At 34.0% G+C, this 57,671-nt stretch carries 53 protein-coding genes (1 of these 53 only partly in view); 13 read left to right on the top strand and 40 right to left on the bottom strand.

From position 1 onward, the window contains the following. Positions 1-480, top strand: partial view of a type 1 glutamine amidotransferase domain-containing protein gene (locus BUC31_RS11605; protein WP_073244362.1) — the 3' portion only. The gene continues 198 nt to the left of window position 1, outside the view; only the last 480 of its 678 coding nucleotides appear in the window; its start codon lies off the left edge, out of view; its stop codon occupies positions 478-480. 79 nt (positions 481-559) lie between these two features. Here the strand turns inward: BUC31_RS11605 and BUC31_RS11600 are convergent, their stop codons facing one another. From BUC31_RS11600 to BUC31_RS11565, 8 genes are all read right to left on the bottom strand, one after another. Then, positions 560-1,234 (bottom strand): SCO family protein, encoded by a 675-nt coding sequence (locus BUC31_RS11600; RefSeq protein WP_073244360.1) that lies wholly within the window; start codon positions 1,232-1,234, stop codon positions 560-562. Further along, positions 1,231-1,851 (bottom strand): toxin-antitoxin system YwqK family antitoxin, encoded by a 621-nt coding sequence (locus BUC31_RS11595; protein WP_073244358.1) that lies wholly within the window; start codon positions 1,849-1,851, stop codon positions 1,231-1,233. The genes BUC31_RS11600 and BUC31_RS11595 overlap by 4 nt, the downstream gene beginning before the upstream one ends. A 2-nt stretch (positions 1,852-1,853) precedes the next feature. Beyond that, entirely contained in the window at positions 1,854-2,648 is a 795-nt protein-coding gene (locus BUC31_RS11590; protein ID WP_073244357.1) for a YHYH protein, read from the bottom strand. A gap of 123 nt (positions 2,649-2,771) precedes the next feature. Continuing rightward, a complete protein-coding gene (locus BUC31_RS11585) occupies positions 2,772-3,404 on the bottom strand; it encodes a hypothetical protein (protein WP_073244356.1) in 633 nt (210 codons plus the stop codon). 6 nt (positions 3,405-3,410) lie between these two features. Next, complete coding sequence (locus BUC31_RS11580; protein WP_084135019.1) at positions 3,411-4,460, bottom strand: YHYH protein; 1,050 nt, start codon at positions 4,458-4,460, stop codon at positions 3,411-3,413. Positions 4,461-4,492: 32 nt separating this feature from the next. Then, complete coding sequence (locus BUC31_RS11575) at positions 4,493-5,245, bottom strand: hypothetical protein (protein ID WP_073244355.1); 753 nt, start codon at positions 5,243-5,245, stop codon at positions 4,493-4,495. 95 nt (positions 5,246-5,340) lie between these two features. Next, positions 5,341-6,804 (bottom strand): CotH kinase family protein, encoded by a 1,464-nt coding sequence (locus BUC31_RS11570; protein ID WP_073244354.1) that lies wholly within the window; start codon positions 6,802-6,804, stop codon positions 5,341-5,343. A 27-nt stretch (positions 6,805-6,831) separates the two neighbouring features. Continuing rightward, positions 6,832-7,113: a CREC-EF hand family protein gene (locus BUC31_RS11565; protein WP_073244352.1), complete on the bottom strand. Its 282-nt coding sequence runs from the start codon at positions 7,111-7,113 to the stop codon at positions 6,832-6,834. Positions 7,114-7,303: 190 nt separating this feature from the next. Here BUC31_RS11565 and BUC31_RS11560 point away from each other — a divergent pair, with 190 nt between their 5' ends. The 3 genes from BUC31_RS11560 (at position 7,304) to BUC31_RS11550 (ending at position 9,811) form a co-directional block, all read left to right on the top strand. Then, on the top strand, positions 7,304-8,398 hold the full coding sequence (locus BUC31_RS11560) for a sensor histidine kinase (RefSeq protein ID WP_073244350.1): 1,095 nt from the start codon (positions 7,304-7,306) through the stop codon (positions 8,396-8,398). Beyond that, positions 8,391-9,065: a LytR/AlgR family response regulator transcription factor gene (locus BUC31_RS11555; RefSeq protein WP_073244348.1), complete on the top strand. Its 675-nt coding sequence runs from the start codon at positions 8,391-8,393 to the stop codon at positions 9,063-9,065. The genes BUC31_RS11560 and BUC31_RS11555 overlap by 8 nt, the downstream gene beginning before the upstream one ends. A gap of 188 nt (positions 9,066-9,253) precedes the next feature. Next, positions 9,254-9,811 carry a DUF4494 domain-containing protein gene (locus tag BUC31_RS11550; protein WP_073244346.1) on the top strand — a complete coding sequence of 186 codons (558 nt, stop codon included), beginning with the start codon at positions 9,254-9,256 and terminating at the stop codon, positions 9,809-9,811. A 99-nt stretch (positions 9,812-9,910) separates the two neighbouring features. Here the strand turns inward: BUC31_RS11550 and BUC31_RS11545 are convergent, their stop codons facing one another. The 22 genes from BUC31_RS11545 to BUC31_RS11440 form a co-directional block, all read right to left on the bottom strand. Next, positions 9,911-10,414 carry a GreA/GreB family elongation factor gene (locus BUC31_RS11545; protein WP_073244344.1) on the bottom strand — a complete coding sequence of 168 codons (504 nt, stop codon included), beginning with the start codon at positions 10,412-10,414 and terminating at the stop codon, positions 9,911-9,913. A gap of 181 nt (positions 10,415-10,595) precedes the next feature. Beyond that, complete coding sequence (locus BUC31_RS11540) at positions 10,596-11,333, bottom strand: LytR/AlgR family response regulator transcription factor (protein WP_211573865.1); 738 nt, start codon at positions 11,331-11,333, stop codon at positions 10,596-10,598. A gap of 43 nt (positions 11,334-11,376) precedes the next feature. Next, entirely contained in the window at positions 11,377-12,393 is a 1,017-nt protein-coding gene (locus tag BUC31_RS11535) for a hypothetical protein (protein WP_073244342.1), read from the bottom strand. A gap of 13 nt (positions 12,394-12,406) precedes the next feature. Next, positions 12,407-13,006, bottom strand: coding sequence for a YbhB/YbcL family Raf kinase inhibitor-like protein (locus tag BUC31_RS11530; protein WP_073244340.1), 600 nt, complete (start codon positions 13,004-13,006; stop codon positions 12,407-12,409). After that, on the bottom strand, positions 13,003-14,334 hold the full coding sequence (locus BUC31_RS11525; RefSeq protein WP_073245907.1) for a YHYH protein: 1,332 nt from the start codon (positions 14,332-14,334) through the stop codon (positions 13,003-13,005). The genes BUC31_RS11530 and BUC31_RS11525 overlap by 4 nt, the downstream gene beginning before the upstream one ends. 31 nt (positions 14,335-14,365) lie before the next feature. Continuing rightward, on the bottom strand, positions 14,366-15,400 hold the full coding sequence (locus BUC31_RS11520; protein WP_073244338.1) for a sensor histidine kinase: 1,035 nt from the start codon (positions 15,398-15,400) through the stop codon (positions 14,366-14,368). 6 nt (positions 15,401-15,406) lie between these two features. Next, positions 15,407-16,627: an ABC transporter permease gene (locus tag BUC31_RS11515; RefSeq protein ID WP_073244336.1), complete on the bottom strand. Its 1,221-nt coding sequence runs from the start codon at positions 16,625-16,627 to the stop codon at positions 15,407-15,409. A gap of 2 nt (positions 16,628-16,629) precedes the next feature. Then, the gene (locus BUC31_RS11510; RefSeq protein ID WP_073244333.1) at positions 16,630-17,373 is read right to left on the bottom strand and encodes an ABC transporter ATP-binding protein; all 744 of its coding nucleotides are present in this window, start codon (positions 17,371-17,373) and stop codon (positions 16,630-16,632) included. Between the two features lie 2 nt (positions 17,374-17,375). Beyond that, on the bottom strand, positions 17,376-18,599 hold the full coding sequence (locus BUC31_RS11505) for an efflux RND transporter periplasmic adaptor subunit (RefSeq protein WP_073244330.1): 1,224 nt from the start codon (positions 18,597-18,599) through the stop codon (positions 17,376-17,378). A 5-nt stretch (positions 18,600-18,604) separates the two neighbouring features. Next, a complete protein-coding gene (locus tag BUC31_RS11500; protein ID WP_084135018.1) occupies positions 18,605-19,936 on the bottom strand; it encodes a TolC family protein in 1,332 nt (443 codons plus the stop codon). 159 nt (positions 19,937-20,095) lie between these two features. Then, positions 20,096-23,098: a WD40/YVTN/BNR-like repeat-containing protein gene (locus BUC31_RS11495; RefSeq protein ID WP_073244328.1), complete on the bottom strand. Its 3,003-nt coding sequence runs from the start codon at positions 23,096-23,098 to the stop codon at positions 20,096-20,098. A gap of 167 nt (positions 23,099-23,265) precedes the next feature. Continuing rightward, positions 23,266-24,102, bottom strand: a complete 837-nt coding sequence (locus BUC31_RS11490; RefSeq protein WP_073244326.1) for an MORN repeat-containing protein — start codon at positions 24,100-24,102, stop codon at positions 23,266-23,268. Between the two features lie 22 nt (positions 24,103-24,124). Beyond that, complete coding sequence (locus BUC31_RS11485; RefSeq protein WP_027067048.1) at positions 24,125-24,958, bottom strand: DUF2490 domain-containing protein; 834 nt, start codon at positions 24,956-24,958, stop codon at positions 24,125-24,127. A 3-nt stretch (positions 24,959-24,961) separates the two neighbouring features. After that, the gene (locus BUC31_RS11480) at positions 24,962-26,851 is read right to left on the bottom strand and encodes a hypothetical protein (RefSeq protein WP_073244324.1); all 1,890 of its coding nucleotides are present in this window, start codon (positions 26,849-26,851) and stop codon (positions 24,962-24,964) included. Positions 26,852-27,047: 196 nt separating this feature from the next. Next, entirely contained in the window at positions 27,048-28,598 is a 1,551-nt protein-coding gene (locus BUC31_RS11475) for an SDR family NAD(P)-dependent oxidoreductase (RefSeq protein WP_073244321.1), read from the bottom strand. A 36-nt stretch (positions 28,599-28,634) separates the two neighbouring features. Beyond that, a complete protein-coding gene (locus tag BUC31_RS11470; protein ID WP_073244319.1) occupies positions 28,635-29,936 on the bottom strand; it encodes a DEAD/DEAH box helicase in 1,302 nt (433 codons plus the stop codon). A 31-nt stretch (positions 29,937-29,967) separates the two neighbouring features. After that, a complete protein-coding gene (locus BUC31_RS11465; protein ID WP_073244317.1) occupies positions 29,968-30,414 on the bottom strand; it encodes a KTSC domain-containing protein in 447 nt (148 codons plus the stop codon). A 96-nt stretch (positions 30,415-30,510) separates the two neighbouring features. Continuing rightward, positions 30,511-35,400 (bottom strand): DNA repair ATPase, encoded by a 4,890-nt coding sequence (locus BUC31_RS11460; RefSeq protein WP_073244315.1) that lies wholly within the window; start codon positions 35,398-35,400, stop codon positions 30,511-30,513. 61 nt (positions 35,401-35,461) lie between these two features. Continuing rightward, positions 35,462-37,528, bottom strand: coding sequence for an SPFH domain-containing protein (locus tag BUC31_RS11455; protein ID WP_073244313.1), 2,067 nt, complete (start codon positions 37,526-37,528; stop codon positions 35,462-35,464). Positions 37,529-37,542: 14 nt separating this feature from the next. Then, positions 37,543-38,247 carry an OB-fold-containig protein gene (locus BUC31_RS11450; RefSeq protein ID WP_073244311.1) on the bottom strand — a complete coding sequence of 235 codons (705 nt, stop codon included), beginning with the start codon at positions 38,245-38,247 and terminating at the stop codon, positions 37,543-37,545. 4 nt (positions 38,248-38,251) lie between these two features. Beyond that, positions 38,252-38,965: a PspA/IM30 family protein gene (locus BUC31_RS11445; protein ID WP_073244309.1), complete on the bottom strand. Its 714-nt coding sequence runs from the start codon at positions 38,963-38,965 to the stop codon at positions 38,252-38,254. Positions 38,966-38,977: 12 nt separating this feature from the next. Next, the gene (locus BUC31_RS11440; protein WP_073244307.1) at positions 38,978-39,373 is read right to left on the bottom strand and encodes a type III secretion system chaperone family protein; all 396 of its coding nucleotides are present in this window, start codon (positions 39,371-39,373) and stop codon (positions 38,978-38,980) included. A 241-nt stretch (positions 39,374-39,614) separates the two neighbouring features. Between BUC31_RS11440 and BUC31_RS11435 the strand changes: the two genes are divergently transcribed. After that, the gene (locus tag BUC31_RS11435) at positions 39,615-40,370 is read left to right on the top strand and encodes a helix-turn-helix domain-containing protein (RefSeq protein ID WP_073244305.1); all 756 of its coding nucleotides are present in this window, start codon (positions 39,615-39,617) and stop codon (positions 40,368-40,370) included. A 57-nt stretch (positions 40,371-40,427) separates the two neighbouring features. Here the strand turns inward: BUC31_RS11435 and BUC31_RS11430 are convergent, their stop codons facing one another. Both BUC31_RS11430 and BUC31_RS11425 read right to left on the bottom strand, forming a co-directional pair. Beyond that, positions 40,428-40,619, bottom strand: a complete 192-nt coding sequence (locus BUC31_RS11430) for a cold-shock protein (protein ID WP_027067037.1) — start codon at positions 40,617-40,619, stop codon at positions 40,428-40,430. 144 nt (positions 40,620-40,763) lie between these two features. After that, entirely contained in the window at positions 40,764-42,074 is a 1,311-nt protein-coding gene (locus tag BUC31_RS11425) for a prolyl oligopeptidase family serine peptidase (RefSeq protein WP_073244303.1), read from the bottom strand. A gap of 180 nt (positions 42,075-42,254) precedes the next feature. Between BUC31_RS11425 and BUC31_RS11420 the strand changes: the two genes are divergently transcribed. Then, entirely contained in the window at positions 42,255-43,097 is an 843-nt protein-coding gene (locus tag BUC31_RS11420) for a hypothetical protein (RefSeq protein ID WP_073244301.1), read from the top strand. Between the two features lie 4 nt (positions 43,098-43,101). On the opposite strand, the gene BUC31_RS11415 is transcribed toward BUC31_RS11420, so the two are convergent. The 4 genes from BUC31_RS11415 to BUC31_RS11400 form a co-directional block, all read right to left on the bottom strand. Further along, complete coding sequence (locus BUC31_RS11415; RefSeq protein ID WP_073244299.1) at positions 43,102-43,941, bottom strand: aminotransferase class IV; 840 nt, start codon at positions 43,939-43,941, stop codon at positions 43,102-43,104. Positions 43,942-43,946: 5 nt separating this feature from the next. Continuing rightward, the gene (locus BUC31_RS11410; RefSeq protein WP_211573864.1) at positions 43,947-44,846 is read right to left on the bottom strand and encodes a sugar phosphate isomerase/epimerase family protein; all 900 of its coding nucleotides are present in this window, start codon (positions 44,844-44,846) and stop codon (positions 43,947-43,949) included. Positions 44,847-44,973: 127 nt separating this feature from the next. Next, complete coding sequence (locus BUC31_RS11405) at positions 44,974-46,161, bottom strand: PQQ-dependent sugar dehydrogenase (RefSeq protein ID WP_073244295.1); 1,188 nt, start codon at positions 46,159-46,161, stop codon at positions 44,974-44,976. A gap of 153 nt (positions 46,162-46,314) precedes the next feature. Then, entirely contained in the window at positions 46,315-46,938 is a 624-nt protein-coding gene (locus BUC31_RS11400; RefSeq protein ID WP_073244293.1) for an SDR family oxidoreductase, read from the bottom strand. 205 nt (positions 46,939-47,143) lie between these two features. Between BUC31_RS11400 and BUC31_RS11395 the strand changes: the two genes are divergently transcribed. Further along, positions 47,144-47,425 (top strand): hypothetical protein, encoded by a 282-nt coding sequence (locus BUC31_RS11395; RefSeq protein ID WP_073244291.1) that lies wholly within the window; start codon positions 47,144-47,146, stop codon positions 47,423-47,425. 62 nt (positions 47,426-47,487) lie between these two features. Here the strand turns inward: BUC31_RS11395 and BUC31_RS11390 are convergent, their stop codons facing one another. Continuing rightward, complete coding sequence (locus BUC31_RS11390) at positions 47,488-48,588, bottom strand: alkene reductase (protein WP_073244289.1); 1,101 nt, start codon at positions 48,586-48,588, stop codon at positions 47,488-47,490. Between the two features lie 213 nt (positions 48,589-48,801). Between BUC31_RS11390 and BUC31_RS11385 the strand changes: the two genes are divergently transcribed. From BUC31_RS11385 to BUC31_RS11370, 5 genes are all read left to right on the top strand, one after another. Then, a complete protein-coding gene (locus BUC31_RS11385; RefSeq protein WP_073244287.1) occupies positions 48,802-51,054 on the top strand; it encodes a TonB-dependent receptor in 2,253 nt (750 codons plus the stop codon). Positions 51,055-51,133: 79 nt separating this feature from the next. Beyond that, entirely contained in the window at positions 51,134-51,973 is an 840-nt protein-coding gene (locus BUC31_RS11380; protein WP_073244285.1) for a helix-turn-helix domain-containing protein, read from the top strand. Positions 51,974-52,063: 90 nt separating this feature from the next. Continuing rightward, entirely contained in the window at positions 52,064-52,240 is a 177-nt protein-coding gene (locus tag BUC31_RS20320) for a hypothetical protein (protein ID WP_170861955.1), read from the top strand. A gap of 121 nt (positions 52,241-52,361) precedes the next feature. Beyond that, positions 52,362-52,895 (top strand): carboxymuconolactone decarboxylase family protein, encoded by a 534-nt coding sequence (locus tag BUC31_RS11375; RefSeq protein ID WP_073244284.1) that lies wholly within the window; start codon positions 52,362-52,364, stop codon positions 52,893-52,895. A 65-nt stretch (positions 52,896-52,960) separates the two neighbouring features. Then, positions 52,961-53,347 carry a hypothetical protein gene (locus BUC31_RS11370; protein ID WP_073244282.1) on the top strand — a complete coding sequence of 129 codons (387 nt, stop codon included), beginning with the start codon at positions 52,961-52,963 and terminating at the stop codon, positions 53,345-53,347. 96 nt (positions 53,348-53,443) lie between these two features. Here the strand turns inward: BUC31_RS11370 and BUC31_RS11365 are convergent, their stop codons facing one another. Continuing rightward, positions 53,444-54,997, bottom strand: a complete 1,554-nt coding sequence (locus tag BUC31_RS11365; protein WP_073244280.1) for a DEAD/DEAH box helicase — start codon at positions 54,995-54,997, stop codon at positions 53,444-53,446. 120 nt (positions 54,998-55,117) lie between these two features. Here BUC31_RS11365 and BUC31_RS11360 point away from each other — a divergent pair, with 120 nt between their 5' ends. Then, complete coding sequence (locus BUC31_RS11360; protein ID WP_073244278.1) at positions 55,118-55,702, top strand: pseudouridine synthase; 585 nt, start codon at positions 55,118-55,120, stop codon at positions 55,700-55,702. Here the strand turns inward: BUC31_RS11360 and BUC31_RS11355 are convergent. Together BUC31_RS11355 and BUC31_RS11350 are read right to left on the bottom strand one after the other, a co-directional pair. Next, positions 55,683-56,630 (bottom strand): EamA family transporter, encoded by a 948-nt coding sequence (locus BUC31_RS11355; protein ID WP_073244276.1) that lies wholly within the window; start codon positions 56,628-56,630, stop codon positions 55,683-55,685. The genes BUC31_RS11360 and BUC31_RS11355 overlap by 20 nt on opposite strands. Before the next feature lie 15 nt (positions 56,631-56,645). Beyond that, positions 56,646-57,104, bottom strand: a complete 459-nt coding sequence (locus BUC31_RS11350) for a cold-shock protein (RefSeq protein ID WP_027067021.1) — start codon at positions 57,102-57,104, stop codon at positions 56,646-56,648. Between the last annotated feature and the right edge of the window lie 567 nt (positions 57,105-57,671).

Below are 57,671 nucleotides of genomic sequence, written 5' to 3'. Positions count from 1 at the left end.
ACAAAGCGTTATAAAGAAGATAAAGATGCTCAGAGTGTTATCAACAACACTAAAAAATTAGCTGATGTAAATGCTTCTGATTTTGATGCAGTTTTCTACCCAGGTGGTCACGGACCGTTATGGGATTTAGCAAACGACGCTACTTCAATCAAATTGATTGAAACATTCAATGAACAAGAAAAACCAATTGCTTTTGTATGTCACGCTCCTGCAGCTTTAAAAGGTGTAAAAGGAAAAGATGGTAAAGCTTTAGTAAATGGTAAAAAGGTTACTGGTTTCGCAAATAGTGAAGAAGCAGCTGTTCAACTAACTGAGGTTGTTCCTTTCTTAGTAGAAGACATGCTACAAGAAAATGGCGGAATCTATTCTAAGAAAGAAGATTGGGCTTCTTACGCTGTACAAGATGGAAATCTTATAACAGGTCAGAACCCTGCTTCATCAGAAGTAGTAGCAGAGAAATTATTAGCAGCTTTAAAGTAATAGCATTTCATGTTAAATTTAAAAAGCCCGTAAACATTAGTTTACGGGCTTTTTTCAATAATTAATCAAACAATTGCAATCAACTTTCTTCTAGCAAGGCATTTACATCAGTAATCAATTGTGCTATTGAAGCCCGATTGAGTCCGTTGTAGATACCACGTATATGCTTGTTTTTATCTATGAGCAAGAAGTTTTCTGTGTGTAAAAAGTCATTGATATCCTTAGGAATACCTAAATCATTTTCTACAAAATATTCGTTTCTACCTAAGTTGTAAATTTCAGTTTTATCACCTGTAACCAAGTGCCATTTAGAATCAATAACTCCGTTCTTTTCAGCATATGTTTTAAGAACAGTAACAGAATCTATCGATGGAGTAACGGAATGTGAAAGAATAGCTACTTCCGGATTATCTAAAAAGGCTTCTTGTACCTTTGTCATATTATTGGTCATCTTCAAGCAAATACCTGGGCAACTCGTAAAAAAGAAGTCCGTAATATAAATTTGATTATCAAATGATTTTTGCGTCAATGTATCTCCTAATTGATCCACCAATTTAAAATCTGGAATTTTATGAAATTGTTTCTCTTCTTCAGTATTTGGAGTTATCCAATGTGGCGTAAATGACTCATCGTTATAAAATGGCAAGTGCTCTACCCTACTGGTTTCAGTTACCTGAATATTTTCTTTTTTTACCGTTTGTTTACAAGCAGCAAAAAGAAGTATAACAACTATAGAAAGTACCGCCTTGTTCATAATAATTCGTTTTCTGATTTAATTACAACTTCATCTTCTAATTGATAACAAGAATTTGCTCTACGTAACCCAAAAATACGTCCGTTTTTAGCTTCATAGTTTACATACAAAGTTCCATTTTGTAACCATGCTTTTTGTAAACCCTCTTCCTTACCATTTAACAATTGTCTTTCTTTTGCCAATTGCCCGTCTGGATACCATTTCTTTTCAACCCCGTTCATATTACCATTAACGTAATTAGCATCTTGCGCCAATTGACCATTTTCCCACCAGCTTTTATAAGAACCTTCTATACGATTATTTTTAAAATGAAATTCAACTCGTAATACACCGGTATCTGACCATCTTTGCACAACGCCTTCTCTTTTACCTTTTATAAAACCCACCTTTTCTGCCAAAGTACCATTTTCATGTAAGGCTATTGAATAACCATCATAAGGTGAGTTTTTATAATACCATGTTCCTTCCAATTGATTTAACTTTAATTCTTCTTTAAATTTAGTTTCTTGCTTAATTTCTATTGTTTTCTCCACCAAAGTTTTGGGCTCTGTTGTATTCTTACAACCAACTTGAAAAATCAGTATAAAACATATGATATGGAAGTGAACTATTCTCATTTTTAATAGCCTTGGTAAGGACCTGCAAATGCTAAGTATGATCCTGTTGTTGAATAAACTTCATTTATAATATGGTAATGATATTCTTCTTCACCATCAGTGTATTGAGTAGTAGTGGTATGTCCGCCAGAAGCATCTAGATCTGAAGGATAATCTCCCGTTGAATTACATTTACGACCATAAAGAAAAACACCGTCTAACAAAACACCTACTAAATTTTCATCATCATCCGAGAACGCTTTTGGTTCTAAATGATAGTGATATACACCAGGACCAATATGAGCCCCTGTCCAATCTAAACTAGCCGCAGCTTGGTCTAAAGCGCCACCACCTTCTTGGTCGTTGAATATAGAAGAACCACTAACAGCAATACCTATTGTATTCAATACTGTTTCAACAGTACTACCGGTTAAATTTGGAGTAGCATCTACACGAATGGTAGTCGCATTATTATTACTAGACATAATGCTAGGTGTCGTAGCGACGTCAGATTCTTCTCTGTATAAGGCGTTACCTTCTCCCCAATAAACGGTTTCATGATTTGGTAAACCTGTTGTTTCAATCACAACTTCTGAACCATCTAAATATACAGTTACCGCATCTGAATTAAAGGCAGCATATGCAGCATGTAATTCTGTTACAACTTCTTCAGATTCATCTTCAGAGTCATCAGTACTTGCAATCTCTTCTGTAATGTCATCATCAATACTATCGCTACTACATGCAATTAATGTGATGAATGATAATGCCAAAACAAATGACACTTGGGGAATTCTTTTTAGACTATTTTTTTTCATAATATTTAATTTGAGCTTGATTTCAGCGATTTAACACTACAATACTAATAACTAAGGACATACCAGATTTCAATAATCAGTGAACTCCGCGTTCTATTAAGCGAATCTGGTTTTAGATTAAGATTAAATATTTTCGCTGACCGATTTTTCTCTCAATAGCAGTATATTTTTAATCAATAGACCTAAACAAATACTTGCTATTAAACCTAAGATGATTAAAGAAGGAGATACGCCTGCATTTTGTTCTGTTTTTTCAATGAACTTATTGTCCTTTACCACCAAAGTAATAGTATGGTCATTGGTTTTATCTAGGGTAAAATGATCTTTAGCAAAGCCTTCTTTAAATATCATTAGGGTACTTTGATTTCTATTGATATCGCTAAATACTTTGTTAGAAACATTTACGGAAGTTATCTCTGTCGGTATATTTAAAACCTCAAAAACAACTTTAGTTTCGTGTCCTAATTTAACCACACCTTTACCTAAAATAATTTGCTCGCCATTATTAAAAGTAAACTGAAGATTATTTTTAATATGTGCGATTACCATTTCTTGAAATTCTTCTGGAGTTTTATAAGGGGTTTCAGCAAAATGAGTTCTAACCTCTTGTTGAAAAGCAGTCAACGATGCGTTGATTTGTAAAACCCATACGTTGTTCTTTTGCTCTGCTAAAACAACGGTTGACGCATCTGGACTATGGGCAAAACTGCCCATAGTTGTCCATAAAAAAACCAATAAAAAAATATACTTTTTCATGTCTATTTAGTTTACGTAAGCACCTTTTAAGCCATCAATAAAGTTGTTATTACCAGCTGCATCTACATGGTAATGGTAACCTCTAGTATCATCAGAATGTCCTCTTAATTCATCTAAGTTTGTAGTCTCTACACCACTACTATCAGCCAATTCATAAATTCCATATCCGTCTAAAGCATAACCAATTAAGGCTGCATGTCCGTCATCTTGTGCTATTTTAGTACTAAATCCTGTTGCTGCGTGGTAATGATACCCTTGGTGAACATTTATATGTCCGCCAGCATCATCAAATGGAGCTAAAGTATAGGCACCCAAAATGTTATCTACGGGAGCAGGCGCAGAAAACTCAATACCGTTTAATGCTACGCCACGTGTTGAAGGAGCTGTTGTTATTCCTGGTCCTCCAGGTCCACCACCTGCGGTAGTAAATAGCACAGGAGAATCTTGAGCAACCGGAGTAATAGGAATTGTCCAAGTTTGTGTTAAATCTGTAATGTAGGAAGGAAGACATTCAACACAGAAATTTTCGTATTCTTCACCAACATCAGGGTTGGCGGCATTTTCACAATCCTCTTGGGTATCGGTAATATAAATATCTCCGTTTGCATCGTACATCATCCAATTTGGATCATTATAGAATGTTGCCATATTTTCAACGAAAGCACCATCTACATCATATACTTCTCCACCTTCAAGCCAAATACCACCTGCTGTAGCATCATCTTCAATATTACCAGGGCACCATGGTCCCATTTCGTGATCTCCAGGTAGACTGGTCGTAACTATCTGATAACAATCTGTAGAGGTGCCATCTGATAAAGTACACGGCACCGTTGTGATAGTAACCGAACCGTCAGTCGTATAAAAATAAGAAGCGTCAACACTTACTGTATTTGTATCTTCATCTGTAGCGTCATTGTCAGTTTCTGTGTCATCCTCTTCAATTACAGCCTCATCTGAAGTTGAAGAATCATCACTACTACAGCTAATAAAACCAATAGCTGTAAAAGCCAATAGGAAGCAGGTTAAAACAAAGTATTTATTTTTTTCTATCATGATATTGAGTTTTAGATTATTATTTAATTTGATTAAGGTCTATGTAATTCTTGATTTAATTTTGTTGCAATAGTCTCAGTTTTGAATCTTAAATTTTTGGCAATCGATAATTGATCTTTGGTTCTTAAAAGTCTATCTATAACACCGTTTTGATATTCTCTACTAACCAATAATTCTGGATAATTAGATTGATTACCATAGTTTTTAACTCGCTTGTAGTTGTAACTATTTTCAGGTAAAATTTCTAATAACGAAATATATTTTTCTATTATCGGTTTCAACCGATTGGTAATAATATTTTCAATTTTAATTTGTTGATTGTTAAAGCTATCTAACTCGTTAGGGTAAGCAGCAATCAAATATTTAAGAGAGTCACTTTCAATAAATTCAAATTTGTTAGTAGCGTTTATTGAATTAATAGCCTCGTTTCTTACAATGGTCTTCTCATAGTTGAGATTAACAATTAACTTTTTGGCGTCTTGCGTTAATTCTTTTGGCTGTACACCTAGATAGTTAATTGTGTTTTGAAGCATTTGTATGCTCTTTGTATAATCTACAATAGCACTATCCAATACAATTAAATTTGTATCCAGCTCTTGACTTAAGCTTTTATAAATTTTCAGTTCTACAACCCTATTTTTTTTAATTTCATTTAAGTTGTTGATTTTCCAGGCAATCAATAGACCTACTACTATTAATGCTATTTCGCCAAGCGCGTAAATAAAGTATGTTTTAAACTTTTCTAGCCGCAATAATTTATTTCTAACCTTTCTGAACAATACCATTGAAAGCTATTTTAGTATCCGATGTAAGACTTTATATGTTTAAATAAAGCTCCATGATTTCTCACGAAGCTTTGAGCTAACATCAACAACAATTATTATCTATTTAGGTAACTATTTACTGCCGCAGTTCTACTTGTGGCATGGGCATTTAGTTCATTCACCGCATTCTGAAAATCTGCACTAGAGTTTAAAAAGGTATACCCTTCAGTTTCAGAAGTTGCATAAGGTTCAATTAACGCAGAATAGCTTGCATATAATGCTTGTACCGTTGCCTCGTTAAAAGGACCTTCAATAACTTCTTGAACGTAGGCATCATACTTAGCTTGGTAAACATCATCAGTATACAAGTATGATATTAATGGCCATTGGGATGCTGTAATATTTGAGAAATCTAACGCTGCAGAGCCTTGTTGTTTACCTGTTTGTAAAGCTTCATTATTATCCCATGGTATCCACGTTAACTTACTGTTATCGGGATTATTATATAGATAGTAGTTGTGAGACATTCTACCATAAGTATCCCAATTTTGAATAATAGTATTGGTAGCTAAGTATTTCAAGAATACATCAGTATCAAGTGTTGCATCTAAATTTGTTCTCCATGCTGCAGCATCTGTTGTTCTTGACGCATCATGTAGAATATTTAAAAGACTTTCTACATCAGAAAAATCGGCATCATCTTCATTTGTTTTTTTAACATATTCATCTTCATCATAAGTACCTGCGGCAAAAGTAGCGGCATCACCATCTGGCTTATACAAATTTCCATCATCGTCAGAAAACTGCTCATCTATTACGGTATCATCAACTTCTTCTACAAGTGTATATAGTCCAAAATAAATAGGACCATCTCCATAATCAACATAAACCGTATAAAATGCGGTGTTTGAAACGGCTAACCCTGCACTGCGGAATACATCTGCAGCTACTTTTTCACGTAGCATTGATTTATCGTCAAAATTGTTTTTAAGGCTTAACTTCTTAAATCCATAAAAACGTTGATTATCAATTTGGGGGTAATCATCTTCAAACTCATCAAAATCTAGTTTAAAGGAAAGTTTTAAGTTTCCTGCTTGCCAAGTAGATTGTAAGCTAGAATTACCTTTAAATCGAACACCAACTTTATACCATTCTGTGCCTTCATAGAATACTTCTGCAGGAACAAATATAGGATCCTCATCAGTTGATGTAGTGCCCACTGGTCCGCCTCCTTGGCTAGATCCGCCAAAGGAACCATAAAGAGATGTCATGTTATCTAACATACTTTCCCAACGATCCTCGGTTATAACGATATCAAGGCGTTTTACCTCATTATCTTCAAATACCTCTTCAAAATCTGGGTCGGCATCTTTACTGTGTGTTGCCGTGGTCCAATCTGTAGCTTCAAAATCGGTATCGTCAACAGTAGTACTAACTTCTTCCTCTTCAATTATTTCTTCATCCTCCTCGTCAGTACTTGTTACTGTGTCATCATCACTACAGGCAATAAAAACAGAAATGAATATGAAAAAAAAGATCTTTTCAATCGGAAAAACAGACTTGATATCTTTATAGCTCATGTGTAAAATTTTAAGGGTTAATTTGAATTAGTTTCTAGGTCTTCCTTTTGGTTTAGGAGCTTTTTCTAATTCTTCTTCAGTAAGAAAACCATCTTCATCAGTATCAATTTTATCGAAATCATCTTTTAAAGGTCCTTTTACCTCGTCTTTAGAAAGTTGACCGTCTTCGTCCTTATCCATTTGCTTTAAAAGCTCAGTAAATGTTGGGGGCTCTTTTTTTTCGCCTTTAGACTGTGCGTTAACTGCTACTGTTCCAAATGCAACTAACATGGCAAATAATAATCCTGTTTTTAATGTAATACGTTTCATATGTTTTAATTTTAATAATTAATATTCGAGAACAAAGATGTGAGAAACTTCAATGTAATATGAGCGCATTAAGTGTTTGCCGTTTACTTTTAAGTGAAAGCCATATTTTAGACAGCGAACACTTTAGTATCACCTGTTTATAGCCTTGTTTACGGGGTTTGTTTGAATTATTATTCCTTTTATTTGCAACATGAACAGACATAAGAATTTTATATTTCACGTAGCGCTATGGTTACTGATTTGGTCAACTGCTTGGATTTTTAGTGGCAGTGATATTCAATTTGCAGTGGAAAACGGAATGGCACTCGTATTTCAGATTTTAGTGATTGCCATATTAATCTACTATACGGTACCTCAATTATTATTAAAGAAAAAGTATATAGCATTTACTATAGTCTCTTTAATCACGGTTTTTGTAGTCACCTTAGTGTTAACCAACGTTTTACCAAACCAAATACTTGGGTTAGAAAACGTAGACCAGGTGCCTGGACCTAGATTTGGACCAGGACCGGGAGCTGGCGGACCAGCGGCCGGACCTAGATTTGAAGACGGACCGCCATTAGATGTTAACCGTAGGCCACCATCACGTTTTTTCATTAATCTGTTATTGATTGCAATTGCTTATGTGATAGCCACTCTTGTTGAAATATTTCTATTTGCTCAACGAAAAGAAGAGGAAATAGTTATCAATAAAAATGAAGCTTTACAAACAGAATTGAAGCTGTTGAAGTCACAGATCAATCCACATTTTTTATTCAATGCCTTAAATAACATATATGCATTGTCTGCAATAGATTCTGGAAGAACACAACAGAGTATTAGTTATTTGTCTGATATGCTTAGGTATGTATTATATGAGTGTGAGCAAGAGATTGTACCGCTTTATAAAGAGATAGACTATATTGAAAATTATATAAAATTATTTTGTCTTAAGAGCAGTAAAACATATCCAATAACTACTTCTTTTACTATCGAAAACCAGAATATTCAAATTGTACCCATGTTATTGATTCCTTTTTTGGAAAATGCCTTAAAGCATAGTAATATTGAAAAAGTGACCGGCACATTTATTAATCTAAAAATTAATGCTACCATAAATAGTATTGATTTTGAACTAGAGAATAGCAAGCCAGAATTTAAGATTGTAAAAGATGATGTTGGTGGTATTGGAATTGAAAATGTAAAGAAACGTTTGGCAATTCTATATCCAGATCGACATGAATTAGTAATAAACGAGACCTCGCAAGCTTTTAAAGTGAATTTAAAACTTCAATTGAATGAATAGAATAAATTGTATAGTCGTAGATGACGAAGAATTGGCACGTGCCCTACTAATAACTTATATAGAAAAGTTAGATTATTTAAATTTGGTAGGCGAGGCTGAGAATCCGTTAGAGGCTTTACAATTAATGAAAGAACATGAGGTAGACGTGTTGTTCTTGGATATACAAATGCCAGAAATAAAAGGAACAGATTTTGCCAAAATGGTTGATTCCAATACTAAGATAATTTTTACCACAGCATACTCACAATACGCCTTAGAAGGTTATGAGTTAAATGCAGTTGATTACCTATTAAAACCAATAACGTTTGAGCGTTTTGTTACTGCCGTAAATAAAGTGAAACCGAGTAAAATTATTGAAAAGAACGATACCATTACTATAAAATCTGGCTATGACCTACATAAAGTAAAATATGAAGATATTCTTTATGTAGTTAGTGATAGCGAGTATGTTACCTTCCATTTAGGTGATAAGAAAATAATTAGCAATCAGCGTTTAAAAGCTTTAGAACAAGAGCTGCCGAGTTCTATGTTCATGAGAGTTCATCGATCTTATATTATTAATAAGAATAACGTTACGGGATTAAAAGGCAGGGATTTACTACTGTCAGATGTTATTATACCTGTAAGCGATTCGTATTATGACCAAGTAAAAGAAGAATTGTTTTAATCTAGATTCCTTTCCATTCTTACACTTTACAATAGTTCAAAATTTATGAATTATTCAACATATCTCTAAGTGTCTAATTTTTAGCGTACTATCATCACGACCGTTAAATTGTGAATATCTATTACATTTTTAGACCTTGCAAACTATGGCTAACGAGTATATTTAGCACCCCAAAAAAAATAGAAAATATGAGCGCAACTTGGTACGAGTGTAAAATAAAATATAGAAAGCTTGATGAAGCTTCAGGTATGTTGAAAGTGAAAACAGAACCTTTTTTGGTTGATGCTATTTCGTATACCGAAGCAGAGAGCAGAATTACAGAAGAAATGTCAGCTTACTTAAGCGATACGGAGGAAATAAAAATTACGAATATAAAGGTTGCTAATTTTGCTGAAATTCATCCGTTCGAGAATTCAGACAGATGGTTTAAATCTAAAGTGTCTTTAATTGCTTTTGATGAAGAAAGTGGCAAAGAACGCAAAACCAATATGTATTTATTGATACAGGCAAACGACGTAAAGGAAGCTTATGATAATACCATAAGTGTTATGAAAGATACAATGGGTGAATACTCTGTACCTTCTATTGCGGAATCTCCAATTATGGATGTTTTTCCTTATTTCTCTGGTGAAGAGGATGATATGGAGCGTGTAGAAAAATTCAATATTATTAAAGATTCTGTTCCGGTTGATAATTCAATGGATGAAGAATTAGAAATGAGTGATGCAATGTCAAGCGAAGAATAAGCGTATTTAGATATATAGTTTATAAGAAACGAGGACCAATTAGGTCCTCGTTTTTATTCATAGCAGATTATAATTTACTTCATTAATGTACTGCGTTTATCACGTGTACGATATCTCCATAATTTCAAACACGCGCTCTACTTTACCTAATTGTAATGTAGCAGTATCACCAATATGTTTAGATATTAATATTCGAGCAATAGGAGATAAAAATGATATTTTACCTTTTGCTATGTTTGCTTCATCAACACCAACTATTTGAAATTGTTGTGGTGTTTCAGCATTATCAATTACTACTTTTACCGTTGCACCAAAACGAACCTCGTTCTTAGGTTGTTCATTTAGACTTACAATTTTTGCGCTAGCAATTCGCTCATTCAGCAATTGTAGTTTAGCATTGATTAAATTACTTGCAATACGTCTTTCTTTCTCATTGTCATGTTGTAAAGATTCTTTTTCAAGCGATAAAGCATTTCTTTCTTCCAATAAATTGTTATACCCTATTTCGGTGACATAATTAACCGCTCCGTTAGGTAAATCTGCCCTTGGCGGCACCATAGGTATTTCTTCTTGATCTTCTTCTTTAACAAACCCTCTACTCATTACATTTTAATTTAAAATAAAGTTAGCTACTGCACATGGGTAGCATTAATGAGATTCAATATTTGATTAACTCAATTAAACAAGTTCTAGAAAAAAATGATGGTGCTTTTCGAAAATAAATCATCTAGAGTAGTTATAGGGGTTGATGGCTATTTTCTAGTAATGATATCAATTTTGAATCTTAATTATTCAATGAATTATCATTTATATATTCTAAAAACCGGGGCTTGTATTGTTCAGAAACGGTGATGCGTTGTTTGTTGATAATGATTTGACTACGCTCAATTACTTCAACATACTTTAGAGATACAATAAAAGAGCGGTGTACACGCATAAAATTAGAGTTGGGTAATTCTTCTTCTAAACTCTTTAAACTCATTAAGGTTAGAATTGGCTTAGGGTTATCTTTTATCCATATTTTTATGTAGTCCTTCAGACCTTCAAAATATTGGACGTCAGCCAATTTAATGCGCAATTGTTTGTATTCTGATTTTACAAAAAGGAATTCCTTTTCATCAGATACTACAGAAGGTTGTGTATTGCCTTTTACCAAAGAGAACCATTCTAAGGCTTTGTTGGCAGCGGTTAAGAACTCGGCATAATCAAACGGTTTTAGCAAATAATCTAAAGCCTCCACTTTAAAACCTTCTAATGCATATTGGTCAAAAGCAGTTGTAAAAATTACTCTAGAATGTTTTGGAAGCATTTTAGAAAATTCTATTCCAGTTAAATCCGGCATTTGAATGTCCAGAAATAATAAGTCTACTTTCTCAGTATTTAAAAACTGCATGGCTTCTATGGCGCTATTGCATTTCTTTTTCAATGTTAAATACGGAGTTTTCTCTACATAACTTTCTACTAGGTTAACAGCCATAGGCTCATCGTCAACAATTATGCAAGTAATTTGTATGCTTTCCATATCAGGTTTCTAATTTTAATAGTCTAAAAGATTTTTTCTGTATTTATTTTACGGTATATCTAACTAATACTTCGTTATCTAAAATTACATTTGTTGACCATATAAATTGAGCATCTTCTTCATTATTATCAAACACATCTATAAAGTTAGTATACGCAGGTTTATTATCCACACCTATGGTATTATTTGAAAACTCGGTTGCATTTGGCCAATCGCTATCATCAAAATCTGCCGATTCCCAATTTGATGGTGTTTTCCAATGCAAAGCATAATAAGAAGTACCATCATTAGAATCTTCAGTACTGCAAGCATCACTTAATCTTAAAGATCCTTCTTCAGAAGCACAAGACAAATCCTTTAAAGGTGCTGTGTAAAATGTTTGGGCTTTCCAGGCAGAGTTTGTAGTAGCAATTATATCATCTTTAGAATTTTTAAAAACAGCGACCATACCACCATCTCCTGGATGAAACGCTTGCCCCCTATTGGCTTCTGATCCCAAACCACTATTTTCTTCCCAGTCTACTAATTTCATGGCTATAGTAAAAGGTGTTTTCACCTTAAAACGAACGATATTAGAATTGAATTGAGTAAAAGGAACATTGTCTTTACCTACTGCAACACCATTAATGTACATTTCAAAATAGTTATCGGCAAATATGTATGCTGTAATTACTTCACCATCAGAATCAACCTCAATAATATCTGTTCCGTCTAAAGCGGCTAATGCTTCATCTGCAGATGTATATTCTACCTTTGTACACGGATTAAATAAATCTGATGCAAAAGGAAAGTTATCATCGGTAAAATTTACTTCTGCGGGAACCGACCATTCACTACCATCTGTTGCTGTAGATATTCCAATTGGTGCTTCTCTACCCCTATCACACTCAAAAATGTTTTCAGTAATAACGGTTGCTGGCCCTTGAGATACAGATGCTGTTCCTGTATAAGTTTTTGAATTATCAGGTGTTGTATTTTTACTGTTTTGACCGTTTTTACAAGCTGTCATCGTTAAAGAAGCGAAAACAAAGAGTAGTAAAGTGTTCTTTAAGTATATCATTTAATTGTTATTTTTAATTTGAGTCTATAAAGGTTAATGTTGTTCTATCAATAATTTTAACCGTAGCCAATGCATTCTTAAATACATTGTAATCTACGTTTAAACTATGTTTTTTTGGTAAACTACTTGGCGTTTCTGAAAGGGCGTAAAGAGCTATAGTATACTCATGCTTGCCTTTTCCACGAGAGCAGGGAGATGTGTAAGATATGGCAGTACCATCTTTATTGACTCCCATAAACCAATTTCCTTTGGAAGCCATTTTATATGGTATTCCTGAGGTTTCTGGATTTATATCCCATAATAGCAGATATGAATTAATCTCTGTTCTATCATTTTTCTTTGGATAATGATACATGACAATTGCTAACGATTTAGTGCCTTCAGGAACATTTTTCCATGAAAGAGGAATGGAATTTTCAACATCATTGACCTTCTCTTCACATTTATAATCATCAAGTAAAACACCATTCTTTATGGCGATACTAGTTAGTTTAAAATCTGAATGTATGGTTTTAAAGTCATCATGATTTACTTCTGTTATTTCTCTGTTACTATTTTTACAAGACAATAAGCAAATAAAAAGAAAGGGAACTATAAACTTTGAATATTTCATTTTTCTCTTGGTTTATAGTTTTCAACAGTTGAAGTACCATCAGGATTTATAAATTGATAGCTATAATTATCTTCGCTATCCCAATTATAATTGATAATATATTCTTTGGAATCTAAACTGTAGGTTAAGGAATATGAGTTTTCTCCTAAGGACTTAAAATCAATAATCTCCGCACCTCGTAACGGTCTTAACGCAGGTCTTAATTCTTGTGTTCTAGGTTGCGGATACACTTGGTTTTCAGGTGCTTTTGTTTTTGGGTCTAATTGTACTTCGCCCCGCATACCTGCAATGAAATAGGGATATTCTTTAATGGTGTGATATTGATACGAACCATCTGAATTTGTTTTTCCTAAATATTCATCTAATGTATCTGTGGTTTCTCCATAAACCGGAAAACCATCTACTGCATAAGCAACTGGGTTCCCCGCACCAACTTGGTCCTGCAAATGTAGAGGTGGTAAATGGTAGTGATAATCATCTGCACGACCACAATGTCCGCCCCAATTATCTAATTCTCCAATAGCGTTGGCATCTTCGCCTCTGTTATTTAAAGGGTTGAAAATGGGTATTCCATTCACCGCAACAGCAATTGCTCCTTTTAACAAATTGGTTTTTGTAGATAACGGGTGTTCAGCCATTTTTGGATGTGTAGGTATTGCCCAACTATTGCCACCGGTATAATTTTGCTTAATAGGCACTTGTTGTTGCCAGTTTGTAATACCAACCATCATATCATGATCTGGTAGCCCATTGGATGAAACATAAAGATAGTTTTCGTCCGAATGTGTACTGACACCTTCAAATCTCTCAAAAAAAGCTCGCATCTCTGCAACGTTGTTTTCTGGTACTTCTAAATTAGTGGTTTTAGTAGAATTCACATTTTTACAGGATACAATCAAAATAACCCCTAAACGAAGTACTCCATGTGTTAGGTACACTACTGTTTTTCGTTTCATCAGCTTAAAAACAGAAAAAGACAAAAGAAGAATACCGAAACCAATAAGCGCCCAATCAAAAATTGATAGCGATTGTGAATCAGGTTGAATAGCTGTTCTACTATTTAATGAATGAATGAACTCATTTTTACTTTTAATATAGTCTTGATCAGCTTCTGCAAAGTCTTTAATTTGAAAAGTTTGAATACTATGGTTGCCGTCCATAAGCCAAACTTCACCATTTTCACATGAAATGAAATCAGCCTTGAATAGTTCATTTGAAGTTAACTCCCATTGTTTGGATGGAATTCCATGTCCGCCTTCATGAGCAATAATAGAATTACTTATTAGAAGAAAAATGCAAATTAGAAATGTATATTTTGTCTGATTCATTGATTGGGGTTCTATATTCTTTTTCAGTATTTTAAATTTCAATTTTTAAATACACAGAATAAATTCCGTTCTTGATTTCTTGCTGAAAAAGATGTTTGCCAGGGTATAATAACTCTAATCTTTTCTTAAGGTTGGGTAGACCAATACCAGAACCACTTTTATCATTTATTTGTTTAGGGAAATTGTAATTCTCAATTTTAAAAATCACTACATTTTCATTAGTAGTCATATCTATTGAAATTACACTCTCTTTACTGGCAGAAACCCCATGTTTAAAAGCATTTTCAATTAGAGAAATGAACAGTAGCGGAGCAATTTTAGTCTGTGGTTCACTAATTGGAAAGCTAGATTCTACAGTTGTTTTATCTGTTAAACGAAGATTCATTAAGTCGATATACTTTCTCATGAATTCAATTTCCTTTGAAAGAGGAACTAATTCAGTACTTGTTTCATATAACAAATAGCGCATTAGCTTGCCTAAACTATGAATAGTAGATTTTGCTTTATCTGGAGATATATCTACGAGCGAATATATATTATTCAAAGAATTAAAAAAGAAATGGGGTTGTAGCTGATATCTAAGATGTTGCAGTTCCGTTTGTAATTTAAAGTTATCCGCTTCCTTTTTCTCTGCTTCAGTTTTAACCCATCTTTTAGTGGTCTTAATGGCTATTGAAAAAAGTAAAGGAGCAGCATAGGATAACATTTGAACATATAAGAACAGTTTAAATGGAGGTCCTTCCCTATTATCCTCTGGCGGACGTTTCTTTATGAGTTCGGCAAAATAATTATCCTCAATAAATTCTTTCATCAAAATAAAAAAACCGATAATCACTAAATTGATAAGAATAAATACTACCGTTTTATTCGAGAAAAGGAATTTGTCAATTAGTATGAAAAAATTCAGATAAAATATAATTGCATAGAACAGCATCGGTATTAAAAAATGGGCAATTAATCTGTTATTGTCCAATTCTTGACCGTATGATAAAACAAAAGGTATGCTGAACAGCACCAGCCATATTAGTAGATGCTGAACTATGATTATTTTTTTATTCTTGTACATAATTATTTATTCATAACGTAATGCTGTGATAGGATCTAGTGACGATGCTTTTCTTGCAGGATACCATCCAAAGAAAATACCTGTTACTGCACAAACGGCAAACGATATTATTATTGAATACAGTGCCACACTTGTAGGCCAATGTAAGAACTTTTCTATAAAAACGGTAGCACCTAAACCTAAGATTACACCAAGTAGTCCACCAGTAATACTTATTAAAATTGCTTCAATAAGAAATTGCATCAAAATATCAGAACCTTTACCGCCAACAGCCATACGAAGTCCTATTTCTTTTGTTCGCTCTTTTACCGATACATACATTATATTCATAATACCTATACCACCAATTAATAATGAAATACTGGCAACTGCAACTAAAAGAATAGTAAGCATTTCACTGGTAGAGCTAAATGTTGAAATTAGCTCCTCCATGGAACGAACCGTAAAATCATCATCTTCGGTATACATTAACTTATGTTCTGCACGTAAAATGTCGGTAACCTCTATTACAGCATCGGGTGCATCATCTTCACTAATGGCAGATGCCATTATCTGATTCAAATAATCAATAGCCAAAATGCGTTTTTGTACCGTGGTGTAAGGCGCGATAACCACATCATCTTGATCCTGCCCAAATGTATTCTCCCCTTTTTCTTCTAATACTCCAATAACTTTAAACGGGATATTATCAAAACGAATCATTTGACCAACAGGGTCTTGACCATCAGGAAATACATTGTCTACAACGGTTTGCCCAAGAACAACAACTTTAGAGGCAGATTTTACTTCGGCATCGGTAAACATGCTACCACTTTGAAGCCCCACAACTTTTATCTCCAAATATTCTGGGTTAACACCATAGATGGTACTTGGCCAGTTATTGGCACCGTTTATTACTTGTCCGCCACCATTAACAATAGGTGTTATATAACTTAGAAGTGTAGATTGATTTTTTATCGTTTCATAATTAGCAAGCGTTAGAGTTTGCACATCACCACCACTACCCCTTGCAGGACCTCTATCATCTGCCCCAGGACGTATAGTAATCATATTAGATCCCATATTTGAAATGGTACTTCTAATACTCTCTTTAGAACCTTCACCAATAGCCAACATAGCAATTACAGAAGCTACGCCAATGATAATGCCTAACATGGTCAACAAAGTTCTTGTTTTGTTAAGAATTATAGCTTTGAAAGCGATTTTGAATAGATTTAATAGTCTCATAATTAATCGTCTTGTTTAGGCAATTTTGCCAATTCTGCTGCTGCGGATTGTATTTTATGATTTTGATAATCTTGCATGATATCCCCATCTTTTAATACAATTGTTCTACTACTAAACGTAGCTATATCTGGCTCGTGAGTAACAAAGGTGATGGTGATGCCTTTCTTGTTCAATTCTTGAAATAAAGACATGATTTCATAAGAAGTACGTGTATCTAAATTACCTGTTGCCTCATCTGCTAAAATCATTACTGGGTTGTTTACTAGTGATCTAGCAATGGCAACACGTTGTTGTTGACCACCAGAAAGTTGAGAAGGTGTATGATGTAATCTATCTCCCAAACCAACCATTTCTAAAGCTTTAATAGCCCGTTCTCTTCGCTCCTCTGTAGATACCTTGCTGTTATATAACAATGGTAACTCTACATTTTCTATTGCGGATGTTCTAGCTAAAAGGTTATAAGATTGAAAAATGAATCCTATTTTCTCATTTCTAATTGTAGCCAGTTCATTTCTACTTAAATCTTTCATACTTACGCCATCGATCTCGTAAGTACCAGATGTGGGTTGATCTAAGCAGCCCAATATGTTAAGCATAGTACTTTTGCCAGAACCACTAGAGCCCATAATAGTTACAAACTCCCCTTCCTTTATAGAGAATGATATTCCACGTAGCGCATGAACAGTTTCTGTGCCCATGACGAACTCACGTTTTAAGTCTTCTATTTTTATGATTTCTTTACTCATGCTTATTTCTTTTTACCTCCTGGGCGTTGTGGCATAAACGGACTCTCTTCTGTACCGCCTGCTGGGGCACCAGATTGAGTAGTTTCAGATTTTAAACTATATACCAATTTGTCACCTTCATTAATACCGCTTAAAATTTGAACTTTTACTCCATCACTCGCACCTAATTTTACTTCTTTCGGAGTTATGGCTCCATTAGATTCTAAAACCCAAACTTTGGTAACATCTTCTTCATCGGTTGTTCTTGGTCCATTATTGGGGCGCTCTACCGTTAACTTCTCCTGCTCGTTGTATGCCATCATTTCTGGTGGTGTAGGCTTAAAATTGATCGCTTTTGCTTCTACCGATAACACATCTTTTAATTCGAGGGTGTAAATAGAAATAGTTGCTGTTAAACCCGGTTTAAGTTTCAAATCAGGATTATCAGCTTTGATAACCACTGTGTAGGTAACTACATTTGAAGTAATGGTTGGATCTAATCTTACCTGCGTTACTTCACCTTCAAACTCTTGATCTTGATAAGCATCAACTGTGAAACTTACTCGTTGTCCTTCTTTTACAACCCCTATATCTGCCTCATCAACATCGGCCTCTACCTGCATTTCCTGTAAATCTTGTGCAATGGTAAAAAGTGTAGGTGTACTGTAGCTTGCGGCTACTGTTTGCCCCTCATCAATATCTCTTGAAAGTACCACACCATCTATAGGAGAATAGATATTTGCATAGCCTAAGTTTGTTTTTGCCTGTTGCAAGTCAGACAAACGTTGTGTAACGGTACCCTTTGCAGTTTCGTAATTGTAAACAGCATCATCAAAATCAGATTTGCTAATTACCTGATTGTCGTATAACGATTTCTGTCTTTCATAAATGGTTTGCAAATAGTTTCTTTGACTAATAGCATTGTCATAAGAAGCTTGTGCTTGTGTAGTGGAAGCTTTAAGATTTGTTTTATCTAATTCCGCAATTAATTGCCCCTCTTTAACCTCACTATTGTAATCAACATATACTTTCTCCACAACTCCTGAGACTTGTGTACCTACATCAACTTGGTTTATAGGCTCAATAGTACCTGTTGCAGTTACCATAGTGGTAACGTCACCTTTTTTAGCGGCTATGGTTTTCGCTTCAATAGCAACACTGTCATCACCTTTTATAAAGCTATATGCTACAAAAGCTAAGACCAACAGCGCTATTCCTCCTATTATGATTTTTGTTTTATTTTTCATTTTGATTAAAGTTTAATATCGTTTCCTTGATAGAATTGTAATAATTGATGGTATAAAATATTTAGGTATTTTGATTGTAAATAGTTCTGTTGCGCATTGGTAAAAGTGTTTTGACTAATTACCAAATCGGTAGTACTTAAGTCGCCCAGCTCATATTTTTTCTGCGCTAGATTATAAGACTGTTCTGCTGCATCTTGAGAGACTTCTGCCGCCACTAATTGTTCCTGTGATGAAAGTGCATTTTGGTAGGCTGTTTCCACCTTTTTAATTACTTCTTTCTCAATAGTTTGTTTCTGAATCTCAGCTTTTTCTATATTAAAAGAAGCGGTCTGAACAGCAGATTTTGTCTGATTTCTATTGAAAATAGGTATGCTTAAACTTAGCCCTAACCTTTGATTGAAATTGACATCTAACTGATCTGTAAAAGTATTGTCACGTATACTGGTGTAACCAGAACCAAGACTTCCTGTTAAAGCAAGAGTTGGTAAATAACCACCTTTAGCTATTTCTAATTCTTTTTCGTTAACTAGAATATTTGTTTTGCTAGCCTCTACCTCAGGTAAATACGCTAAGGCATTGGTGTAAATAGCTTCTTTGTTTAGTTCTAAATTTATTAAGTCTTGATTCTCATCAACCGTTTCAATAGTTAAATCTTCTAAGGGCGATAATTCAAGTAATTGTTTTAGGTTGATGATGTTAAGCTCGTAATCATTTTTTGCAGCAATTACATTGTATTTATTAGTTGCTGCCTGACTTTGAGCTTCGGTATAATCACTTAATGCAATAGTACCGGCATCTAATCTAGATTTTGCTCTTAGCACCTCTTTTTCTGAAGCGCTTAAATTGTTTTCGGCAATGCTAATCCCCTCTTTACTGTATAAGGTTTGTAAATAAGATTCTAGAATGCTGATTACAATATTGTTTTTGGCTTCTTGTGCCAACAAACTATTCTGCTCTACTAATAATTGATTTTGCTTAACCTGATTGTTTAGCTGATTTCCTTGAAAGAGTGTTACGGAACTATTAATACCAAGATTGGTACTATGTATTTGATCAGAAACATAATCGCTCGTAATTGGGTCAATAGATGTACCGCTAGAGAAGTTTTGGGAAGCACTACCAAATAAGTTTGGAAGCTTAGCTGATTTTGCTTTGTTATAATTTACTTCAGAAATACTGGTATTTAAATCAGCATCTTTTATAGTTATGTTATTTTCTATTGCGTAAGAAATACAATCTTCTAAAGACCAAATTTTAGAGGCGGTATTGGTTTCTACATCCTGTGCAAAAGCAAAGTGAGCAAATAAAATGCTTGCTATGATTATATATTGTTTCATTTAAAGCGTGTTTTTAATTAACACTTCAAAAATGAAACTTTAAACTTTTCTGGTAGAATGTAATAGAAGTCTGGCTCTTTTGTTTATACGGAAACCTTTATTCTATCGACGAGATTTTTGGGCAATTGTTGTTATTCGTAACAATTGCCCAGTAAATATTTAGTTAAGTTTTACTTTATTTTTCACAGAATTAAACTGTTGTTGTAACTCTTTAAGACGTTCTACTTCTTCATTGCCGGGCACTTTATCTGCACCACCAACGATATAGGATAAATAGGATATTTGGGCAACCAGCATTTGTTGAGGATATGCACCTTCATCATTTTTTATTTCTTTTAAAACAGTCTCTAAGGAAGCTTTTTCATCTCCTTTAGTTTTCTTGATCTGTGCTTCTAATTCTGACTGAAACTTTCTGGCTTCCGTTAATAAATCAAGCACTTTATTCTCAAAAGCTAAGTGATCAAGAATGATAGTATTATCTATACCTTCTTCTCCTAAACGTGGATCTACCAAAATTTCAAAAGGCTGCTCCAAAATCTTCTCTCCTACTGTTAATTTAGCAATATAGTTACCTGGTGGTACTACAGGTCCATTTTTATACCTTCTAGATTCTTTATCGCTCCATGCACCTTTTTGACGCATATCCCATTGAAATCTATTAATACCTTTTTTGGTTTCAAGCTTTGCATCAAAGTAACTAAAAGTCGTACTAAGCCCCATATTTTCAACTTCTTCCTTGCTAGATTTAATCTTTGTAGAATCACTTAAAATAGAAGCAACTGACTGTTTGTTAGCATTTAAAATTTCTAATTTCACCTCGCTTTTAAGTTCTTTGGGAAGGTAGTAATCAATTAATACTCCGGTTGAAGGATAGTCAGGAAAACCTTTTGCTCTTCTTGGTGTACGATATCTAATCGTGTTATCTGGTTTGAACAAAACAGGGGAATCCGAAAGTGTCGCAATATCTGTATTTCTTAAGGAGGTAATATTATCTAATACCCAGAAACCACGACCCATGGTACTTAAAACCAAATCTCCTCTTTTAATAATGATATCGGTAATAGGTGTAACGGGTAAGTTTTGTTGAAACGACTTCCATAGTTTACCGTCATCCAGAGAAACAAACATTCCGTATTCTGTACCTGCATAAAGAAGTCCAGCAGTTTCTGGGTCTTCACGTAATACTTTAGCGGTATAGTCAGCTGGAATTCCGTTTGTAGTGGTACTTATCAATTCCCAAGTTTTACCATAATCTACTGTTTTATAAAAATACGGAGTAGCATCACCTAACAAATGTCTATCTACCGAAATGTAAGCTTTTGCAGGGTCAAATTGGGAAGGTTCAATTGATTCAACTCTTCCGCCTTTTGGCATTTTCTTAGGTGTAACATTTGACCATGTTTGTCCGCCATCTTGGGTTATTGAAACAACACCGTCATTAGATCCCGTCCAAATAAGGTCTTTCTTTATTTTAGATTCTCTTATCGAATAAATTGTACTGTAATATTCTTCACCGGTAATGTCTCTAGTTATTGGACTTCCTGAAATAACCTGCTTATCTGCTTCAAAGGCAGTTAAATCTGGAGAAATGGTTTCCCAAATAACTCCGTCATTTCTTGTTTTATGCACAAATTGAGAACCCATGTAAACTACATCAGGATCATGTGGAGATACGTGAACAGGAGCTACACGTTGAAACCTGTATTTTAAATCTTTAGGGTTATGTCCGTAAATATTGGAAGCACCTATAGAGTATTCTCTACCTGTACCTGTTATTTTATTATAAACACTAAAGCGTCCTTTACAATTGTTGTAAACAATATTGTGATTGCCAGGTTTTGGAATTGACGGACCTGTTTCACAGCCACCAACTTCAATCATTACCTGTGTACCTTGAACAGAAGTTCCACTTGGAGCCGAACTTGGAATTGCAATGGTAGTATTATCTTGTTGTGCACCATAGATCCAATAAGGATATTGATCATCTACCGCTACCTGATAAATTTCAGCTGTTGGTTGGTTGAATTGTGAGGACCATGTTTTACCTCCGTTATGCGATACATTGGCGCCACCATCATTACACTGAATTAATAAATCAGGATTATTAGGATTTAACCAGATATCATGGTTATCGCCATGTGGTACAGCCATCATTGTCCAGTTCTTACCACCATCCGTAGACTTTAATAATGGATTGGCATTAGAATACACAATATCAGGATTGGTTGGGTCTAGCTCTATATTAATATAATAAAATGGTCTATTAACTAAACCTTTATTACTTGACGTTTGAACAAATGTTTTTCCTTGATCAACAGATTTGTAAACTCCGCCTTCATCGCCTGGAGCTTCTATTACTGCATAAAGTATACTAGAATCTACGACCGATACTGCTAAATCTATTTTACCTATCAATCCTTTTGGCAATCCTGTTTCTAGTTTAATCCAATCTTTACCTCCATTAACTGATTTATAAATACCGCCTTCTTTGTTCTCTCCACCAGATATAATTGTCCAAGGAGTACGTTGTGCTTTCCAAGCAGCTGCATAAACAACATTAGGGTTGCCGGGTAAAAGTTCTAAATCTGCAAATCCGGTTGTATTAGATATGTGCAGCATTTTTTCCCAAGTAGCACCACCATCAATTGTTTTGTAAATGCCTCGCTCTTCATTAGCTTTAAAAGCATCACCAATTGCCGCTACCCAAACGATGTTACTATTGGTAGGGTCAATTTCCACGGCACCAATTTGTCCGGCTTTTGCCAAACCTATATGGTCCCAAGTTTTTCCGGCATCTATAGATTTATAAACTCCTTTTCCGCTGATGATGTTACTACGCAGTCCGTCAGAACCAGTACCTACATAAACAATATTAGGGTCATTAAGAGCAACTTCAATAGCACCAATAGAAGGAGTGTCAAAAAATCCGTCAGAAACATTATTCCAAGATGTGCCATAATCATCTGTTTTCCAAACACCGGCACCAGATGCACCTAGGTAAAAAGTACCTGGTAAAACAGGAGTACCAGTAACCGTAGTAACACGACCACCTCTAGAGGGACCAATAGTACGGTATTCAAATGCGGAAAAATCTTGGGCAAGAACTAAGGTTGTACTTAGTAAAAATGTAGAAATGGAAAGGAAACGAACAAAGGTTTTCATTTAGCTTAAATAATAGGTTGGTTAAAACCTAAAGTTACTTAAACTGATACGTATAACATATATTGAAAATCATTTTTACGATTTTCTTAATTTGACAATTACATACTGAGATTTGACGTAATCTCGTTGCTGAAAATTATATAATATGCTGCTATTATAGCGTATATCTACTTGTCAGTATCTTTAAGCTTGTCATTTTCCCAAATACCACTTATAACAGAGCCTTCTTTCTTATGAAAAATACCTTTTCCATTTCGCTTGTCGTTTTTCCACTGTCCTTTGTATTTTTCACCGTTAGGCCAAAAATAAGTGCCTTCACCATTTCGCATATCATCTTTGTAACTACCAATATAATATTCACCGTCAGACCAGTAAAATGTGCCATTACCTTCGCGTAGATTGTCTTTCCATTCGCCTTCATACCTGCTACCCGTCTCAAGTACGGCAATGCCGATACCATTGGCCTTGTTGTTTTTTACTTGACCAACATAATGCAATCCAGTTCCTTTCTTACTAGTAAAACTAAGGTATTCTCCAAATGATTTATTGTTCAGTTGCTTACGCATATTACTTAGTTGAACGCGAGCTTTTTCTAATGCAAAACTTAAAGAATCTATACTTCTAATTTCACTTTGCGCAACTGGGGCAATAGCAATTGAATCGATGGATGTTTTTTTGGTTTCCTCATCAGAAGCATTTACAATATTGTTTTGCATTAACTTTTTAGCAAGAGCAATACGTAATGGAATAACGCTGTTCAGCTCTTCGTGATTTTGAAGTGTAGTATTATACGATTCAATAGCTTTATTATAATCGCCTTTCATTAAAACAGAATCGATTGCGATTAATTCTTTATTACCAGTTACAAGAACATCTAACTCCTTTTTTGCCTTGCTACTCTCCCCTATTTCATTTTGCAGCGTGCTTGATTTGATGCCAAAATAAATTGCCAATACAGATGTGATGGCTAACAGACCGTACAATGTTACATATCTTTTTTTCATAGTGTTTGTTTGCTCTATGGTATTAATCTGTTAAATGAATTTCTGGAAGCTTGTTTTTAACCTTTCTAAAATCTGGTGAATAGTATACGTGAAAACGCATCGCCCAACTTTGCTTGTAATACCCGCCGTTCTTTAGATCTTGACCCTGAGAATACATGGCTCCTGCCGCAACAGTTAATCTTGGTGTAAGAATATAGCCCAAAGTAGTCGTTAATCGTAAATCTTCCATAGGACTAGCAACAACTGCTTTTCCACTTTGCATGATTAATTCAGCCTCAGGAGCTACATAAAAAGTCTTAGGTTTTAGCTTATGATTGTTCAAAGGGATTTTCATTCTGAACATATACCTCCAACGGTTTCTAAATATGTATTCGCTATTCTCTACAAAACTTTGTGTCCAACGATGTTCAATACGAATACGGTGATAAATCATCATACTTGCCAATGACTGCGCAAATTGATATTGATGCCAAATACGCCACTCAGGTACCAAATTACGATCCGTAGAGGCTTCATCTGTATTGAAGTTTAAACGTAACACTCCGCCTAAACGAACATTGAAATATTTAGAGTGTATATACCCAATAGCGTGTCTATTATAAACCTGAGCTACTTGCCCAAAAAATGGTGTAGCTTCCGTTTCTTCTAATCTTAAATGCGTCTGTGCATCCCAAAATAAGCGTTTGCTAATTCTAATATTCCCATAAGTATTGATCCAGGTTTTGGTACCTAAATCTTTATACTTCGAATATTCTGGCAATTCTACGGCTTCTTTTTCTTGTGCTAATCCTTTAAAAACAAAGGCAAAAAGCATTAAAAAAGAAAGCTTTACGATATGTGTACGAAACGTTTTCATAGGCTATTGCTTTGTAGTGTTTTGTACATTCAACATCTCTAATACAGTAACAGGGTCTTTTTCTTTTTTGAGCTTTCTTTCCAGCTTTTTGGTGTCTTGATCTTTTAGTTCTAGAACCTTTTTGTACGTAGCCGTAATCGTATTGTTTAAATTTTTAATAGTCTCACAAGATATATGCTGTTCTATTTCAGTTAAGAAGTAAGGTTCTAAAATTTTGGAATAAGCTGATGTAATTTTCTTTTTAATATCCTCATCCATCAATGTTGCCATAAACGGATTCCAAATACGATCGGTATAACTTTCTTTAATAGCCGTATGGTATACTGGCATTTGTGAAACAGTTCTTGATAAATCGTTTAAATTGTCAAGACATTCAACCGTATTTCTAGCAGCAGCTAATCTGTTTTGAGCAGATTTTACTTTAGAGTAATCGTTCAACGTAGTACTAGCAAAAGATTTAATTTGATGTAAAGAATTGGCATATTTTAGTGGAATACTATCCTTTATCGCTTCAATAAAAGTTACTAATGAATCGTTCTGTAATATGATTTCCTCTTCTAAACTAGCCAACTCATTTTGTCTTTTTTCTTGCGCTAATGTTTCTTTAACCTCGTTGGCGATAGACAGAATACCGTCATATCCCATTTTAGCAACAGCTTCAATATTCGCTATGCTAGAATTATCGGTATTGGTTACAGCATTTGAAGTAATTGTATACGGCTTAGAAGATTTTACACTATCTATTTGCATCTCAATATCCACTTTAGATTTTGGCATTCCTGCCGGAAATACATGGTTTATTAGCTGTTGGCGGGATGTATATTCCAAAATACCCAAAGAATCATAACTTACAATTTCTTGAATAGGCTTAAGAAACTTTTCTTTTAGGTGAAGTACGGTATTGTACTGATACGCTGTGTTGGTATCAGATAATTTTAGAATATTCAATTGTGAATTGTGCAGTATAGATTCACTTAATTCATTTGCTTTTTTATAATAGGATACTATGCTATCAACTTTAGAGACTTCTAAAGAATCTAACGGATAATAAGGAACCTTAACTTTAAATTCAGGAAGAAATTCTGACTTACCTAATTCAGATAATATATCATCAACTTCTTGGTAACGTGCTGCATTTTGCTTTAAAAGTTCAGGTAAACTATTATGATGTAGAATGTCAACATCTACTTGCGAAAGTTGAATTTCTAAGGCTTTAATATAACCCGCATTTAGATTAATGATTTTAGTTTGCCCGTTATAGCCTTTGTATCCTTTTATAGTTTTATGATCACTTTCGTCATCCACCCTAATCGATTGCAATAAGCCATCTTTAAAATACCAGCTTTCAGATTGGTCCATTCCGTTTGAAGGAAATAAAGACCACTCATCATGGGCCAAACCATCTCGTAGAAATCTACCTACTAATATATAGTTTTCATTATTTATACTAAAATTCTTCTGCGGAACGCCATTTTCAAAAGAAATAACGCTTTTAAATAAGGTATTTGATATTTCAGAATTTTCAATTTGTTCTTCTAAAATGGTCCACTTACCATTGGGTTTACCCATTTGAATTTTTCCACTAGCGGATTTTTGAATTCCATTAACAAGAACACGGTATTGGTAGTCTATAATTTCAGACTGACTCTTGGAGTTAAATTTCCCGAATTGAAACTTCCATGGTCCGTTTGCGGTGCCATCAACGAAAGCTCCCTTAAATTGAAACGAATAATCTTGCTTCTCTAAGAGTTCTTGAAGATTTGAACGTAGTACCGTAAAATCGCCATCGAGAACAGTATCGTTATCAACAAGTTTATAAGAATACGTTGCTTTACCGTTATACTTACCTATTTGTAAAGGTCCGTTATACGTTTGGATTTCTTGACCGTTCATCGGAATGGAAATTCCGACAACTATAAATACAAGAAATTGTAGTAATGGTTTGATAGTTAGCCTAATCATGCCGCAAAAAAACGAAAATAGATTCAGACTAGTAAATTAGAACGGTAAGAGTTTTAACTTTTTATTAAATGTTCCTAAACAATTTAGGATGCGGCAATAAAAACAACATTTTTTAAGAATAATGTAACTACCAATCTATTGGAAAATAGTCTTTTAAGAATTTACCACACCAATGTTTTCCGGTATTAATACCGTCAAATAAAGGATCCATTACACGAGCAGCGCCATCAACGATATCTAGAGGTGGTTGAAAATCGTGTACTTCTTGTTTCATTTTAGCCAATTCAGCAGGGTCTTCATCAGTAACCCAACCTGTATCAACAGCATTCATGAAAATTCCGTCTTTAGCCAATTCACCTGCAGCAGTATGTGTCAACATATTTAAAGCAGCCTTGGCCATATTGGTATGTGGATGACGAGATTCTTTGAAGAAACGGTGGAATTTACCTTCCATCGCCGTTACGTTAATAATATGCTTCTGACCTGTGTTCTCTTTCTTCATCAATTCTGCCAAACGGTTGCATAACACAAATGGTGCTACTGAATTAACGAGCTGAACCTCAATCATTTCGGTGGTTTCAATTTCACCTAGCTTTAACCTCCAGCTATTGGTTTTACGTAAATCTACTTGTTGTAAGTCGGCATCCAATTCTCCCGTTGGGAAAACCTCTTGGGCTACCAACGCATTATCAAAACTATAAGGAATCTGAGACAGCTTTGCAGAAGCTCGTAAACCAATACCAGGTTCTGGTCCGTGCCAAGTAACCGGCATGTTTTGATTAGGAGAAGCTTTAGAACTGAATGATTTTAATTCGTCTAAACAACTTTCATGGTCGCTCAATACCATTTGTGCAAACTTTGGCAATGAAGAAAATTCACGTTCTTCATTTTCCATTAAGTGATGGTAAAATCCTGCTGGTCTACGTACCGTTTGTGCTGCGTTGTTTATTAATATATCAAGCTTGTCATATTGCTGCTCAATAAAATTGCAGAATATCTCAACACTAGGGATGTGGCGTAAATCTAATCCGTGAATTTTTAGTCGATGCCCCCACTCCATAAAATCTTCTTCCTTAGAAAAACGAAGGGCAGAGTCTACAGGGAAACGTGTGGTGGCTATAACGGTAGCTCCGCCACGAAGTAACATTAACGTAATATGATAACCAATTTTTAAGCGAGATCCGGTAATAACCGCAACCTGACCTTTTACATTGGCATTCTGGAATCTTTTCGCATAATTGAAATCACCACAATCTGTACACATGGTGTCATAAAAATGATGCAGCTTAGTAAACTCAGCCTTACATACGTAGCAATTTCGTGGAGTTGTAAGTTCAGGTAAATCTTTACTTGCTAGTTCTGCAGCAGGTAGTAATTTTGGAGCAACAAATACATGAGCTTCACGTGCACTTCTTATACCTGTTTCTTTACGAGCATGCTTATCGCGAACTGCTTGCTTTCTTTTTTCGTTACGTTTGGCATCTTTAACCCGTTTGGCAAACTCTTGCTTATTAGGACGAGATAACTGACCAGCAACTTTAATTAAGGCAATTCTTCTGTCTTCAGGAATTTCAAATATTTGATTGGTATCTGTTACCAAACGATTTAAAATCTCAATACAACTTTCAATCTCGTTTAAATCGATATCAGTTTCGTTCTCGTGCTGTTTATCCTTCATCATACTACCTTAAAAGGGCAAAAATACTAACTATGATTAAAGTACGGTAATACGTACTTTCTTCTTTTTTAATCTAGAATTATTTAACTCGCTTACGAGTTCTTGAGATTTACTTTTCGGTACTGCTACAAAAGCACAATCTTGTTTTAGTTCTATGTCTCCCAATTCATCTCGGTTCAAACCACCTTGTTTAAAGAAAAGTCCCGCAATATCACCTTTAGATATTTTATCTTTTCTGCCACCAGAAATAAATAGCGTTTCCCAAAATGGGTCCCCTAACCTATTGGTTTTACCTATGTTTATTGGTTTTGAATTTGAAGCAAACCCAGGTAATTTTTCTTTATCCCATTTTACAATATATGCGGTACCTGCTTCATTTACACGAGCAGTTCTACCATTACGATGGGTAAATTCTTCAATACGTTGTGGTAATTCGTAATGAATGATAAAATTTAATTCGGGAATATCAATACCTCTACCAGCTAGATCAGTTGCAACTAAAATACGACTGCTACCATTTCTAAATTTAATTAAAGCACGTTCGCGGTCTTTCTGTTCCATACCACCAGAAAAGCATTCATGTAGTATATGTTTCTGACTTAGAAAAGAACTAACAGTATCAATACTATCCTTTAAATTACAAAAGATGATACCTGGTTCTTCTCCAATATATTTTAAAAGTTGAACTAATGTTTTCAACTTATCTTCTTCTTCAGAGATAACTGTACTTATAGTAAGTTTTGATGGTGTATTTTTCTTAAGATAATTGATTCTTCTTGGGTTTTCCATTCCCACAAACTTGGGGATTTTAACAGCTTCCGTTGCAGAAGTAAGAATACGTTTTTTAAGATTTGGTAATTCCGCAAGAATTTCAGTCATTTCCTCTTCAAATCCGACTTCTAAAGACTTATCGAATTCGTCAAGAATTAAAGTTTTAATATGCTCTTTGGTAAAACGATCTGCCATAAAATGGTCAAGAATTCTACCAGGCGTTCCAACTAAAATTGCAGGAGTATGTTTTAGCTCTATCTTATCTTTAGACATAGCTCTACCACCATAAATGGCATTCACTTTAAAACCAGTACCCATATTACGAATAACCTGTTCTATCTGAATAGCCAATTCGCGAGAAGGAACTAAAATCAAAACCTGAACTTCAGGATTGTCATGGTCCATAAAATCTAAAACCGGTAAAAGAAAAGCCAAAGTTTTTCCTGTACCGGTCGGAGAAAGTAAAATGGTATTATTCGATGATGAGATAGCATCTAACGCACTTTCTTGCATCGGATTTAACGCATCAATATTCAATTTTGATAAAATCTCTTGTTGATTTTTCATGCGTTTTTGATAACCATTAATTTATATACGATTATGCCTCTTGAAGGTCACGTTTCGATTTTCTGTACAAATAATTTGGGAAAATTGTTCTTTTCGCAAATCTGTTCAACTTGTTAGAATTGATCATTTTCTGGAAAATAGGCTTCGTTACACCGAAGTACTCATACGTAGCACCATCAACGAAAGTAACTTCTAAAACTAAACCATTGTGCTGAAAATCAGCAACACCAGAGTTTATAGACTCGTTGTATACTTCTTTATTAGCTTCTTTGGTTTCAGGAGCGATACTTACTAAAAAGTGATATCCGTCAATAATACGACGACTTTGAACTTCAGCTTCTTCTCTTTTTTCATCACCTTCTTGAAACTTGTCTGGGTGCCATTCTTTAACTAAACCTCTATACGTGGACTTAAGTGCTTTAAGTTCAATCTCTTTTTCAACCCCGAAGAGTTTCTTGTATTCATTAATGCGCTTCATAATACAGCTTTTTTGCGGGTGCAAAATTACATCTTTATTTTGACGTGAAAGCTTGAAATTCAGTAATAAAAGAAAAAAATAACCTCTGGTTGATAGCTACTCGTTATTCAGACCTTTTTCAAGAACCGATTTTATGCCCGCTAAATTTTCAGAAAATTCCATCATTTGAGAAAGTACTTGTGCCATTTCATTAGCATTACCAAAACCTTTTAGCTTATTATTTTTTACAAATTGTTCCTTAATAGCGCTCCAACGTGTATCTTCTTCTGTTGAAAGATTTCCTATTAACTCATTGTACTTTAGTAAATTAGATTCAGCAGAACCGGTCAAAGTTTGTGCTTCGTTCTCATAATGAGAACGTAACATGGTGTTTAGTTCTTTTTCATTCATGATAGGCACAATCTGAGCCACCAATTTATTCATGTCTCTATAAGAACCTTGAAGTTTAAAAGAAGGCTCTGTACGATACTCGTCTTGCATGGCTGCACTTTTAATATATGTTGCATTTACTTTCAACAATACATCTCGTACCCTTAAAACTTTTTCAAGTACCTTTTTGTATTCTTCAACTTCTTGGCTAGAATGGTTACCAATAAGTTGACCTTCGTCAGACTTAGACTCAATTTGTTCTACCAAGGTATACACATCGTCAAATTCTTTACTCGCCAATTGCTGCAAAATGGGGTTTGCGGTAAGTGAATTTTCAATCAGACTTAATCTAAACAAGTGTTCTGTTTCGCCAATAATATCACCTAGGTTATAAATGTCGGCACGGTTGGCTAACATATCTGGAATCTGAAATTTCTCTCCGCTTTCCGTATATGGATTACCTGCCATAATTACGCAGAATTTTTTACCGCGTAAATCGTATGTTTTGGGCTGACCCTCATAAACACCTTCAATTTTACGAGTACCATCTGATAGTGAAATAAACTTTTGTAAAAATTCTGGATTACAATGCTGAATATCATCAATATATAGCATTACATTGTTTCCCATTTCAAAAGCAAGATTCAACTTTTTAAGTTCTTCTCGGGCGGCACTATTCTTTGCTGAAGCTGGGTCTACATTGGTTACTTCATGACCAATTGCAGGTCCGTTAATCTTAACGAAAATTAAACCTAGGCGGTTGGCAATGTATTCCATCAAAGTAGTTTTACCGTAACCTGGTGGAGATATTAAAAGCAACATACCCATTCTATCGGTACGCTTGTTCGCACCTACAGTACCTAATTGTTTGGCTAAATTATTACCAAAAATGGGAAGGTACACTTCATCAATTAATTTGTTTCGTACGAAAGAGGTAAGCACTCTTGGCTTAAACTCTTCTAACTTTAAATCGGTCTTTAATTTCTCGGTGATTTCAAGCTTAGTCTTTTTAAATTTTAGAAAAGCAGGAACTTCATCTGATAAAAATAAATGTAACCTAGAGATAAAATCGTGGTAATTAAATGAGTAAATTCCTTCAACAATAGTACTGTGTGATCCTCTCAAGTCTTTTAAAACTTCATTAGGTGAAACCGCTTTAATTTTAGAAGCAGATTCGTCTCTAAATAAAATTGCACTAACAATTTCATTTTCATATCTGTTATTATCAATTGCGTTTTTAATATCTTTTTTAGATTTTAAAAATGCACCAACCCATTGTTTTACCAAACGAACTTTAGAAGCAAGTTTAGGAGCGTCTTCAACACTTTTCTTAAACTTTAAATCTGCCTGGTGAGATTTAAGTAATTTTAAAAACTCATCTTTTAATTGAATGGCGAAACCACTATAGACAAATTCAGAATCTGATTTCAACTCTTCAAATAAATACTTAGCTATATCTACGCTTAAAAGCGCATCGAATAACTTTGTTTCTTCGGCAAATACCTCAATTTTATTTTGTAATTCTTCAATAATTGAAGCATACTCTTTAGATTCTGGGAAGTATTGTAAAACCTCGCCAGCTGCTTTTAAACCTTGGTCCAATTCATCTTTAACATCCTTATCTAAATCGTTCCAGAAAAATTGGGCATAACCGCGAATTTCTGGACGGTACGTAAGCAAATCTAATTCATGGTGCTTATGCACTAAAAGCTTCAGTATTCTTGATGCATCTACATCATGAACACCTTTAATATAACCTTCAGAATAATCATTTCTACTTTGTTCTTGAACAACTTTCAAAAGCTCTTCTTCACTTAGCGGAAGCAAATCATCTTCAGTGAAATTTGTAAATATTTTGTATGCTAAATATGCAGCACGATAGATGTCATCGGTTTCCGATACATATTCTTGATCCCACAAATGTCGATTTTTAACGAACGCTTCATTGTTCAGTTCTTTGTAAAAATCGGTACCTGTCAAATGATAGTTAAGCACATTGTTATGGAAAACAATAGTTAAGTCTAACTGTTGCTTATTAACTCCGAATTTATGTTTTCCTAATCGAATTACACTGTCGCCGTCTTCATAAAGGTCAAGCTTATCTTTTAACTTTCTAAGGGCATCTTCCCTTGCGGTCTTTAATTGGGTTTCAATCTCTTCAGCTTTACCACTATCATCGAGCTCTTGTAACTGTGAAATAATATCACGAAGCTTATTGATCATTAAATCGGATGCAAAGTATCCGTTGATTTCCACTGCAGAATTAAAACTCTGTGCCTTTTTCTGAACACCCTTTAATATTCTGGCAGAAGCATTGGCTAAAGCACTAGATTTTTTATTTCGCTTTTCAATTAAAGAGTTCTTTCTAGCATCAAAAGCAGCATATACCTCTTCTCTTTTTTCAATGATTGTTTCAATAAACTCTTCAAAATCGGTGAATTTACCTTCTAGTTCCTCTAATTGAATAGATGTTTTTGTCTGATATTCATCACACTTTTCAGGAGTAGACGCCATATCTAGATAATTGATGATACTTTGATCGATCAATTTCAATTGTGCTGCAAATTCTGCCTTGGCTTCAGATATACCAAGAGAATTTCTCTTGTTTTTTAAAGCAGCTTTAAGTTCGTTTATGGTTGAGAAAATCAATGAAATATCATCGATTATTTTGGTAGAATGCGCAGTGTCTTCAATCTCTAAATTTGAAACAATATCAATCAACATTTCAAGATCGGTACTGATTTCATTAATCTCAGCTTCTTTCTCTTTAGCTTCTATTACTTTTTCAACGGTAGCTATAAACTCCTTTTTATCCTTTAACGCATCATGATACGGTTGCAATGCATTCGGATTCAATAAAAATTGAACACAACGTTCAGATATTTTCTTGGTCTGTTCTGCTATTTGCTCTTCGAGTACTTCTAAATACTCCAAATCAATATATCTCACTTCTTTTAGTGAAATAGCTTCGCCTCTTAAAGATCTTAACCTTGTAAGTAGCGCTACAAACTCATCGATACTTTTAAATGAGGTACTCTTAATTTTATTAAATAACTCCTCAGCGTTTTGACGAATTAATTTAGATTGATTTTGAGCATTCTTTCGAAGTTGAACTACTTTTTCAAACTCATCAATAGCCGCGTTAGATGCCTTGTTGATTTCTTCAATTGGCTCGTTTAATTGATGTGTGTCTGGCTCTTGCAACCAATAATATGCATCTAATATGTCTTTCGAAAATTTTGCAATATCACTATATAGTCCGGCGTAGTTATCGTTTTTATTTAGAAGTGTAATTAAGCCATTGACCTCTGCCATAGCTTTTACAATATCTTTATTGCCAATTTTATACAACAAGGTATCCTCATGCTGAGAAGGCACGTAATCACCTTTTAAATAAGGTGTTTGCCAAATTTGAACAACATGATGTTTGGTTTGCTCTTGCTCTGTTTTAAAGTAACAAAGTTCACCATTTTCTAAAATTGTAAATCCGTTACAAATAATAGGTGTTTTTATAACCTGACTTATGATGTTATAAGACATAAGGTTATATAGCCCTTCTGCAGCAGAATAGAACACATATAAAAAATCTTCTCCGTTGGGAGAAACAATACGTTCTTGAAATTTTACATTGGGAATGGAATTATCAAAAATATGATACTCTCCTGTTTGTAAATAATAACCAGTTGGAAAAATGATTCCCTGGTCATCTGGCAATAAAATACAGGCATTTTTAACCGATTCAATTTTCTGAACCTCTTTCATTTTGTCGTTAAAAACAAAGTATCGAGGAGCTTCTTGAAAGGGTTTTATCTCTAAGATTAAAAGATTGCCCAAATCTCCAAAACGATACTGACCATCGTCAAGAGTTTGGTCTACATATTCTACAGGTTCATCTAAAATACCTTTGCCTTCAGCGGTGTTATCTTCAATTTTTATGGTAAGGTCACCACCAATAGTTTCTACAAACACACGGTCTTTAATAGATACATGAGGGTGCTCACCGTAACGTTGCATATCTCTTGTAGCCTCTTGCCATTTAAATTCTTGCTGAACAGGAAATTTATATTCATGTTCGCTACGGTTATCTATATACTTTAGGGTATTATCAACCAATAGCCATTTAAAAGTTTTAATATCTGTAGAGCTTTCGCTTAACTGAAAAACCATATGAAGATAATTACCAATAATAGCAAAATTGGAAAATATCGTATTTCTATAATACTTGTATAAATTGGTAAAGTCAGATTTAAAGATTTCATCATCTAGTATATCAAGAGTAGAAGATTTAAAACTATTTTCTTCAAATTTATAAGCGCTAAAAACGTCTTTAATAGTTATCTCAGTTCTAAGTCCGAAATGAACATTATACCCAAACAAACACGTATCTCCAAAAGAAACAATGTCGCGTGCAATACAATTGTTTTCTGTATTGATTCTGGCATTCGCAATAAGTTTTGTTTCTAATGAGCCGAATACGGTTTTTCTATCGTCATTTAGATTGATAAGCTTACTCTGTAATAATTCCTTCTGCTTTTGCAGTCGGTTTTTAATTACATCGTAAGTGCCACCATCTAAAATATGTTCTTCCGTTTTGTCTGTTCGGAATTCTTCTGCCATAAAAGTAACTAGGCTTTAGTATTACATTAATAATTCACTTAAAAACTCTTAGCGCACTTGGTTATTTTAGCTTTTTATCTCCCATACCTAATCCTTTTGCAAGGTTAAATAGGTTGCTAAATAAGGTTTGTTCGTCGCTATCGTTGGACTTTGACTTTAAGTCCATCAGTAAATTAGCAATAGTTACGTTCTTAAGGTCTTCAGATGAAATTCCGTATTTATCAGCGAATTCTTTTACTTTCTCTAATAGATTACCCTTAACATCATCACTACCTAAAATAGCATCTTTTACATCTTGTATGTTGGTACTGTTTTCAACCAATCTATCATATCCTTTGGCTCTAGTAATTTGCCCAATAATTTGGTCAAAGAACATAGTTTCGCCACCAACAATATCAATTTTAGCAGCTTTTAAAGCATCACCAATAACTTGTGCTTGCGCATCTGCTATATCTTTTTGAATATTGATGTGAGCAAGATCAACTTGTAATTCTTTATCTAAACGTAATTTGAATTCTTCATGCTCTTTACCAACACCATCTAATTTCTTCATTGCATTAGCTTTCTCTTCAATACCAGCGGCATCTGCTATAGCTTTTTCTCTGATAATATCTGCTTCTGCTAATCCGTCTTTACGTTTTGCATCTGCCTTAGCTTCGATGCCAACTGCTTCTGCTTTCGCTTTTTTCTCAATGATAATAGCTTGTACAATTCCTTCACGCTCATAAGCATCAGCTTTCGCATGCATCACTTGCGCTTCAGACATACCAACAATTGCTTCTTCTTTTGCTTGAGCCTCAGCTAAAATTTTACGCGCATCAGCCTCTTTCTCACTGGCTTCTTTATGAGCCAATGCTTCAATATTGATTTCCTCCGCTTTTTGCTTAGCAGCTTCTTTTTGAGCTTCAGCAGCCTTAATGGTTTTAATTAAATCTTCTTGAGCATTTCCTTCAGCATTAGTAATTTTCACTTGCTTATCTCGATCAGCAGTTTTGAAAGCTTGAATATCTTTCATGTTTTCTTGCTCTTCCACTACTCCCTTTTCTAGAGTAACACGATCACGAATAACATCTTGAATATTCTTCTTCTCAACTTCAACTACTTTCTCTTTTTCAATTTGGGCAAGCGTAACTACTCTTTCTCTTTCTGTAGCCTCTAAAAGTCTGTCTTTTTCAACTCTTTCAGTTTCTACGGCATCTGTACGTTGCTTATTCTTTAAAGCAACAATAATTTGACGCTCCATGTTTTCTTCGGCAACTTTCACTTTTTCGCGAGTAGCAATACGAGCGGTTTCTGACTTTAATAACTCTTCTTCGGACACCTTTAAAATTTCAGCCTCTTCGCGAGATTTTATATTTGCAATTTCTCTTTTTTGCTGTTCTTCTTTTTCAGCCAATTGCTTATCAAGTTCTAAAATAGCTTCACGTGCTTCAACATCTTGCTTACGAATTGTTTTCTCCTCATCACGCTTAATAAGATTTGACTTCACATTTTGGGCAGCAGTTAAATCGTTGATTTTCTTAATACCTTCTGCATCAAGAATGTTATCAGCCTTTAAATGTGCAACAGCCGTTTGTTCTAGGTAGTCAATAGCACAATCTTCTAATGTATACCCGTTAAGGTCTGTACCAATAATATCTACAATTTCATCTCTAAACTCTCTACGAGCTTCATATAATTGAATGAAATCAAACTTTTTACCAACGGTTTTTAAAGCTTCAGAAAACTTAGCTTCAAATAGCTCTTCTAAGGTTTCTTGACGTGATGCTCTTTGAACACCAATGGTTTGAGCTACTTTTTTAATGAAATTAACTTCATTATTTACTCTAACGAAGAATGCCACTTTAATATCGGCACGCATGTTATCCTTACAAATTAAACCTTCAGTAGCGAGTCTTTCAATTTGAATTTTCTTTACTGAAATGTCCATTACTTCAACCCTATGAAATACTGGCACAACATACAGACCTTTGTCCGTAGCTACTTTAGTTCCTCCAAATCCAGTTCTAACCAAGGCTTGACCTTGATGAACTTTTTTGTAGAACATTGCAATTATTGCAAAATAAACAATGATAAGGAAGAGGATGACCCCAAGACCTATACCGATAATTGAAAAGATGGATTCCATAAATGATTTAAGTTTTATTGGTTATAAGATTGAACTAGAAAATATGTATGATCCGCAGATCTTTTGATGATTAATACCGAGCTACCATAAGTTAATGGCTTACGGTCTAAAGATTTAACATAAATAGAATGACTATTACCGTCTGCCTTGACTTCTGCATTACCCATTTTGTCTTCAGTAATGTTTGATAGCAATATTGCTTGCCTGCCTAAAAAATCTACTGGTGCATCCCCATCTTTATTTAATTGCTTAAAGAAACCTTTAAACGGAGTGGTAAATAGCTTATTGACAAATAATGCTGGAAAAAGTGCAGCTATCATAATTATGAAACCTATAAAGTTATCATAGGTAAACGTCAATGTGGTCATTAGTGTTGTAATCAACCACCAAACAAATATCCAACAGGTAAACGTAAACATGAAAGGTAACCCTACAAAGTTGAAGTAGATAAGAAAAATTTGCCACCATTTTAATGGTCTGCGCCTTTTGCCTATGACATCATCTTGATTGACTTCGGTATTCGAGATATCTTCAAAATCAAGATTACCACCTTCTATACCAGAGTCAAAGTCTATATCTACATCTATATCGACATCAATATCTAGATCGAAATCAAGACCACCTATCATGGTTATGATCCAATACACCAGAAGGAGTATCAATAACAAGGTTAACGTGATATTTACCTCAGAAAATAATATGTCTATTAATTGATTCAAATTTTTATTTTTTGGATTTATTAAACCCTAGTTGTTCTTTTAATTTTTGAAGTTCATCATCTGCAGCAGCTTCAGTAGTATCAGCAACTTTGTCTAATTCTTCATCAATAGATTTACTAGAATTTGCTATATCGCCATAAGCTTCTGCCAAGGCTTCTTCTTGAGCAATTTTCTCTTTCATTCTTTCAAGCATAGACACTGTACCAGTACTATCTAATTCAGCCATTTGCTTGTTTAAATTTTTGGTAGCATTACTTACCTTAACACGGGCTTTAAGCGTTTTAAGCTCATTTTCCCAATTACCAATGTTAGCTTTTAAAGCCTCAACATTACCTTGCATTTGACTAACATTAACCTCGAATTTATCCGTTTCTTTCTTGGTAGCTTCTAATTGCTTTTCGTTGTTTTCTTTTTGAACTAAAGCTTCTTTAGCAAGTCTGTCTGCTTCTACAGCATCCATTTCTTTATTGTTAGCCTTCTTTAAAATAATAATGGCTTTGTCTTGATATTCCTTTGCTTTGTTCTTGTAAACATCTTGATCGTTCTTAGAACGTATAGCAAGCGCTTTTACTTGTGCAAGCGCTTCTAAACTTTTTTCTAGGTCTATTTTCATATCCCTAATGCCCTGTTCAGTCATTTTTATAGGATCTTCCATTTTGTCAATTGCCGAATTAGTTTCAGCCTCTCCTATTTTAAATAGTCTTTTAAATATATTCATGATTTATTATTTTTAATATTTAGAAAATTCAATTATTTGATCTGAGTATTCACTCATTAGTAAGCTTAAAGAATTAAGACTAGCCTCAAACTCGTTTAAATCCATATTCTCGATTTGTAATGTATCTCTGAATATGACCCGGTTTGCCGTTTCGTCTAAAACAAAAGCTCCATGAATGATATCTCTGTTTTTCTGAAGTAAATTTTTAAAGATTTTTTCAGATTGATTATGAACAGAAAATATAAATTGTTCCATAATCAAAATTGGTGGTGACACCCCTAAAATCAAGTTTTTTATCCCAGAATCTTCTTTCTCTACAACCAAAATACCGTCCACTCTATTCTCTTTAACGATATTAAAATTTAATTGAAGAAGGTAATCTCTGGTTATATTAAAATGGTTTTTCATATTGGTTAGTTTTTGTAGGTGGATTCTTAGATTCAATAATACAACATATTATTGATGTGATTTCTTAAATTGAGATTAGGAACGCTAAAATGTAAACAACGACGATGAACATAATATTGTGTTTTAAAATCGGTTAATAAAAAATACTGGCTCAAAATAATAGCAATTCAAATAATAATTGCTAATTTTGTTAGACAAATATAATAATATTTTTATCAATTGCAAATTTTATTAGCAAAATATGTCATACTTCGGAAAGAATATTAGAAAAATAAGAAGTTTAAAAAGTCTTAGTCAACAGGCGTTTGCAGAGCTATTTGAGCTTAAAAGAGGGACCTTAGGGGCGTATGAAGAAGGACGAAGTGAACCTAAATTAGAAACACTAATTAAAATTGCTAATTATTTTAGCATTCCTATTGATGACCTATTAACAACAGAATTAACCGTAAATAATTTATTAAAGTTTAAAGGAAATTTAACTGTTGAACAAGATTTAGGTGAGCAAGAGTTTTTTATAAAAGTACCTTGTATTACCACCTTAAATCAGAACGATTATATTAAGTATTATAATAAATATTCTTACATTCAAGATTTACCATTTCTATCCTTACCTATTAATCCTGATAAGAAATTCAGGGCTTACACTGTACAGAATTTAGAAATGAGTAAAAATGAATTGGGCATGTTCCCAAAAGATATTGCCATAGGTGAATTGATTCCGCCATCGGTATACTCAAAATTGAATAATGGAACACTTGTTTTTGTAATTACAGATAAAAGCATCATTCTTAGGCGATTATTTATAACCAATGATACTTATGTTTTACGTGCCGAGCACAAGAATGTAGATGATGTGGAATTGCAATCTAAAGAAATAAAAGAGATGTGGCGTGTTAGGTATGTGTTCTATCACAGATTGCCTGAGACCAATTTTAATATAGAAGAGAAACTATTTCAATTAGAAAAAGATTTCGATAGGCTTAAAAATGAGCGATAATAAAAAAAGCTCTTCATTTCTGAAGAGCTTTTTATTAAACTTGAAAGTATATATGTCTTAGATAACTTTAACGTTCACTGCGTTTAATCCTTTGTTTCCTTCTTTAAGTTCGAATTCAACTTCATCGCCTTCACGAATTTCGTCGATTAAACCTGAAATGTGTACAAAGTGGTCTTTTTCAACTCCTTCTTCAGTGATAAAACCGAATCCTTTTGTGTCATTGAAAAATTTTACTGTTCCTTTACTCATTGTAATGTAATTTAATTTATAATACTTATTAAGCTGCAAAGATGACGCCAATAGTTGACAAACAGGGTTTAAACTTTTTTTAAATCAATATTTTGTGAATACTTTAAGAGTTTTTGCTTGTTTTGAGTAGAATTAAGGCAATTCTTACTTTTTTTGAGCAGCTAACCACTCCATAATAGTCACATTTTCACCTTTTAATAAGACTGGTTCTCCATTAAAATCAAAATTTGCATGGTTAGCGTGGCTGTAAATCCAAGACCAATGCCCAGGAAAATAGTAGTTTTCGCCACCATAAAATCCGGTTAAATCAATAACATGCTCATAATAAGAGAAATGAACATTCGGTGCTTTAGCATTAATTAACCTATTATATAATGGTACAACAGTTTCATCTGGTACTGTCGTTGTATCGTCCTTAGAGTGAACAAACCAAATCGGTACATTTTTAATGCTTTCAATTTGTATGTCGGTAACATTCGTATCTAGATAAGCAAGCGCACTTATATAACCCGCAGCGAAATATTTTGGGTGTTCAAGTATTAGTTTTAAACTCATATACCCACCATTTGAACATCCGCCAATATAAACTCTGTGTGTATCTATCTCAGGATTATCTTTTACGAAATTGTCGATTAGGTTGAATAAGGTTTTATTATAGATGTCATCGTTATCACCCCTCGTATATGCTCCATTGGCATCTTGCATCCAAAAAGTTGGTGCTTGGGGCACAAGAACATATGCACCGTTAAAATAGGATTGAATTTCAGGTGATGCATAGTTTGTTGCCTTATTAGCAACCAAAGCAATACTTGGGTCAGTGCCACCTTCGCCACCACCATGTAGCCATATTATTAAAGGAGATTTCGCTGAAGTAGTGTTAGGCTTATAAGATGCGTATGCTAAGGTGATGTCATTACTTGTATGCTTTCCATTTAAATTAAACCTGTCTAGATCTGTGTATCTACGAGAGGCTTCATTATTCCATATTTTATTTGTAGATGCATGGGTAATGGTCATTTTATAATCAATCCATTGATTACTTCCTCTACCATCTTTAATAACATATTTTATAGGAGAATCTATTGGATTGTTTGGGTGCACTAATAAAACTAAGGTTATATGATTTCCTTTAGATACTCTGCTCCCATTGGCATCAGAAACATAAGCGAATACTATTTCTCGCCTACCTTTTGCTTCTTCTGGCTTCATTTCTACACCTTCTGCATTTCTTTCAGCTTCAATTCTATAATCTGTAGCATTAGCTTCTGTTGTCAATTCTACAGTAGGTAGTACTACCTTTTTCACTGCTGGTCCCCAATCGTATCCTTCCAAAATTAATGTATAGCTAGCTTCATCATAATTGCAATCTGTTTCGAGTACGGGTTCAAAAGCTAAAAGTGGATTTAGTATTAGCAACACCAGAAATGTCGATAATGAAAGAATTAATTTTTTCATTGTTTGAGTTTTGTTGTTTGGTCTAGTAAGATAATAGATTTAGATAGTATTTGTGATTAAATTATATACTTGAATATTACTAAAAATTTGGTATTCGAATAGATATGAATTCTATTGTAGTCAAGTTAATATTTGATACTTTAGTGGAAACAACAAATCAATCAACTCAAATATCTTAAAATGAAAAAAGTTAACAGTGTAAATAAAATAATATCGGGCTTAACATGTGCCCTACTCTTTAGTATGGGAGTAAAGGCACAAAAAGCAACATTCAATATTGATAAAGATTTATTGCTAGTACAGTTAGACTGTAAAACAGATATTGACGATTTACATACAGCAGCAGGTTTTGCTACGCTACTAAATCACCCAGATTATAAGGACTTAAATTATCTTGCAGTTGCAGGTACTTATGGTATTCAAGAAGGTTTGTATGTACCGCCAAACGAATTAATGCCGATGGCCTTTCATGAAAACTGGGTAGATGCAGATAAAGAATGGAAAGCATCGGTTGATAAAGTAGTAATTAAAGCATTAAAAATCATTGAAAATGGCGGCTCTATTTGGGTTGCAGAAGCCGGACAGTCAGATTTCACTGCAGATTGGGTTAAGGAGTTGTCAAAAAAAGATCCTTCAATCAAAATAAGAGAAAGTGTTCATGTAGTTCAACATAGTGATTGGAATGAATCTGTTACCAAACCCGTTAAACTTATGTATACAAAAACGGTTACAGATTACCATAAAATTGCTGATGGTAATGAAGTTGGTAATGGTACACCGGGTTTAAAGTCTGATGGTAAGGTAGATTGGGAATCGAAATTAAACGATGACCACTTGACCAAAGTTTGGAATACTGCTATACGTTTAGGAAACAAGTATAACGGAAAAGAGGGTAGATATTTAAATGAAAGTGTTGCTGAAGGCGGACTTGATTTTTCAGATTTAAGTGAAGTATGCTACATATTAAACCTTATGGATATTAAGGATACAGATGAATTTTTTACCTATTTTAAGGTAGATTAAAATCTTATCTAAGTTTTAAAAAGGCCTCTTGTAATCTTTGTGTTACGGGGCCTTTTTCATTTCCTGTATATAGTTTGTAGTCATCAATTTGTTGAATTGCAGCAATCTGTGTACTCGTACCTGTTAAGAATGCTTCATCAATAGTATTCAATTCTGCTAATGAAATAGGAGTTTCTTTAATTTCTATGCCTAAGGAGTGACAAAGCTCAATTACCACAATTCTAGTAATACCATTAAGAATATACTCATTTGCCGGATGTGTGTATACTACCCCATTTTTTACGAAAAACAAATTGGAATGAGATGCTTCGGTAAAAACTCCGTCTCTATTTAATATGGTTTCGTAACATTCAAGTTGCATGGCTTCTTCATTCAACATCACATTACCTAAAAGAGAGGTCATTTTAATATCGCAGCGAGACCATCTAAAATCATTTCTAGTTATTACATGGGCATTTACAGTATTTATTTCAGGTAAAACCTTTGGTACAGCATACATCATAACTGTTGGTTTTATATCTCCAGGAAATGAATGTTGTCTTGGTGCTACTCCCCTAGTAATTTGAATATAAAGCATGCAGTCTTTATCTGTAAGCGATGCTACTTTTAACAAAGTGAGAATTTCATTTTTGAGCAAACTAACGTCGAACTCAATATTGATTTTTTGGAGTCCTGATTGTAATCGCTCTAGATGTTCCTTTTCATAAAAAAATCTGCCGTTTATCTGAACCATTACTTCGTATAATCCATCACCAAAAATAAATCCGCGATCGAAAACAGATACTTTAGCATCTGCAGAATTTACAATACTTCCGTTTAGGTATACTTTATCAGGATAGCTCATATAACTTATAAATAACGTTGAAGATGTTTCTTGAAATAGGTAGCGCTATCAGTAATACTTTGCATAGAGTTCTCTGCAAAATTTCCGCCTTGCTCTATATAGTAATATTGTAAATCATCTTTGTTAATAGATGATAACATACTTTTGTAATCAATAGATCCATTACCCATTTCAGAATAATCTCGAGTTACTTTGTCCATATCTTTAATATGCCACATAACATAGCGACCTGGGTTTTCGGCAATTAATTCAGCCGGACTCTTATCTGCAGAATGCTCAACCCAATACATATCCATTTGTAGTTTTACTAAACTTGCATCTGTGCCAGATAAGATTATATCATAGCCTTGCTCTCCATTGTGGTCCGTAAATTCAAAATCGTGATTATGATAAGCAAACTGTAATCCGGCATTGGTTACCTGTTCTCCAATTACATTTAATTTATCCTTCAGAATTTTAAAATTTTCAATTGTTCGATATTCTGGTGCCAACCATGGCCATGTAATGTATGTGCTATTTAGGGTGATAGCACCTTCTATACATTGATCTACATAACGTTCTAGCTTTTCTTTAGGCTCATTAAAACGACTAGAAAAATCATAATGTCCGCTAGAGATAGTAAAATCTAAATCATCTATCTGTTTTTTAAATTCCTTAGATTTTATACCGTAATACGTGTCATTCTCACCATCATAACCATAAATTTCTCCGTCAACATACCCTAGCTCACGTACGTATTTAATACTCTCAATTGGGTCTTTAGCCATTGCATCGCGAATAGTAAATAATTGTAAACCCATTTTATATTTATAATCCATCGGTAATACAGATAAGGGAAGCATGGAGCTTACGGAAAGTATTCCAGTCTGTTTTAAAAATATTCTACGAGAATTTGAGTCGTTCATGATGAGATGTTCTAATTATACAAATAGGGAGTATAAATATAAGGGTTGCGAAATAAACATGAACATTTAGTACCGAAAAAAGCAGCCCTTAAAGGCTGCTTTTTTATAATCTAAGAAGTTATACTTATTAGTTACTCGCTACGGCTGTATTGCTGTATGAAAGTCTATAAATTGCATCTCCGAAATCATCAGAAATAAGCATAGAGCCATCATCTAACACCAATAGATCAACTGGTCTTCCGGTAGCTTTTTGAGCTACTTCATCTAACCAACCATCAATAAAAGTTTCGCTATTAACAACCTCACCATCTTCAATATCAACCATCATAATTCTATAACCCACTTTCTTACTTCTGTTCCATGAACCATGTTCTGCAATGAAAGCTTTACCCTTATATTCTGCAGGGAACATAGTACCGGTATAAAATTTAATACCAAGTGGAGCAACATGAGCATCTAACTGTAAAGCAGGATCTACAAAATCTGAACAAGGCCTTAAATCTCCAAATTCTGGATCTTTAACAATACCACCATGGCAAAAAGGGTATCCAAAATGCTGACCAGCTTCAGTAACTGTGTTTAGTTCGCAAGGCGGAATATCGTCACCTAACATATCACGACCATTATCTGTAAACCACATTTGCTTGGTATCAGGATGCCAAGTGAATCCGACAGAGTTTCTGACTCCTCTAGCATAAATCTCACGATTGCTACCGTCAGGATCCATTCTTGAGATAGTTGCAAATCGCTCATCTTCATCTGTTTTATTGCAAATATTACAAGGAGCGCCAACAGGGACGTAAAGTTTATCATCTGGTCCGAAGGCTATATATTTCCATCCGTGATGAAATTCTGTCGGAAAATCATCATAAATTAATTCCTTTTCTAGCTCACCACCAATCTGCTCTTCAATATTCGGATATTTCCAAAGGCTACCAACTTGAGCCACGTATAAATCCCCATTTCGCATAGCAATACCATTAGGTACCTCCATGGTATCAAGCACTATAATATTATCAGCTTTAAAATCGCCATTAGTATCTTGAATAGCATACACATTGTTTTCTGTACGAGTACCAACAAACAGCGTCCCGTTGTCACCCATAGCCATAGAACGCGCACCATCTACTCCCCTAGCGTAAACCTCAATTTTAAAACCTTCAGGTAAGTTTAAATCTAACAAAGCCAAATCGGTACTATCAAGTTCTACTTCGGTTGCAGCATTGTCATTGCTTTCTTTTTTATTCTCTTTACAGGAATTTAGCGATATTACTACGGAGAGCACCATAGTTATCTTTAAAAATGAACTTTTCATATTTTAGGTTGTTTAGTTTAGTACGAAGATACATAACATGGTTAAGTATAAATACTTTAAATAGATAAGGTAAAATGTTATTGAACTTAAAAAAGTCAATACTATGAGTATTGACTTTTATTTCTAGTTAATAAACAGTTTTTTAGTCGTCTATTAGGCATCCATAGCTTTCCCTATTAAAGTTTCGCCCTGTATAATTTCAAAAGTTGAATTTATAGCGGCATCATCATGTAGCGACCTTACTAAGGTTTGTGCTACATCATCTCTAGTAATAGAACCTTTTTTGTTCAGTTTAGATTGTAGTTTAATTTTACCTGTACCAGCATCATTTGTTAGAGAACCAGGTCTTACAATGGCATGGATTAAATTCGCAGATTTTAGATATTCGTCAGCATTGTGTTTTGCTCTTAAATAGTCTTTTAAATCGTTTGCTTCTTCAGGGTTATCTGCACCCATAGAACTTAGCATTACAAACTTTTTAATGTTTGCTTTTTTAGAAACATCGATTAAATTTTTAGCACCTTCTTGATCAACTTCAACTACTTTTTTACCACCAGATCCAGCTGCAAAAATTACCTTATCTATATTTTCTACAGTATGTGATAAATCTTTTTCTAAATCACCTAGTACTGTTTTTATATTTTCTTTTTCAAACTGTTCTCTCTGCTCTTCTTTACGCACCATTGCGACAGGTTCAAAATATTGAGAACTTTTTAAAAGGTTTACTATTTTTTTTCCTGTGGTACCATTGGCACCGGCTACTAATACATTTTCCATCTTCAAATTATTTATTTGCAAGTTGGCTAAATACTACCGTTAACCTTAATGCTTTCCCCTTATTTCTTAACACGATTACATTTTTCCGATGACATCAATATATGCAATTCAAATTATTTTAAAAGAGCATGAATTTTATTTGAAAGCGATAAGGGTAAAGTTTTAGTAACTATAACTTGTGCATATAATATTAAAAAAAATAATTATGAAAAATGAAAATAGCAAAGCGGATTATAATTCTGATGTTACAGAAGAAGATTTATCTGCATTAGGAGAAAAGACAAAAAATACAAGAACGGATGGTGGCGATGATTTACAATTAATTAATCGAAATAATGATGTAGATTTTGCAGGTAAAGATTTAGATGTACCTGGACGCAGTATGCCGAAAAATCAAATTAACTTAAAGGATGAGGAGAATCAACTTTATAGTCAGGGTGGATCTGAAAATGAAAATTTAGAACAAGATACTGATACTATTAGGTAGTAGTAAAACAAAAAGCAGCCATTTGGCTGCTTTTTGTTATTGTAATGTTTTTATTAAAACACTTAGTTTGCTTCACTGTATTTTGGATAATCTATATAACCTTCTTTACCTGGAGTATAAAAAGTGTCTGCATCCCATTCTGCAAGCGGGTAATTATGCTCGAAACGCTCAAGCAAGTCAGGATTAGAAATAAACGGCTTACCGAATGCAACCAAATCTGCATTACCATTTTCAATTACCTTGTTGCCTGACTCTTGGTTAAAACCAGCGTTGATCATTAGAGTTCCATTATATAGAGGTCTAAAATGCTTTGCGATATGTTCTACAGCGAATGGCACATTAGAAACGTCATTAAATGGCTCAGATAAATGAACATAAGCCAAATCATAATCATTCAATTTCTTGATAATATATTCGAAAGTTGGTATTGTTTCTTCATCTAAAGTGATACCGAACATATCGTTTAACGACGGATTAAATCGTACTCCTATTTTTTCTTGTGGAATTACGGCTTTCATAACGTCTAAAACTTCAAAAAAGAAGCGAGTTCTATTTTCTATATTTCCACCATATTCATCCGTTCTAATATTAGAAGTGCCATTAAAAAATTGGTGAAATAAATATCCGTTAGAAGAATGAATTTCCACTCCGTCAAATCCCGCTTCAACGGCATTGATAGCGGCGTTTTTAAAATCTTCTACCGTTTGTTTAATGTCTTCTATGGTCATTGCTTTTGGTGTCACGGTATCTTTAAATCCTTCAGTCGTATAAGATTTTGCATTCGGATTTAATGCTGATGGGGCTAATGGTAATTCCCCATCATGAAAATCTGGATGAGACATACGCCCAACATGCCACAATTGAATAAATATTTTTCCACCTTTATTATGAACAGCTGTTGTAATTTTTTTCCAGCCTTCTACCTGTTCTTTAGAATAAATTCCCGCAGTGTTAATATAACCTACGGCATCTTTAGAGACTTGTGAGCCTTCGGTAATAATTAATCCTGCAGATGCTCTTTGAGTGTAATAAGGAACATGTAAATCTTCTGTAGGCACATTACCATCATTTGCAGCTCTGCTTCGAGTCATAGGTGCCATTACAACACGATTTTTTAAGTCTAAATTTTTATAAAACGGAGTTAATAATGCTTGCTTATTCATATATTTTTAATTTGTAAAGTGTATTGTTTGTCGCGCAAAGTTCAAATAATTACATAAAATTGCTTGACTCTTATTGTTAAAACATTGTTATAAAACGTATCAAAATTAGATTGATATACCCAAGCATTATTTTTGCCTTTCTATAAATTTTAAAACCTTTATCGTTTTTTATCGTAGGTAGTTCAAAAGACAACCTTATCTAAATTTAACTTTATGATTTACAGCTATAATCGGGCATTAAAGCTTTTAATATTTATCTTTTTACTTATTACATCAATTAATGTAGAAGCACAGAACCTTAAAGGAAAAGTAACCGATAAAGAGGGCGCCGCTTTAGAAAATGTAGGCATTTTTAATCAAACATCAGGGCAGCACAGCCATACTAATTTATCAGGCGCATTTTCACTTCCTTCGACAACGGTAAATGACTCTATATATTTCTCAAATTTAGGTTTTAAGACTTTTGTGTTGGTAGTAAATCAAAATCATTTTAATGAAGGAGTAAATATAGCGTTAGAAGAATCGAGTATAAACTTAGACCAAGTAGTAGTTGTTTCTAAGGTTGATGCCATGACTAGGTTTGTGAATATAGACGTACAGAAAGATCCTGTAAAATCATCTCAAGAAATACTACGAAAAGTACCCGGATTATTAATTGGGCAACATGCAGGCGGCGGTAAGGCAGAACAAATTTTTTTAAGAGGATTTGATATTGATCACGGTACAGACGTTGCCATTAGCGTTGATGGTATGCCGGTAAACATGGTATCCCATGCTCACGGGCAAGGCTATGCAGATTTACATTTTGTTATTCCAGAAACCATTGATGATATTAATTTCGGAAAAGGACCGTATTATGCTGATAAAGGAGATTTTAATACGGCCGGTTATGTCGATTTAAGTCTTAAGAAAAGTGTAGACAAAAGCATGATTACTTACGAGGCTGGTCAGTTTAATACCAATCGATTTGTTGGGCTTTTTAATATTCTAAAAAGCAGTAAAAGTGATGGGTATTTAGCTTCGGAAATTTATTTAACCGACGGACCTTTTGATTCTCCTCAAAACTTTAACCGAGTAAATATTTTGGGTCGCTATCATTACAAGGATATAGGAAAAGAAGAACTGACATTAACAGCTTCTCATTTTCAAAGTAAGTGGGATGCTTCTGGTCAAATACCGCAAAGAGCAATAGATCAAAAGATTATAGGTCGTTTTGGAGCTATTGATGACACGGAAGGTGGTCAAACAAGTAGAACGAATTTAATGTTTAATCATACCAAATTCTTAGGTGAGGATCAATTTTTAAAGACACGAGCTTTTTTGAGCAAATATGATTTTGAGTTGTTCTCAAATTTTACTTTCTTTTTAGAAGATCCTATTAATGGAGACCAAATACGACAGTATGAAGATAGAACCATTATGGGAGCTGAAACTGTTTTCGAGCAGATTGATATTACTGTAGGTACTGATGACAGATTCAAATATGCTGCAGGAATTGGATTTAGAAATGATAATGTAGATGATGTAACACTTGAGCATACTTTAAATAGAAAAACATCTTTAGAGCAATATGCATTTGGCGATGTGGATGAAACTAATATATATGCGTTCTTAAATGGAGAATATAAAACTGGCAACTGGACATTTAATCCGTCTGTTCGTTTAGATTATTTCAATTTTGATTATGAGAATAAGCTAAGTACAGTTTATGATAACAAAAGTGAAAGCAAGGCAATAGTGAGCCCTAAATTAAATACGATTTATGCTGTAAATAGGGACTGGCAATTATTTTTAAAAACCGGTATGGGCTTTCACTCTAATGATGCACGTGTAGTTACTGCAAACGAAGGCAGAGATATACTTCCAAGAGCATATGGAGTAGATTTGGGAACAATCATTAAACCGGTAGATAAATTAGTGTTGAATGCTACGTTGTGGGGTTTGTTTTTAGATCAAGAATTTGTGTATGTGGGCGATGCCGGTATTGTTGAACCTAGTGGAAAAACAAGAAGAGTTGGTGTAGAAGTTGGTGCGCGATATCAAATGTTAGATTGGTTGTATCTGTATAGTGATGTAAACTACACCTATGCTAGAAGTACAGAAGAAGCAGATGGCTTAGACTACATTCCTTTAGCACCAGATTTTACTGCTGTAGGTGGGTTATCTTTCAGTGATATTGGTAATTTTTCAGGAAACCTAAACTATAGATACTTAGGTGACAGAGCTGCAAATGAAGATAATAGTATTGTTGCAGAAGGTTATTTCGTTACGGATTTAAACCTAAACTACCATATTAAGAACTGGACAGTAGGTGTAATCGTAGAAAACTTATTTGATACTGAATGGAACGAAACCCAGTTCGCTACTGAAAGCAGGTTATTCAATGAAACTGCATCAGTAGAAGAAATTCATTTTACTCCAGGTACTCCGTTTTATTTAAGAGGAAAGGTTTCTGTGCGGTTTTAAGAAGACTACAGTATAAAAAATTATAAAGGTTGATTCATTACCTATGTAATGAATCAACCTTTTTTTAGACCAAGTTTTCATGCAAGAAGTTTTTAAAGATTTTAGTACTGGTGGATTACTTAAAATTGGTAATGAGTTATTATTAGAATCTTATAAAAAACCAAAGCAAGCAGGAATTTATATTTTTATTAGAACCACTATTCAAAAAGCTTCTATAGAAGTAGATGGTGTTCCTTATACAATTTCTGAACATAGTTTATTGGCGTTAACACCTATCCAGTTTTTTCGATATACAGAAGGCAGCGACTTAATTGTATATCAATTTAATAGAGAGTTTTATTGTATTAAAGACCATGATCAAGAAGTAAGCTGTGCCGGATTGTTATTTTTTGGAAATGCCCATATACCTGTAATCGATTTAGGTGAGAAAGAACAACGAAAATTTGATACGTTGCATGAGGTGTTTGTTGATGAATTAGAAACTCAAACCATACAGGCAGAAATGCTTCGTATGCTTATGGCTCGTTTTATGATTATGAGTACAAGATTACTTAAGGCTAAAGAAGGGTTTAACGAAGCTGCCAATGATGTAAAAGTAGATTTGCTCAGAGGCTTCAATTTGTTAGTTGAAGAATACTACAAGTCAGAACATTCGGTTGCTTTTTATGCGGACAAATTGTTTAAATCTCCTAAAACCTTATCCAATACCTTTTCTAAATTTAATACCACTCCCCTACAGATAATTCATGAGCGTATAATTCTTGAGGCAAAGCGATTACTTATCTATACTGATAAGACAGCAAAAGAAATAGCTTATGAAATTGGTTTTGATGATGCCTCGCACTTAAGTCGTCTTTTTAAAAACCAAACACAACAATCTCCATCAGATTTCAAAAAACAACTCAAAAAATCATTTTAGGGAAATATCGACAACACCTTGGGTGATATTGCCCGTTTTAAGATTCATAATAGCTAGATCTTTGTAGTGTAGAATTAAAACAACAAAGACATGAATTTAAAACACAAATCAATCTTCAATTTAATAGAAATATTTAAGTCTAAAAAGACGGTAGTGACTAATGCCATCAATGTAGAAAAACATTGTCACCATAACCATTTATCAGATTACTACTGTGATTCTGATACTTCTTCAAAACTAACCAAAGCATTCAATACATTTCTATAAAGGAAAAATTGACATGTAGAAAGGAAGTCTTTACATGATTAGAATACCATTCTGAATATACTTTTGTACCAGATAATTAATAGAACAAAAACAATTTATAATAAAATTTAAAAATAAAATCATGAGCACATTTAACATACCAACAAGAGAAGAAGTAAGCGAAAACAATCAAGTAATTTTCGATAACCTTAAAAAAGCATTAGGCTTTGTACCAAACTTATATGCAACCTATGCAAATAGTGATACAGCTTTGGAAAACTATTTAAATTTTGCCAATGCTAAAACATCATTATCAGCTAAAGAAAAAGAGGTTGTAAACCTTGCAGTTAGTCAGGTAAATAACTGTATCTACTGTTTATCTGCACACACGGCAATAGGTAAAATGAACGGATTCAACGACGAGCAAATTCTTGAACTAAGAGCAGGTAAGGCATCATTTGATTCTAAATTAAATGCATTAGCACAATTAGCTAAAAATGTTACTGAAAACAGAGGTCGTACAGACGAAAAAGTTTTAGAAAACTATTTTGCAGCAGGTTATACAAAAGCAAATTTAATTGACACCATTTCATTAGTAGGTGACAAAACAATATCAAACTACATTCATAGCACTACGCAGGTAGCAGTTGATTTTCCTGTAGCACCATCATTATAAACAATTTTACAAACAATAATTATTAATCTATCCATTTGAGCGAGAGCTCTTTAAATTTAAAACACATGAAAAAAGTATTATCAATTTTAGTTATCGTACTAGCATTCTCATTTAGCGCCAACGCTCAAGATAAAATGATGAAGCAACCAGTTAAGAAGATTGCCTTAGAGCAAACAACTGGTGAGTTTACGCAGAAATCAATTACTGTTAGCGAAGGAACTTATGTTTTCGATGTTGCAAACAACAATGTAGGTAAAGATGTTGGTTTAGTATTGGTGAAAAAAGGTAAAGATGCATCTAAGCCAGAAAACCATATTCAGACTGCATATGTAACTGCTGCAGTAAAGAATAACACTGTAGGTCATTCAAAAGAAACTAAACTGGAAAAAGGAGAATATGTATATTTCTGCCCTTTAAATCCAACTCCACAATACAGTCTTATTGTTGAATAACAAGTAATTAGCTATAAATAAAAAGGGCTGTTCTTAAATGAACAGCCCTTTTTTATGTTTTAAATTCTTTAATGAAATAGAAGAACAGTAATCGAATTAATCTTCTGGCGGATGCCCATGTATATCTTCAAACACAGTATCAAAATTTTCTCTTAAATACGCATTTAGTTTTTTTTGGTAATCATCTTTTAACCAGCTTAAGAAATTATAGGTACTCTTACTAATACATTTTCCGTATACATGAATACGATTATCAATATCTTCTTTTAGTAATTTAGCTAAAGCCAATGCATCATAAACATCTTCACTGTTTTCTATGCACATATACGCATGGTGAGCAATAGAACGTTCTAAAACTACTTTAGAAGATTCCCCTGCAAACGTTGCCGTTTCGTAGGTTTCTTTAATGTCAAAATAAGTTTCCTTAGAGTTTTTAAATTCTTCTTTAACTTCATCAGAAAGCTCAAGTTTGAAATCACTTTCAATATCTTCATCGTCTTTAATACGATCCATGTAGAAATTAGGAGACTTAAATATAGCTCCCCAATCTAAATCTGCACCCCATGGTCCAAAACGATAAAGGTTGTTACCTAAATCGATAACCGTAAATTTCGATTTGTTATTCAAAACCCTAGAACCCCTACCGATCATTTGGTAGTAAAGTGTTAGTGATTTTGTTGCTCTGTTTAAAATAATGGTGTCAATAGTAGGTTCATCAAAACCTGTAGTTAAAATACTAACCGATGTTAGAATAGCATCAGGTGTTTCTTTAAACCATTTTAATATTTGTTTACGCTGCTTTTTGGTAGCAGTATTATCAAGGTGTCTAATATTTAAACCTGCAGCTTCGAAAGTATGATATACCTGAATAGATGTTTCAATACCGTTATTGAAAATTAATGTCTTCTTTCCTTTAGAATGTTTAGTGTAAGCTTCTAAAAGCTTGCCAAGCATTGCCGGACTCGTATATAAATCAGCAGATGATTTAACGGTGTAATCACCATTAGAACCAATTTCTAGAGATGTAAGTCCCATGTCATACTGAAATACCTCTGCCCTAGCCAAGAAATCGTTAGCTATTAAATTTTCTATGGTTTCACCTGGTATAAGCTCATCATAGTTTTTATTCATAGGCAAGTCCTTATTAGAACTTAACGGGGTTGCCGTAACACCTAGAACAAAAGAATTTTCAAAAAACTTAAAAAGTTTAGTGAATGAATTATAGTGAGCTTCATCAATAATAACAAGACCAACATCAGAAATATCTAATTGATCATCGTTCAACCTATTATTTAAGGTTTCAACCATGGCTACATAACAACTATAACGCTCATGGTCATCAAGGTTTGCTTTACTATTGACTACTTTGTTAACAACACCAAAACTTGTTAGCATTGAAGAAGTCTGGTTACAAAGTTCAATACGGTGCGTCATTACCAAAACTTTCTTGTTATGGTTTTTTAAATACTGACGTACCATTTCGGAAAAAATCACTGTTTTACCACCACCGGTAGGTAATTGGTATAGAAGATGGTAATCATCTTTTTCTGAATCGAACTTGTCAAAAATTTGTTGAATTGCTCCTTGTTGATAGCTATAAAGTTCCTTATCGGTTTTTCTATCTTGTAATTCAAAAACTGTCTCTTGCATAAAATCTTCTCTGGAGTATACAAAGGTAACATTCTCTATAATAGATTACTAATTCATGCGTTAAAAAGGGTATCTTTTGCGACCATATGTCATCAAAATAAATAGTAAGCGGTTAAATTAATGCAACAAAGTCATTTTAAAATCTATAAACCCCTCGCAATGTTGAGTCAGATGACCTCTGGTGAAGATCGACAACTACGCAAAAAACGATTTTTAAGTGAGCTTTTTGATTTTCCTGATGGGATAATGCCCATTGGTAGATTAGATGAGAAATCTGAAGGATTACTATTAATGACTACGGATGGAAAGTTGAGCGACACTATAAATAGTTCAGGAATAGAAAAAGAATATTTAGCCCAATTGGATGGCTTAATAACACCTGAAGCAATTATGAAAATAGAAGCTGGCGTAACTATAGGGATTTTTGGAAAGAAGTATATGACCAAGCCTTGTGAAATAAAGGTTTTAGACGATTTGCCGTCACTACCCGATGCAGATCCTGCATTACGAATTGGCAGGCACAGACCAACCTCGTGGGTAAGCATTATCATTAAAGAAGGAAAATTTCGTCAAGTTCGAAAAATGACTGCTGCCGTAGGTTTTCCAACAGTTCGGTTAATTCGTGTACGTATTGGCGATATTAAATTAGAAAATATGACACCAAGAGAAGTGGTTGCTGTTAGCATTACTCTAACGGATTTTTAGGAATACGTTTTCCTGAAAATCTTGAGAATATTGTTAAGCTCTTTTTGCTATTAATGAAATACACACCTGTTAATAATACAACTGACGCAATTGCTGATTGCGCGGTAATATCTTCGTTTAAAAAATACCAGCCGAGAATCATTGCAATTATTGGGTTTACATAAGTAGAGGTAGCTACTTTTTCTGGAGATACAATACGTAATAAATAATTGAAGGCTGTAAAGGTTACAATGCTGCCAAAAACAATCAATAATGACATAGACCAAAGAACGGGAGTACTCCAAGTGTTTGGAGACGACCATTGTTCCCCAAACAGAGTGCTAATTATCAATAACGATATACCGCTCGTAAACATTTGGTATCCTGTGTTTACAAAGAAGTTCTTTGGTAAATCTGCTTTACCAACAAATAAACTACCATAAGACCAGCTAAGCATACAGAAAAAAATTAATACCATGCCCAATATCGCTCCATCTTGTGCAATGATGTCTTTCTGTCCAACCAAAAGAAAAATACCCGTTATTCCAAGAACTACACCCACTATTGACATTGGTTGTATTTTTTTTCCTTGAAATAAGCGCATCATTATTAAAACCACTAAAGGTTGAGCTGATACTTCTAGAGCAGCAAAGCTGCTATCTACAAATTTAAGAGCCCATACAACAACTCCGTTTCCAAAAGTCAGAAATAGAAAGCCTGCAAGAATAGTATTCTTGAATTGTTGTTTGGTGATTTTAAGGGAGAAGCCTAATATTTTTGATATAATAAAAATAAGACTACCGGCAATTACAAAACGAATACCTGCCAACATAAAGGCGGGTAATTCTGTAACTGCAATTTTATTCCATAAATAGGTAGAACCCCAAATGAAATAAATGGCGAAAAATGACAATACTACCAGAACGGTGTTACGTTGCATTTTCGCCATTAAAAATCTTTAAAACTAAATTTTCTTTACACGAACGGCGTTCATACCTTTCATGCCTTTTTCTAACTCGTAAGAAACTTTATCGTTTTCCATAATTTCATCGATAAGACCACTAACGTGAACAAAGTATTTTTCGTTGTTCTCAGCGTCTATAATGAAACCAAATCCTTTTGTTGTATCGAAGAAAGAAACTTTACCATTTCTTACTGGATCGAATTCTTCAACATCACCTTCTTCTTTTTTAGGAATACCTAAAACGATATCTTCTGCCTCAATTTCGACTTTCATTGCTGGATCTGGCGGAGTATCTACCAAGTTTCCGTTGAAATCTACATAAGCAAGTGGAATACCAGAAGTACCACTTTCTTTTGCAGCTGCTTTACGAGCAAGCATTTTTTTCTTCTTTTCTTCACGCTTTTTTAAGCGCTTTTTTTCTTTTTCAGTTTTATTAAATGTTTGTTGCGATTTTGCCATTCGTAATTTTAATGATAATAATAGATTTTGCAATAAAGGAATTGAAATACGTGGTGACGTGTAAAACAAACGGTAAGTTTTTTGAGTAAACCTAATTATCCTATTTGTTGTAAGGTCATTGCAAGAATCATCTGCATCCCTTTAAAGTTCTACAAAGATATGATTTGTATTTCAATTATTTAGCATTAGTAGGCTTCAAACTAGCAAACTTTTAAGAGACTTTATGATAATTTTTAATTCACATCATATTATACACGCTGCTATTTTAGTTTTTAACCCTTTCCCCTACCCTAAAAATATACCTAGAATGCCTGAGCTTTGAAATAATGTTAAAATTTAAAAATTTAAAAATTAAATTAATACACTGAAAATAAGTGCTTTAAAATAAATTGCATGTAGTTTTTTGTTAAAAATAGTACCTTTTTATACATAGTACTGTAACAAATTTCAAATACCCTCGTCTAGTAAGTATATCAAAATTATTAATCATCAATTAAAAATTATACATCATGAGAACTTTTATCAGAAACACACCGACAGAAACAAGAAGAAATTCATTCTTTTCAA

The organism is Maribacter aquivivus, from assembly GCF_900142175.1.
Taxonomy (GTDB): domain Bacteria; phylum Bacteroidota; class Bacteroidia; order Flavobacteriales; family Flavobacteriaceae; genus Maribacter; species Maribacter aquivivus.
This window is presented reverse-complemented; position numbering and strand designations above follow the sequence as displayed.

Coding starts and splice junctions, on each gene's coding strand:
- BUC31_RS11445 (WP_073244309.1), bottom strand. CDS start 38,965: ATGAATATATTTAAAAGACTATTTAAAATAGGAGAGGCTGAAACTAAT.
- BUC31_RS11520 (WP_073244338.1), bottom strand. CDS start 15,400: ATGTACAAGAATAAAAAAATAATCATAGTTCAGCATCTACTAATATGG.
- BUC31_RS11580 (WP_084135019.1), bottom strand. CDS start 4,460: ATGATAGAAAAAAATAAATACTTTGTTTTAACCTGCTTCCTATTGGCT.
- BUC31_RS11350 (WP_027067021.1), bottom strand. CDS start 57,104: ATGGCAAAATCGCAACAAACATTTAATAAAACTGAAAAAGAAAAAAAG.
- BUC31_RS11430 (WP_027067037.1), bottom strand. CDS start 40,619: ATGAGTAAAGGAACAGTAAAATTTTTCAATGACACAAAAGGATTCGGT.
- BUC31_RS11410 (WP_211573864.1), bottom strand. CDS start 44,846: ATGAACGACTCAAATTCTCGTAGAATATTTTTAAAACAGACTGGAATA.
- BUC31_RS11420 (WP_073244301.1), top strand. CDS start 42,255: ATGAAAAAAGTTAACAGTGTAAATAAAATAATATCGGGCTTAACATGT.
- BUC31_RS11485 (WP_027067048.1), bottom strand. CDS start 24,958: ATGAAAACGTTTCGTACACATATCGTAAAGCTTTCTTTTTTAATGCTT.
- BUC31_RS11575 (WP_073244355.1), bottom strand. CDS start 5,245: ATGGTATTGTTCAGAAAGGTTAGAAATAAATTATTGCGGCTAGAAAAG.
- BUC31_RS11570 (WP_073244354.1), bottom strand. CDS start 6,804: ATGAGCTATAAAGATATCAAGTCTGTTTTTCCGATTGAAAAGATCTTT.
- BUC31_RS11390 (WP_073244289.1), bottom strand. CDS start 48,588: ATGAATAAGCAAGCATTATTAACTCCGTTTTATAAAAATTTAGACTTA.
- BUC31_RS11360 (WP_073244278.1), top strand. CDS start 55,118: ATGCAACAAAGTCATTTTAAAATCTATAAACCCCTCGCAATGTTGAGT.
- BUC31_RS11370 (WP_073244282.1), top strand. CDS start 52,961: ATGAAAAAAGTATTATCAATTTTAGTTATCGTACTAGCATTCTCATTT.
- BUC31_RS11510 (WP_073244333.1), bottom strand. CDS start 17,373: ATGAGTAAAGAAATCATAAAAATAGAAGACTTAAAACGTGAGTTCGTC.
- BUC31_RS11460 (WP_073244315.1), bottom strand. CDS start 35,400: ATGGCAGAAGAATTCCGAACAGACAAAACGGAAGAACATATTTTAGAT.
- BUC31_RS11365 (WP_073244280.1), bottom strand. CDS start 54,997: ATGCAAGAGACAGTTTTTGAATTACAAGATAGAAAAACCGATAAGGAA.
- BUC31_RS11590 (WP_073244357.1), bottom strand. CDS start 2,648: ATGAAAAAAAATAGTCTAAAAAGAATTCCCCAAGTGTCATTTGTTTTG.
- BUC31_RS11500 (WP_084135018.1), bottom strand. CDS start 19,936: ATGAAACAATATATAATCATAGCAAGCATTTTATTTGCTCACTTTGCT.
- BUC31_RS11480 (WP_073244324.1), bottom strand. CDS start 26,851: ATGAACGGTCAAGAAATCCAAACGTATAACGGACCTTTACAAATAGGT.
- BUC31_RS11355 (WP_073244276.1), bottom strand. CDS start 56,630: ATGGCGAAAATGCAACGTAACACCGTTCTGGTAGTATTGTCATTTTTC.
- BUC31_RS11475 (WP_073244321.1), bottom strand. CDS start 28,598: ATGAAGGATAAACAGCACGAGAACGAAACTGATATCGATTTAAACGAG.
- BUC31_RS11405 (WP_073244295.1), bottom strand. CDS start 46,161: ATGAAAAGTTCATTTTTAAAGATAACTATGGTGCTCTCCGTAGTAATA.
- BUC31_RS11530 (WP_073244340.1), bottom strand. CDS start 13,006: ATGAAATATTCAAAGTTTATAGTTCCCTTTCTTTTTATTTGCTTATTG.
- BUC31_RS11525 (WP_073245907.1), bottom strand. CDS start 14,334: ATGAATCAGACAAAATATACATTTCTAATTTGCATTTTTCTTCTAATA.
- BUC31_RS11560 (WP_073244350.1), top strand. CDS start 7,304: ATGAACAGACATAAGAATTTTATATTTCACGTAGCGCTATGGTTACTG.
- BUC31_RS11435 (WP_073244305.1), top strand. CDS start 39,615: ATGTCATACTTCGGAAAGAATATTAGAAAAATAAGAAGTTTAAAAAGT.
- BUC31_RS11375 (WP_073244284.1), top strand. CDS start 52,362: ATGAGCACATTTAACATACCAACAAGAGAAGAAGTAAGCGAAAACAAT.
- BUC31_RS11550 (WP_073244346.1), top strand. CDS start 9,254: ATGAGCGCAACTTGGTACGAGTGTAAAATAAAATATAGAAAGCTTGAT.
- BUC31_RS11455 (WP_073244313.1), bottom strand. CDS start 37,528: ATGGAATCCATCTTTTCAATTATCGGTATAGGTCTTGGGGTCATCCTC.
- BUC31_RS11540 (WP_211573865.1), bottom strand. CDS start 11,333: ATGGAAAGCATACAAATTACTTGCATAATTGTTGACGATGAGCCTATG.
- BUC31_RS11505 (WP_073244330.1), bottom strand. CDS start 18,599: ATGAAAAATAAAACAAAAATCATAATAGGAGGAATAGCGCTGTTGGTC.
- BUC31_RS11595 (WP_073244358.1), bottom strand. CDS start 1,851: ATGAGAATAGTTCACTTCCATATCATATGTTTTATACTGATTTTTCAA.
- BUC31_RS11555 (WP_073244348.1), top strand. CDS start 8,391: ATGAATAGAATAAATTGTATAGTCGTAGATGACGAAGAATTGGCACGT.
- BUC31_RS11585 (WP_073244356.1), bottom strand. CDS start 3,404: ATGAAAAAGTATATTTTTTTATTGGTTTTTTTATGGACAACTATGGGC.
- BUC31_RS11440 (WP_073244307.1), bottom strand. CDS start 39,373: ATGAAAAACCATTTTAATATAACCAGAGATTACCTTCTTCAATTAAAT.
- BUC31_RS11465 (WP_073244317.1), bottom strand. CDS start 30,414: ATGAAGCGCATTAATGAATACAAGAAACTCTTCGGGGTTGAAAAAGAG.
- BUC31_RS20320 (WP_170861955.1), top strand. CDS start 52,064: ATGAATTTAAAACACAAATCAATCTTCAATTTAATAGAAATATTTAAG.
- BUC31_RS11415 (WP_073244299.1), bottom strand. CDS start 43,941: ATGAGCTATCCTGATAAAGTATACCTAAACGGAAGTATTGTAAATTCT.
- BUC31_RS11600 (WP_073244360.1), bottom strand. CDS start 1,234: ATGAACAAGGCGGTACTTTCTATAGTTGTTATACTTCTTTTTGCTGCT.
- BUC31_RS11490 (WP_073244326.1), bottom strand. CDS start 24,102: ATGAAAAAAAGATATGTAACATTGTACGGTCTGTTAGCCATCACATCT.
- BUC31_RS11470 (WP_073244319.1), bottom strand. CDS start 29,936: ATGAAAAATCAACAAGAGATTTTATCAAAATTGAATATTGATGCGTTA.
- BUC31_RS11545 (WP_073244344.1), bottom strand. CDS start 10,414: ATGAGTAGAGGGTTTGTTAAAGAAGAAGATCAAGAAGAAATACCTATG.
- BUC31_RS11565 (WP_073244352.1), bottom strand. CDS start 7,113: ATGAAACGTATTACATTAAAAACAGGATTATTATTTGCCATGTTAGTT.
- BUC31_RS11395 (WP_073244291.1), top strand. CDS start 47,144: ATGAAAAATGAAAATAGCAAAGCGGATTATAATTCTGATGTTACAGAA.
- BUC31_RS11535 (WP_073244342.1), bottom strand. CDS start 12,393: ATGATATACTTAAAGAACACTTTACTACTCTTTGTTTTCGCTTCTTTA.
- BUC31_RS11385 (WP_073244287.1), top strand. CDS start 48,802: ATGATTTACAGCTATAATCGGGCATTAAAGCTTTTAATATTTATCTTT.
- BUC31_RS11400 (WP_073244293.1), bottom strand. CDS start 46,938: ATGGAAAATGTATTAGTAGCCGGTGCCAATGGTACCACAGGAAAAAAA.
- BUC31_RS11515 (WP_073244336.1), bottom strand. CDS start 16,627: ATGAGACTATTAAATCTATTCAAAATCGCTTTCAAAGCTATAATTCTT.
- BUC31_RS11380 (WP_073244285.1), top strand. CDS start 51,134: ATGCAAGAAGTTTTTAAAGATTTTAGTACTGGTGGATTACTTAAAATT.
- BUC31_RS11495 (WP_073244328.1), bottom strand. CDS start 23,098: ATGAAAACCTTTGTTCGTTTCCTTTCCATTTCTACATTTTTACTAAGT.
- BUC31_RS11425 (WP_073244303.1), bottom strand. CDS start 42,074: ATGAAAAAATTAATTCTTTCATTATCGACATTTCTGGTGTTGCTAATA.